Annotated in this window: 49 protein-coding genes, 5 tRNA genes and 1 pseudogene (1 of these 55 running past the window's edge); 41 read left to right on the top strand and 14 right to left on the bottom strand. The window is 70.8% G+C overall.

The annotated features are described in order from the left end of the window. The 8 genes from gltX to ACIRVH_RS31965 all read left to right on the top strand — a co-directional run. Positions 1 to 1,201, top strand: the 3' portion of a protein-coding gene (gene gltX / locus ACIRVH_RS32000) for a glutamate--tRNA ligase (RefSeq protein ID WP_403960390.1). It extends 293 nt beyond the left edge of the window; the window shows 1,201 of its 1,494 coding nt (coding positions 294-1,494); the start codon falls outside the window, past its left edge; it ends in the stop codon at positions 1,199 to 1,201. Between the two features lie 194 nt (positions 1,202 to 1,395). Beyond that, on the top strand, positions 1,396 to 3,621 hold the full coding sequence (locus tag ACIRVH_RS31995; RefSeq protein ID WP_403960387.1) for a hypothetical protein: 2,226 nt from the start codon (positions 1,396 to 1,398) through the stop codon (positions 3,619 to 3,621). Between the two features lie 203 nt (positions 3,622 to 3,824). Continuing rightward, positions 3,825 to 4,556, top strand: coding sequence for an HAD family hydrolase (locus ACIRVH_RS31990; protein ID WP_403960384.1), 732 nt, complete (start codon positions 3,825 to 3,827; stop codon positions 4,554 to 4,556). Positions 4,557 to 4,647: 91 nt separating this feature from the next. After that, positions 4,648 to 4,719: transfer RNA gene (locus ACIRVH_RS31985), tRNA-Gln, on the top strand. Between the two features lie 21 nt (positions 4,720 to 4,740). Next, positions 4,741 to 4,813: transfer RNA gene (locus ACIRVH_RS31980), tRNA-Glu, on the top strand. 29 nt (positions 4,814 to 4,842) lie between these two features. After that, positions 4,843 to 4,915, top strand: a tRNA-Glu gene (locus tag ACIRVH_RS31975). A gap of 20 nt (positions 4,916 to 4,935) precedes the next feature. Next, positions 4,936 to 5,007: transfer RNA gene (locus tag ACIRVH_RS31970), tRNA-Gln, on the top strand. 28 nt (positions 5,008 to 5,035) lie between these two features. After that, positions 5,036 to 5,108 (top strand) — tRNA-Glu (locus ACIRVH_RS31965). Positions 5,109 to 5,161: 53 nt separating this feature from the next. On the opposite strand, the gene ACIRVH_RS31960 is transcribed toward ACIRVH_RS31965, so the two are convergent. Further along, the gene (locus tag ACIRVH_RS31960; RefSeq protein ID WP_403960382.1) at positions 5,162 to 5,806 is read right to left on the bottom strand and encodes a MerR family transcriptional regulator; all 645 of its coding nucleotides are present in this window, start codon (positions 5,804 to 5,806) and stop codon (positions 5,162 to 5,164) included. Positions 5,807 to 5,886: 80 nt separating this feature from the next. On the opposite strand from ACIRVH_RS31960, the gene ACIRVH_RS31955 reads away from it, so the two are divergent. Then, positions 5,887 to 6,396, top strand: a complete 510-nt coding sequence (locus tag ACIRVH_RS31955) for a DUF4188 domain-containing protein (protein WP_403960380.1) — start codon at positions 5,887 to 5,889, stop codon at positions 6,394 to 6,396. A gap of 104 nt (positions 6,397 to 6,500) precedes the next feature. Here ACIRVH_RS31955 and ndgR read toward each other — a convergent pair whose 3' ends face one another. Beyond that, positions 6,501 to 7,217 carry an IclR family transcriptional regulator NdgR gene (gene ndgR, locus ACIRVH_RS31950; protein ID WP_145883474.1) on the bottom strand — a complete coding sequence of 239 codons (717 nt, stop codon included), beginning with the start codon at positions 7,215 to 7,217 and terminating at the stop codon, positions 6,501 to 6,503. A 209-nt stretch (positions 7,218 to 7,426) separates the two neighbouring features. Here ndgR and leuC point away from each other — a divergent pair, with 209 nt between their 5' ends. From leuC to ACIRVH_RS31930, 4 genes are all read left to right on the top strand, one after another. Then, entirely contained in the window at positions 7,427 to 8,851 is a 1,425-nt protein-coding gene (gene leuC / locus ACIRVH_RS31945) for a 3-isopropylmalate dehydratase large subunit (RefSeq protein ID WP_403960377.1), read from the top strand. Positions 8,852 to 8,856: 5 nt separating this feature from the next. Continuing rightward, complete coding sequence (gene leuD, locus ACIRVH_RS31940) at positions 8,857 to 9,450, top strand: 3-isopropylmalate dehydratase small subunit (protein ID WP_403960375.1); 594 nt, start codon at positions 8,857 to 8,859, stop codon at positions 9,448 to 9,450. A gap of 264 nt (positions 9,451 to 9,714) precedes the next feature. Further along, positions 9,715 to 9,945 (top strand): hypothetical protein, encoded by a 231-nt coding sequence (locus ACIRVH_RS31935; RefSeq protein ID WP_386576520.1) that lies wholly within the window; start codon positions 9,715 to 9,717, stop codon positions 9,943 to 9,945. A 136-nt stretch (positions 9,946 to 10,081) separates the two neighbouring features. Then, a complete protein-coding gene (locus ACIRVH_RS31930) occupies positions 10,082 to 10,720 on the top strand; it encodes an HU family DNA-binding protein (RefSeq protein ID WP_403960372.1) in 639 nt (212 codons plus the stop codon). A gap of 69 nt (positions 10,721 to 10,789) precedes the next feature. On the opposite strand, the gene ACIRVH_RS31925 is transcribed toward ACIRVH_RS31930, so the two are convergent. Both ACIRVH_RS31925 and cofC read right to left on the bottom strand, forming a co-directional pair. Then, complete coding sequence (locus tag ACIRVH_RS31925; RefSeq protein WP_403960370.1) at positions 10,790 to 10,993, bottom strand: hypothetical protein; 204 nt, start codon at positions 10,991 to 10,993, stop codon at positions 10,790 to 10,792. 203 nt (positions 10,994 to 11,196) lie between these two features. Continuing rightward, positions 11,197 to 11,835: a 2-phospho-L-lactate guanylyltransferase gene (gene cofC, locus ACIRVH_RS31920; protein ID WP_403960368.1), complete on the bottom strand. Its 639-nt coding sequence runs from the start codon at positions 11,833 to 11,835 to the stop codon at positions 11,197 to 11,199. Positions 11,836 to 12,034: 199 nt separating this feature from the next. Between cofC and ACIRVH_RS31915 the strand changes: the two genes are divergently transcribed. Genes ACIRVH_RS31915 through ACIRVH_RS31905 form a run of 3 tightly spaced genes read left to right on the top strand, consistent with a single transcriptional unit; the run spans position 12,035 to position 15,053 of the window. Next, positions 12,035 to 12,829, top strand: a complete 795-nt coding sequence (locus tag ACIRVH_RS31915) for a lysophospholipid acyltransferase family protein (protein ID WP_403960365.1) — start codon at positions 12,035 to 12,037, stop codon at positions 12,827 to 12,829. Next, positions 12,826 to 13,836, top strand: coding sequence for an NAD(P)H-dependent glycerol-3-phosphate dehydrogenase (locus ACIRVH_RS31910; protein WP_403960363.1), 1,011 nt, complete (start codon positions 12,826 to 12,828; stop codon positions 13,834 to 13,836). Before ACIRVH_RS31915 ends, ACIRVH_RS31910 begins: the two co-directional genes overlap by 4 nt. 59 nt (positions 13,837 to 13,895) lie before the next feature. Then, complete coding sequence (locus ACIRVH_RS31905; protein ID WP_403960361.1) at positions 13,896 to 15,053, top strand: D-alanine--D-alanine ligase family protein; 1,158 nt, start codon at positions 13,896 to 13,898, stop codon at positions 15,051 to 15,053. A 15-nt stretch (positions 15,054 to 15,068) separates the two neighbouring features. On the opposite strand, the gene ACIRVH_RS31900 is transcribed toward ACIRVH_RS31905, so the two are convergent. Further along, the gene (locus tag ACIRVH_RS31900; protein ID WP_403960358.1) at positions 15,069 to 15,584 is read right to left on the bottom strand and encodes a DUF3515 domain-containing protein; all 516 of its coding nucleotides are present in this window, start codon (positions 15,582 to 15,584) and stop codon (positions 15,069 to 15,071) included. Between the two features lie 20 nt (positions 15,585 to 15,604). Continuing rightward, complete coding sequence (locus tag ACIRVH_RS31895) at positions 15,605 to 15,838, bottom strand: Lrp/AsnC family transcriptional regulator (protein ID WP_003997603.1); 234 nt, start codon at positions 15,836 to 15,838, stop codon at positions 15,605 to 15,607. A 207-nt stretch (positions 15,839 to 16,045) separates the two neighbouring features. Here ACIRVH_RS31895 and ACIRVH_RS31890 point away from each other — a divergent pair, with 207 nt between their 5' ends. Next, positions 16,046 to 17,011, top strand: a complete 966-nt coding sequence (locus ACIRVH_RS31890) for a thiamine-phosphate kinase (RefSeq protein ID WP_403960355.1) — start codon at positions 16,046 to 16,048, stop codon at positions 17,009 to 17,011. Next, positions 17,008 to 17,793 carry a bifunctional hydroxymethylpyrimidine kinase/phosphomethylpyrimidine kinase gene (gene thiD, locus ACIRVH_RS31885; RefSeq protein WP_403960353.1) on the top strand — a complete coding sequence of 262 codons (786 nt, stop codon included), beginning with the start codon at positions 17,008 to 17,010 and terminating at the stop codon, positions 17,791 to 17,793. The genes ACIRVH_RS31890 and thiD overlap by 4 nt, the downstream gene beginning before the upstream one ends. A gap of 109 nt (positions 17,794 to 17,902) precedes the next feature. Here thiD and rpmB read toward each other — a convergent pair whose 3' ends face one another. Continuing rightward, a complete protein-coding gene (gene rpmB, locus ACIRVH_RS31880; RefSeq protein WP_009190838.1) occupies positions 17,903 to 18,088 on the bottom strand; it encodes a 50S ribosomal protein L28 in 186 nt (61 codons plus the stop codon). Between the two features lie 256 nt (positions 18,089 to 18,344). Here rpmB and ACIRVH_RS31875 point away from each other — a divergent pair, with 256 nt between their 5' ends. Next, positions 18,345 to 20,039 carry a DAK2 domain-containing protein gene (locus ACIRVH_RS31875; protein ID WP_403960351.1) on the top strand — a complete coding sequence of 565 codons (1,695 nt, stop codon included), beginning with the start codon at positions 18,345 to 18,347 and terminating at the stop codon, positions 20,037 to 20,039. Between the two features lie 12 nt (positions 20,040 to 20,051). Here the strand turns inward: ACIRVH_RS31875 and ACIRVH_RS31870 are convergent, their stop codons facing one another. After that, positions 20,052 to 22,997 carry a tetratricopeptide repeat protein gene (locus ACIRVH_RS31870; protein ID WP_403960348.1) on the bottom strand — a complete coding sequence of 982 codons (2,946 nt, stop codon included), beginning with the start codon at positions 22,995 to 22,997 and terminating at the stop codon, positions 20,052 to 20,054. Continuing rightward, positions 22,997 to 24,823 carry an HSP90 family protein gene (locus tag ACIRVH_RS31865; protein WP_403960346.1) on the bottom strand — a complete coding sequence of 609 codons (1,827 nt, stop codon included), beginning with the start codon at positions 24,821 to 24,823 and terminating at the stop codon, positions 22,997 to 22,999. The genes ACIRVH_RS31870 and ACIRVH_RS31865 overlap by 1 nt, the downstream gene beginning before the upstream one ends. Before the next feature lie 202 nt (positions 24,824 to 25,025). On the opposite strand from ACIRVH_RS31865, the gene recG reads away from it, so the two are divergent. The 8 genes from recG (at position 25,026) to mutM (ending at position 32,290) form a co-directional block, all read left to right on the top strand. Further along, positions 25,026 to 27,233: an ATP-dependent DNA helicase RecG gene (recG, locus tag ACIRVH_RS31860; RefSeq protein WP_403960343.1), complete on the top strand. Its 2,208-nt coding sequence runs from the start codon at positions 25,026 to 25,028 to the stop codon at positions 27,231 to 27,233. Positions 27,234 to 27,329: 96 nt separating this feature from the next. After that, entirely contained in the window at positions 27,330 to 27,917 is a 588-nt protein-coding gene (gene rsmD, locus ACIRVH_RS31855; RefSeq protein ID WP_403960340.1) for a 16S rRNA (guanine(966)-N(2))-methyltransferase RsmD, read from the top strand. Positions 27,918 to 27,943: 26 nt separating this feature from the next. Then, on the top strand, positions 27,944 to 28,423 hold the full coding sequence (coaD, locus tag ACIRVH_RS31850; protein WP_186581722.1) for a pantetheine-phosphate adenylyltransferase: 480 nt from the start codon (positions 27,944 to 27,946) through the stop codon (positions 28,421 to 28,423). A 57-nt stretch (positions 28,424 to 28,480) separates the two neighbouring features. Then, positions 28,481 to 29,539, top strand: a complete 1,059-nt coding sequence (locus tag ACIRVH_RS31845) for an ATP synthase F0 subunit B (protein WP_403960337.1) — start codon at positions 28,481 to 28,483, stop codon at positions 29,537 to 29,539. A gap of 154 nt (positions 29,540 to 29,693) precedes the next feature. Then, entirely contained in the window at positions 29,694 to 30,344 is a 651-nt protein-coding gene (locus ACIRVH_RS31840; RefSeq protein ID WP_403960336.1) for a YceD family protein, read from the top strand. 2 nt (positions 30,345 to 30,346) lie between these two features. Beyond that, the gene (gene rpmF / locus ACIRVH_RS31835; RefSeq protein ID WP_003951102.1) at positions 30,347 to 30,520 is read left to right on the top strand and encodes a 50S ribosomal protein L32; all 174 of its coding nucleotides are present in this window, start codon (positions 30,347 to 30,349) and stop codon (positions 30,518 to 30,520) included. 8 nt (positions 30,521 to 30,528) lie between these two features. Beyond that, the gene (rnc, locus tag ACIRVH_RS31830; protein ID WP_403960333.1) at positions 30,529 to 31,344 is read left to right on the top strand and encodes a ribonuclease III; all 816 of its coding nucleotides are present in this window, start codon (positions 30,529 to 30,531) and stop codon (positions 31,342 to 31,344) included. Between the two features lie 88 nt (positions 31,345 to 31,432). After that, a complete protein-coding gene (mutM, locus tag ACIRVH_RS31825; RefSeq protein ID WP_403960330.1) occupies positions 31,433 to 32,290 on the top strand; it encodes a bifunctional DNA-formamidopyrimidine glycosylase/DNA-(apurinic or apyrimidinic site) lyase in 858 nt (285 codons plus the stop codon). A 56-nt stretch (positions 32,291 to 32,346) separates the two neighbouring features. Here mutM and ACIRVH_RS31820 read toward each other — a convergent pair whose 3' ends face one another. Further along, positions 32,347 to 32,739 (bottom strand): winged helix-turn-helix transcriptional regulator, encoded by a 393-nt coding sequence (locus tag ACIRVH_RS31820; RefSeq protein WP_403960327.1) that lies wholly within the window; start codon positions 32,737 to 32,739, stop codon positions 32,347 to 32,349. A 136-nt stretch (positions 32,740 to 32,875) separates the two neighbouring features. Here ACIRVH_RS31820 and ACIRVH_RS31815 point away from each other — a divergent pair, with 136 nt between their 5' ends. The 4 genes and pseudogenes from ACIRVH_RS31815 to ACIRVH_RS31800 all read left to right on the top strand — a co-directional run. Next, on the top strand, positions 32,876 to 33,460 hold the full coding sequence (locus tag ACIRVH_RS31815) for a flavodoxin family protein (RefSeq protein ID WP_403960324.1): 585 nt from the start codon (positions 32,876 to 32,878) through the stop codon (positions 33,458 to 33,460). Positions 33,461 to 33,668: 208 nt separating this feature from the next. Next, the gene (locus ACIRVH_RS31810; RefSeq protein ID WP_403960321.1) at positions 33,669 to 34,205 is read left to right on the top strand and encodes a hypothetical protein; all 537 of its coding nucleotides are present in this window, start codon (positions 33,669 to 33,671) and stop codon (positions 34,203 to 34,205) included. 613 nt (positions 34,206 to 34,818) lie between these two features. Then, entirely contained in the window at positions 34,819 to 34,992 is a 174-nt protein-coding gene (locus tag ACIRVH_RS31805) for a hypothetical protein (protein ID WP_403960318.1), read from the top strand. Between the two features lie 390 nt (positions 34,993 to 35,382). Beyond that, a pseudogene (locus ACIRVH_RS31800) lies at positions 35,383 to 35,750 on the top strand (tyrosine-type recombinase/integrase); the annotation flags it as partial. Positions 35,751 to 35,770: 20 nt separating this feature from the next. Here ACIRVH_RS31800 and ACIRVH_RS31795 read toward each other — a convergent pair. Next, complete coding sequence (locus ACIRVH_RS31795) at positions 35,771 to 36,868, bottom strand: CAP domain-containing protein (protein WP_403960315.1); 1,098 nt, start codon at positions 36,866 to 36,868, stop codon at positions 35,771 to 35,773. Between the two features lie 186 nt (positions 36,869 to 37,054). Here ACIRVH_RS31795 and ACIRVH_RS31790 point away from each other — a divergent pair, with 186 nt between their 5' ends. From ACIRVH_RS31790 to ACIRVH_RS31775, 4 genes are all read left to right on the top strand, one after another. Next, positions 37,055 to 37,336: an acylphosphatase gene (locus tag ACIRVH_RS31790; protein WP_386576500.1), complete on the top strand. Its 282-nt coding sequence runs from the start codon at positions 37,055 to 37,057 to the stop codon at positions 37,334 to 37,336. A gap of 382 nt (positions 37,337 to 37,718) precedes the next feature. Beyond that, positions 37,719 to 37,922 carry a hypothetical protein gene (locus ACIRVH_RS31785; protein WP_067004905.1) on the top strand — a complete coding sequence of 68 codons (204 nt, stop codon included), beginning with the start codon at positions 37,719 to 37,721 and terminating at the stop codon, positions 37,920 to 37,922. Between the two features lie 244 nt (positions 37,923 to 38,166). Further along, on the top strand, positions 38,167 to 41,754 hold the full coding sequence (gene smc, locus ACIRVH_RS31780) for a chromosome segregation protein SMC (protein ID WP_403960311.1): 3,588 nt from the start codon (positions 38,167 to 38,169) through the stop codon (positions 41,752 to 41,754). 203 nt (positions 41,755 to 41,957) lie between these two features. Beyond that, positions 41,958 to 43,376 (top strand): sugar porter family MFS transporter, encoded by a 1,419-nt coding sequence (locus tag ACIRVH_RS31775; RefSeq protein ID WP_403960308.1) that lies wholly within the window; start codon positions 41,958 to 41,960, stop codon positions 43,374 to 43,376. Between the two features lie 250 nt (positions 43,377 to 43,626). Here the strand turns inward: ACIRVH_RS31775 and ACIRVH_RS31770 are convergent, their stop codons facing one another. Together ACIRVH_RS31770 and ACIRVH_RS31765 are read right to left on the bottom strand one after the other, a co-directional pair. Continuing rightward, complete coding sequence (locus ACIRVH_RS31770; RefSeq protein WP_403960305.1) at positions 43,627 to 44,598, bottom strand: LLM class flavin-dependent oxidoreductase; 972 nt, start codon at positions 44,596 to 44,598, stop codon at positions 43,627 to 43,629. A gap of 54 nt (positions 44,599 to 44,652) precedes the next feature. Beyond that, positions 44,653 to 46,128 (bottom strand): cytosine permease, encoded by a 1,476-nt coding sequence (locus tag ACIRVH_RS31765; protein WP_403960303.1) that lies wholly within the window; start codon positions 46,126 to 46,128, stop codon positions 44,653 to 44,655. Between the two features lie 172 nt (positions 46,129 to 46,300). Here ACIRVH_RS31765 and ftsY point away from each other — a divergent pair, with 172 nt between their 5' ends. Then, complete coding sequence (gene ftsY, locus ACIRVH_RS31760) at positions 46,301 to 47,503, top strand: signal recognition particle-docking protein FtsY (protein ID WP_403960300.1); 1,203 nt, start codon at positions 46,301 to 46,303, stop codon at positions 47,501 to 47,503. 128 nt (positions 47,504 to 47,631) lie between these two features. Here ftsY and ACIRVH_RS31755 read toward each other — a convergent pair whose 3' ends face one another. Next, on the bottom strand, positions 47,632 to 48,294 hold the full coding sequence (locus ACIRVH_RS31755; RefSeq protein ID WP_403960298.1) for a bifunctional DNA primase/polymerase: 663 nt from the start codon (positions 48,292 to 48,294) through the stop codon (positions 47,632 to 47,634). A gap of 457 nt (positions 48,295 to 48,751) precedes the next feature. On the opposite strand from ACIRVH_RS31755, the gene ACIRVH_RS31750 reads away from it, so the two are divergent. From ACIRVH_RS31750 to ffh, 5 genes are all read left to right on the top strand, one after another. Further along, positions 48,752 to 50,236: a hypothetical protein gene (locus tag ACIRVH_RS31750; RefSeq protein WP_403960295.1), complete on the top strand. Its 1,485-nt coding sequence runs from the start codon at positions 48,752 to 48,754 to the stop codon at positions 50,234 to 50,236. 342 nt (positions 50,237 to 50,578) lie between these two features. Next, entirely contained in the window at positions 50,579 to 51,922 is a 1,344-nt protein-coding gene (locus ACIRVH_RS31745) for an ammonium transporter (protein WP_403960293.1), read from the top strand. Then, the gene (locus ACIRVH_RS31740) at positions 51,919 to 52,257 is read left to right on the top strand and encodes a P-II family nitrogen regulator (protein WP_403960290.1); all 339 of its coding nucleotides are present in this window, start codon (positions 51,919 to 51,921) and stop codon (positions 52,255 to 52,257) included. The genes ACIRVH_RS31745 and ACIRVH_RS31740 overlap by 4 nt, the downstream gene beginning before the upstream one ends. 26 nt (positions 52,258 to 52,283) lie before the next feature. After that, positions 52,284 to 54,734, top strand: coding sequence for a [protein-PII] uridylyltransferase (locus tag ACIRVH_RS31735; RefSeq protein ID WP_403960288.1), 2,451 nt, complete (start codon positions 52,284 to 52,286; stop codon positions 54,732 to 54,734). 83 nt (positions 54,735 to 54,817) lie between these two features. After that, on the top strand, positions 54,818 to 56,368 hold the full coding sequence (gene ffh / locus ACIRVH_RS31730; RefSeq protein ID WP_403960285.1) for a signal recognition particle protein: 1,551 nt from the start codon (positions 54,818 to 54,820) through the stop codon (positions 56,366 to 56,368). The last annotated feature ends 244 nt before the right edge of the window (positions 56,369 to 56,612 follow it).

The raw sequence follows: 56,612 nt of genomic DNA, 5'->3' as shown, positions 1-56,612 counted from the left end.
CTACAAGGACGTCGCCCAGAAGCTCCTCGACGCCGGCTACGCCTACCACTGCTACTGCTCCCAGGAGGAGCTGGACACCCGCCGCGAGGCCGCCCGCGCCGCCGGCAAGCCGTCCGGCTACGACGGCCACTGCCGTGACCTGAGCGCCGAGCAGGTGGAGCAGTACACGGCCCAGGGCCGCACCCCGATCGTCCGCTTCCGGATGCCCGACGAGACGATCACCTTCACGGACCTGGTCCGCGGCGAGCTGACCTTCACTCCGGAGAACGTCCCGGACTACGGCATCGTCCGCGCCAACGGCGCCCCGTTGTACACGCTGGTCAACCCGGTCGACGACGCCCTGATGGAGATCACCCACGTCCTGCGCGGCGAGGACCTGCTCTCCTCCACCCCGCGCCAGGTCGCCCTGTACAAGGCCCTGACCGAGCTGGGCATCGCCAAGCAGACGCCGGCCTTCGGTCACCTGCCGTACGTCATGGGCGAGGGCAACAAGAAACTCTCCAAGCGCGACCCGCAGTCGTCCCTCAACCTCTACCGCGAGCAGGGCTTCCTGCCCGAGGGCCTGCTCAACTACCTGTCGCTGCTCGGCTGGTCGCTCTCGGCCGACCAGGACATCTTCAGCATCGACGAGATGGTCGCCGCCTTCGACATCGCCGATGTGAACCCCAACCCGGCGCGCTTCGACCTCAAGAAGTGCGAGGCGATCAACGCCGACCACATCCGCATGCTGGATGTGAAGGAGTTCACGGAGCGCTGCCGCACCTGGCTGAAGGCGCCGTTCGCCCCCTGGGCGCCGGAGGACTTCGACGAGGCCAAGTGGCAGGCGATCGCCCCGCACGCCCAGACCCGGCTGAAGGTGCTCTCCGAGATCACCGACAACGTCGACTTCCTCTTCCTCGCCGAGCCGGTCTTCGACGAGGCGAGCTGGACGAAGGCGATGAAGGAGGGCTCGGACGCCCTGCTGCGCACGGCCCGCGAGAAGCTGGAGTCGGCGGACTGGACGTCGGCCGAGGCCCTCAAGGAGGCCGTCCTGGCCGCCGGCGAGGCCCATGGCCTCAAGCTCGGCAAGGCCCAGGCCCCGGTCCGCGTGGCCGTCACCGGCCGCACCGTCGGCCTGCCCCTGTTCGAGTCCCTCGAGGTGCTCGGCAAGGAGCAGACGCTGGCCCGTATCGACGCGGCGCTGACCAAGCTCTCCGCGTAGCGACTCCTCGTACGGCGTCTCTTCGGAGAACACGGCTGAGACAGGGCGGCGTCCGGTTCGGGCGCCGCCCTCCGTGCGTCCACCGAGCCGTCGTCCGGCGTTCACCCCGGCGGCCAAGTGCCGCTTCCCGAACCGACGTTGGATGCTCCCTGTGCGCGTGATGTGCATGCGCAGCATGTTCAGGGGTGGGGGACGTGACCCGTTCGCGAGGCGAAGCGATCCGTGTCCGAAGACTGGCCACGGCCGTCGTCGCCGGAGCAGTGGCGCTGACCTGCGCCGCGGCGACCGCGCCCGCGCAGGCAGGGCCGGCCGCCGTGGCGCCGTCCGGCACCGTCACGCTCAGGTCGGAGCAGCCGACCCACGTCGACTACCTGTGGACGGGCGCGTCCGGCTTCCAGTGGCGTCCCCGGACCGAGGTGAGCTTCGGCACCTGGGTGGGCTACCCGGGCTTCGTCCCGCCCGCGCACGCCGGCCCGAACGACCTGGCCACCGGCACCGACGTGGTCAGCACCAGGAACGGTGCCGAGGTCACGCAGCAGCACCGCTCCACGGGCGTGACCGCCACCGTCCCGATCCCGGCCGGTCAGACCTATGCGACCACGTCCGGCTGGAGCGTGCTCACCGAGGACGCATCCGGCACCCCGCACGTGCTGCGCGCCGCGGCCGGCGGCTCCACCACCGACCTTCCGGTGACCGGGCTGCCCGCGGGCGCCCGGCCCACCGACTACGTCCCGGGCGGCTCGGTGAGCCGCGTCGCGATCGTCTACACCCTGGACGGCACGACCTCCGTGGGGCTCGTGGACCTGCGCGACGGCACCTTCCGCACCTACGTCACGGGCGTGGACGCCGCCCCGACGGTGCGCTTCAACGACCGCTGGCTGGTCGCCGACTGGAAGTACATCCGCACCGACGCGGCCCCAGGCACCGAACCCACCGGGCTCACCCGCTGGGACGCCGAGCCGGTGGCCGTCGTGGGCGACCAGCTCCTCATCGGCAACCCGACCTTCGTCCAGGCCGGCACCAAGCCCGCGCTGACCGCCCGCTCGCTGACCACCGGCGAGACCCGCACCGTCCTCGCGGACTCCTCCGGCGGGATGACCGCGACCCCGGACGGCGGCGCGCTCGCCACGGCAGGGCCGTCCAGCCTCGACTGGAACGTCCACCGCATCACCCCCACCGCGGACGGCGGGACCGCCACCGAGAAGGTGGCCCAGATCCCCGCCGACCGGATCCGGGTGGAGGGACTGGCCCTCGCCGGGGGCGAGCTGTTCCTGGACGGCCGGGAGGGGAACGGGCACCGGTTCTTCGGCTTCGCGCTCGACGCCGCCGGCCGCCCGGCCGGACCGCAGACCCGGCGCAGCCGCGCGCTGGCCGCCCCGACCTGTCTCACGGGCGACGCCGCCTGCCCGCAGATGGAAGCTCTCGGCGACGGACGGGTCGCCTTCCTGTTCACCGACCACTCCGGCCAGGAGTCGGTGATCGAGAGCGTCTACGACACCGGCGATCTGCCGAGCGTGCCGACGGGCGACGCCCGCGGCCGCATCGCCGGCGGCACCGGCCGCTACGTGCTCTACAACGGCGGTGCGCCCGGCGTGCAGAAGACCGTCGACTTCCCGGGCGGCGCCACGTCCGGCACGGTCGCGCTCAGTCGCGGCCGCACCACCGCGGCCGTCTGGGGCCAGGTCCTGTGGACGCCCGGCAGCGCCAAGGGGTCGATCACCGGCCGCGATCTGAAGACCGGCCGGACCACGACCACCGTCGCCACCGGCGCCCCGTGCATGCCCACCGACATCCAGGCCGTCAACACCTGGCTCTACTGGAGCTGCGGATCCGCCGGCCCGGCCGGGGTCTACGACCGCGCGGCCAAGCGGAACATCCCGGTCCCCGCCGGCCCCTCCCCGGCCCGCCTCGCCGACGGCTTCCTGGTGCGCGAGAACCGCACCACGCACGAACTGCGGCTCACCGACGTCCACACCGGCACCGCGCACACCCGCACCGTGGCCGTCCTGCCCAGGACGGACCAGAACACCGGCGGCAGCAACGGCCGCTGGGCCGTGGACCGCTTCGGCGGCCAGATCGCCTACCTCACCGCGACCTACGGCCAGGTGGCGATCGTCCCCAGCGGCGTCCCCACCTCGCCGCTCGCGCAGATGGAGGCGCAGGTCTCCTCGCCGTCCGTCATCGGCACGTCGATCCCGTGGTCGCCGGTGTGGCAGCTGAACAAGCCGTCCACCTGGACCCTGACGCTCGCCACGCCCTCGGGCAAGGTCCTGCGCACGCTCACCGGCGCCTCCACGGGAGCGGCCGTACGCCCGTCCTGGGACGGCAGGACCGACAGCGGCGCGGTGCCGGGTCCGGCAGGTACACCTGGAAGCTCACCGCCCGGCCCCGCGACGGCCAGGGCAGGACCCTGGCCCTGACCGGCACGATGACCCTCGGCTGACGGCGCGCGGACGCCGCATCCGTCGGGGGATGACCCCCGAGCCCCCAGCCGTGCGACGGTACTGTCGGTCCCATGACGATCAGAGCTGTCGTATGGGACGTGGACGACACCCTCTTCGACGCCGCATCCGTCGGGGGATGACCCCCGAGCCCCCAGCCGTGCGACGGTACTGTCGGTCCCATGACGATCAGAGCCGTCGTGTGGGACGTGGACGACACCCTCTTCGATTACACGACCGCGGACCGCGAGGGCATGCGGGCCCATCTGGCGGCGGAGGGCCTGCTCTCCGGGTACGACAGTCCGGAGCAGGCGCTCGTGCGGTGGCGGCAGGTCACCGATCAGCAGTGGGCGCGCTTCTCGGCCGGGGAGGTGTCCTTCGAGGGGCAGCGACGCGACCGCGTACGGGTCTTCCTGGAGCAGGAGCTGTCCGACGCCGAGGCCGACGTCTGGTTCCGGCGTTACATCGCTCACTACGAGGCCGCCTGGAGCCTGTTCCCGGACGTGCTGCCCGCCCTGGACGCCCTCGCCGGCAGCCACCGGCACGGGGTGCTGTCCAATTCCAGCCTCACGGTGCAGGAGCACAAGCTGCGCGCCCTCGGGTTGCGCGACCGCTTCGAGAGCCTGCTGTGCGCCGCCGAGCTGGGCGTCTCCAAGCCGGAGGCCGGCGCGTTCCTCGCGGCCTGCGAGGCTCTCGGCCTGCCCCCGCACGAGGTGGCGTACGTAGGCGACCACCCGGAGATCGACGGGCGGGGCGCGGCCGAGGCCGGGCTGCTGTCCGTCTGGATCGACCGCGGCGGGGTGTACGCGCAGGGCTCGGACACGGTGGCCGCACACCGGATCTCGACCCTCGCCGAACTCCCGGCGCTCGTCCGTGCGGATACCCGTTTTGGAGCCCCGTCCACCTTCGGGTAATGTTCTTCCTGCGCCGCCGGAGAGTGGGCCGAAAGGCCAGGAACCGGAGGCGCGAACTAGAACGAGATCCCCTCAGGGGCTTGAGTTCCAGTGGCCTATGGTGTAATTGGCAGCACGACTGATTCTGGTTCAGTTAGTCTTGGTTCGAGTCCAGGTAGGCCAGCTCGCAGAGCTCATCTGCAAAGCCCCCGTTGTGTAGCGGCCTAGCACGCTGCCCTCTCAAGGCAGTAGCGCCGGTTCGAATCCGGTCGGGGGTACTGATCTCGATCATCTTGAGATCGCTAGGGCCCCCGTTGTGTAGCGGCCTAGCACGCCGCCCTCTCAAGGCGGTAGCGCCGGTTCGAATCCGGTCGGGGGTACGACTGGTCTAAACCATCATTGGTCTATGGTGTAATTGGCAGCACGACTGATTCTGGTTCAGTTAGTCTTGGTTCGAGTCCAGGTAGACCAGCTCGGACCTGCGGAAACGCAGAGTCCAGGCCCCCGTTGTGTAGCGGCCTAGCACGCCGCCCTCTCAAGGCGGTAGCGCCGGTTCGAATCCGGTCGGGGGTACAAGTGGAAGGCCCTTCGCTTCGGCGGAGGGCCTTCGTCGTGCCCGGTGTCGGCTACTCGAAGCCGTACCGCCGTGTCGTCTCCTCCTCCTGGGCCAGCCGGTGCAGCGCCTGCAGCAGCGGCTCGTTGAGGATCGCCCCCAGGACCGCGAACTCGATCCGCTCCGCCTCCGACGCGTGCGTCTCCATGTTGTCCAGGTCGAGGACGGCCGTCCGGTGCATCAACTCGGCATACGGTGCGAGCAGTTCGGCCCCCCAGTCGTAGCCGAGCCGGCGGAACGCGGCCACCCCCACCACCAGCGAGCGGTACGCGGGGGAGACGGTCGAGAGCTGCTTGGCGTTCTCCCAGCCGAGCTGGTCCAGGAGCGTGGCGACCTCCTGATGTGCGGCCTGGACGTACTCGTCGTCCTCGTCCGGCTCGGGCAGCTGCGGCAGCGCCCACAGCGACGCGCCCAGGCGGATCGAGCGGCCCAGGGAGTCGTCGTCCACGTGCCCGAGCACCTCGCGCACCTTCGCCACCGGCACCCGGCCCACCTGGATCATCGCCCGCACCAGCCGCAGCCGGCGCAGATGCTCCTCGTCGTACTCGGCCGTCGTGGCGTTGACCTGGCGGCCCGGCGGCAACAGCCCTTCACGCAGGTAGTACTTGATCGTCGCGGTGGACACACCGCTGCGCTCGCTCAACTCGGCCAGCCGCATCTCTTGCGCTCCCTCTTGGATAACGGCACTATCCAAACACAAGGCATTGGATAGCGCCGCTCACCGACAAGGGGAAACGCATGGTGACCCGTACGACCGCAGACGCGCAGGGCGATGTCGTCGTCCTGCTGATCGGCATGCGCATCAACCGCTTCTGGGCCGTGCACCAGTGGCTGCCGGTGATGCTGGCGATGCTCCGCATGCTGCGGGAACTGGAGAAGGATCCGGGGCGGGGGCTGCTGAGCAAGGTTCTGCTCACCGAGTCGCCGCGCTCGTACTACGTCGTGCAGTACTGGGAGTCCAAGGAGAAGCTCTACGCCTACGCCACCGCTCCCGATGCCTTCCACCACAAGGCCTGGGCGCTGCTCAACCGCAAGGAGCGGAACGGGAAGCTGCGCGGGCGCGTGGGCATCTGGCACGAGACGTATGTCGTGCCCGAGGGGTCGTACGAGGCGATCTACGGCGACATGCCGGCGTACGGACTGGCGGCGGCGCACGGACAGGTGCCCCTGGAGAAGCGGGGCCGGTACGCCAGGGACCGGTTCGCCCACCGGTCGGGGAAGGCGCCGGCGGCCGAGAAGACCGGCTGACCGGGGACGGGGGGAACGGGGGAACCGGGGGGATCCCGGGAAGCGAGGAGGGCCTGCCGCGGCGTTGAGGCAGGCCCTCCTCGGTGTTCCGGAGTCCGGGTGGGTCAGCCCGAGCGGCGCAGGGCCTCCGACAGGCGGCCCGCGGCGTCGATGACCGCCTGGGCGTGCATACGGCCCGGGTGGCGCGTCAGGCGCTCGATGGGGCCGGAGACGGACACCGCGGCCACCACGCGGTTGGAGGGGCCGCGCACGGGCGCCGAGACGGACGCCACGCCCGGCTCGCGCTCGCCGATGGACTGGGCCCAGCCGCGGCGTCGTACGCCCGACAGGGCGGTCGCCGTGAAGCGGGCGCCCTGGAGGCCGCGGTGCAGGCGCTCCGGTTCCTCCCAGGCCATCAGGATCTGTGCCGATGAACCCGCCTTCATGGTCAGCGTGGAGCCGACCGGGACCGTGTCCCGCAGTCCGGACAGACGTTCCGCCGCGGCCACACAGATCCGCATGTCACCCTGGCGTCGGTAGAGCTGTGCGCTCTCGCCGGTGACATCGCGGAGATGGGTGAGCACGGGGCCCGCCGTCGCGAGCAGGCGGTCCTCGCCGGCCGCCGCCGCGAGTTCCGCGAGGCGCGGGCCGAGGATGAACCGGCCCTGCATGTCGCGTGCCACCATGCGGTGGTGTTCCAGGGCCACGGCCAGGCGGTGGGCCGTGGGTCTTGCCAGTCCGGTGGCTCCGACCAGACCCGCGAGGGTGGCCGGACCGGACTCCAGAGCGCTCAGGACGAGGGCCGCCTTGTCCAGAACGCCGACGCCGCTACTGTTGTCCATGCAACGATACTCACGTCTCACTCTGTGAAACGCAAGTTCAATTTTCCGTGGAACGCGCCACCCTGGAATCACACAGCGGCCCGCAGACCAACGGGCCTGGCGGTGGACACCCGGAATCACGACTTCAGGGGCCCCTAAAAAGGCACAGCCGCCGCTTCCTCAAGATCTCTAGTTGGGCCGGTGGACGTTTGCCGGCCGGAGGGAAAGCGATGGGTAGGACACTCGCGGAGAAGGTCTGGGACGACCACGTCGTCCGGCGCGCCGAGGGCGAGCCCGACCTCCTCTACATCGATCTGCACCTGCTGCACGAGGTGACCAGCCCGCAGGCCTTCGACGGTCTGCGTCAGAACGGTCGCCAGGTGCGCCGTCTCGACCTCACCATCGCGACCGAGGACCACAACACCCCCACCCTCGACATCGACAAGCCCATCGCCGACCCGGTCTCCCGCGCCCAGCTGGAGACGCTGCGCAAGAACTGCGCCGAGTTCGGGGTGCGCCTGCACCCGCTGGGCGACATCGAGCAGGGTGTCGTGCACGTCGTGGGTCCGCAGCTGGGTCTGACCCAGCCCGGCACCACCGTCGTCTGTGGTGACTCGCACACCTCCACGCACGGTGCCTTCGGCGCGCTGGCGTTCGGCATCGGCACCTCCCAGGTGGAGCACGTGCTGGCCACCCAGACGCTGCCGCTGGCCCGCCCGAAGACCATGGCCATCACGGTCGACGGCGACCTGCCCGACGCCGTCACCGCCAAGGACCTGATCCTGGCGATCATCGCCAGGATCGGTACCGGCGGCGGCCAGGGCTACATCCTGGAGTACCGCGGCTCCGCCATCGAGAAGCTCTCGATGGAGGCCCGGATGACCATCTGCAACATGTCGATCGAGGCCGGTGCCCGCGCGGGCATGATCGCCCCCGACGAGACCACCTTCGAGTACCTCAAGGGCCGTCCGCACGCCCCCGAGGGCGCCGACTGGGACGCCGCGGTCGAGTACTGGAAGACCCTGAGGACGGACGAGGACGCGGTCTTCGACGCCGAGGTCGTCATCACGGCCGAGGAACTGTCGCCGTTCGTCACCTGGGGCACCAACCCCGGCCAGGGCGCGCCGCTTTCGGCGTCCGTCCCCGACCCGGCTTCGTACGAAGACGCTTCGGAGCGCCTCGCCGCCGAAAAGGCCCTGGAATACATGGGGTTGGAGGCCGGTCAGCCGCTGCGCTCCATCAAGGTGGACACCGTCTTCGTAGGTTCCTGCACCAACGGCCGTATCGAGGACCTGCGCGCCGCCGCGGACCTGCTGCGCGGCCGTAAAGTCGCCGACGGCGTACGGATGCTGGTCGTCCCGGGCTCCGCGCGGGTCGGTCTGCAGGCCGTCTCCGAGGGCCTGGACGTGGTCTTCAAGGAGGCCGGCGCCGAATGGCGGCACGCGGGCTGCTCGATGTGCCTCGGCATGAACCCCGACCAGCTGGCCCCGGGTGAGCGCTCCGCGTCCACCTCCAACCGCAACTTCGAGGGCCGGCAGGGCAAGGGCGGCCGTACCCACCTGGTGTCGCCGCAGGTCGCGGCCGCGACCGCCGTCGTGGGCCACCTGGCCTCGCCCGCCGACCTGTCCGACGCCCCTGCGCCCGCTGGAGTCTGAGAACCATGGAAGCCTTCATCACCCACACCGGCCGGGCCGTCCCGCTGCGCCGCAGCAACGTCGACACCGACCAGATCATCCCTGCTCACTGGCTCAAGAAGGTGACCCGGGACGGCTTCGAGGACGGGCTCTTCGAGGCCTGGCGCAAGGACGAGTCCTTCATCCTCAACCGGCCCGAGCGGCAGAGCGCCACCGTCCTGGTCGCCGGCCCCGACTTCGGCACCGGCTCCTCCCGTGAGCACGCCGTCTGGGCGCTGCAGAACTACGGCTTCAAGACCGTGATCTCCTCCCGCTTCGCGGACATCTTCCGGGGCAACTCGCTGAAGAACGGCCTGCTCACCGTGGTTCTCGACCAGAAGGTCGTGGACGCGCTGTGGGAGCTGACCGAGCGGGACCCGCAGGCCGAGATCACCGTCGACCTGGAGGCCCGCGAGGTGCGCGCCGAGGGCGTCACCGCCTCCTTCGAACTGGACGAGAACTCCCGCTGGCGGCTGCTGAACGGCCTGGACGACATCTCCATCACCCTCCAGAACGAGGGCGACATCGCCGCCTACGAGACCAAGCGGCCGGGCTACAAGCCGCGCACGCTCCAGATCTGATCCAGGTCCCCGACCGGGTCGAGATCCGGCCACCTCAACACCCTCTCCGTACCCCCGATCGCCACGATCGGGGGTACGGCCGTTTCTGCACCCGAACGGCTCCGCGCGTTCTCGCAGGTCCGCTCAACTCCCCACGTTACGAAGGCTGTTGCCGGGGTACGCGAGTGTTGTGAACGCGACTTTGGCAAGTGCCCGGAAGGCCGTTTGAGGCGGCAGTTATACCCTGCGCAGGCGACAACTCGCCCCAGATGGCACAATCTGTGCATGGAACACGACGGCCAACTCGAGCTCTATGCGGCGGTCGCGGACCAACTGAAGGAAGCGCACACAAGAGTGCGCGCACTGCAAGTCCCGGAGGGCGTACGGATGGCGCTGAACCGGAAGCTGCTGGTCATTACGGCCGCGGCCAAGCACGACATCGCCGATGCGGCAAGGCGGCTCGAGCGGTTCACCAAGGACCTCGACGAGGGTCGGATCCCCGACGAGGACCGCTGAACAGCCCGAGATCACCGAGTCCGTTGCGGCACAAGGGTGATAAGCCCGTTTCGTGTTTGATTTGCGGTATATATCTGCCTAACGTGCGAAAAAGCTTGAACACTTTCGTTCTGGCGATGTCTCCGAAGGGGAAGACGTGAACAAGGCGCAGCTCGTAGAAGCGATTGCCGACAAGATGGGCGGCCGCCAGCAGGCCGCCGATGCTGTCGATCATGTCCTGGACGCCATCGTCCGCGCGGTCGTCGCGGGCGAGCGGGTCTCGGTCACCGGCTTCGGGTCCTTCGAGAAGGTGGACCGCCCCGCCCGCTACGCCCGTAACCCCCAGACGGGCGAGCGGGTTCGGGTCAAGAAGACCTCCGTGCCGCGCTTCCGCGCGGGCCAGGGCTTCAAGGACCTGGTCAGCGGCTCGAAGAAGCTCCCGCGCGGCGGCGAGGTCGCCGTCAAGAAGGCGCCCAAGGGCAGCCTGACCGGCGGGGCTGCCGCGACGGTCAAGAAGGCCGCGGCCAAGAAGACCACCAAGGCGGCCGCGAAGAAGGTCACCGCCAAGAAGGCGGCGCCCGCGAAGAAGATCACGGCGAAGAAGGTCACGGCGAAGAAGACCACCGCCAAGAAGACGACGGCCGCCGCGAAGAAGACCACGGCGAAGGCCGCCGCGAAGAAGACGACGGCCAAGAAGGCCCCGGCGAAGAAGGTCACCGCCAAGAAGGCCCCGGCCAAGAAGTCGACGGCCCGCAAGACCACCGCGAAGAAGGCCACTGCCCGCAAGGCGTCGTAAGTCGCCAGGGCATTCACGCGCCGGGCCGGACTCCCCTGGGGAGCCCGGCCCGCGGCGTTTTCAGAAGCCTCAGAGCGTCTGCAGGGTCACCAGCGTGATCCGCAGGCCGTCTCCGGCACCCTCCGTCTCGATCCGCACCCGCTGCCCGGGGCGCAGCAGCCGCAGCCCGCCCGCGTCGAACGCCGCAGCGTCGAAGGGGAGGGGGGTGCCGTCGTCGAGGAGCACCTGCCCGGCGCGGGTTTCGGAGTCGTACGTGTATGCGGTCGCCTGCATGACGGCCAGCGTAGTGCCTCTGGCGGTTCGCCGTTGGGCCGGAGGTCGTCCGTCGGCTGCGGGCTCGTCGTGGCTGGTCGCGCCCACGCGGCGGAGCCGCATAGCGACACAGCCCCGCGCCCCCAGGGAGTCGCGGTCCCGTCGGTTGCACGGTTGCCGCAGGCATGCGGAACCCGCCCCCGCCCACCCCTGTACCGGCCGCCTCACGCCCCCGGAATCAGTAACCCCGCCGACACCGCCGCCGTGTGCCGGCCCACGCCCAGTGCCAGCGCCACGCGCAGGTCCTCGCCGGTGTCCACGTCCTGGCGTACCGAATCGACCTCGGTGAGGGCGAGTTCCGCCGCGCCCGAGGCGCGGTGGCGGACCCGGGAATCCACGCCGAAAGCGGGCCGCAATTCCTGGTCGGGGGCCGCGGCCAGCAGGGTGGTGCCGAGGGCGGCCGCGTCCGCGAGAAAGGCGCGCGGGAATTCGGCCGCGGCAGCCAGTACTCGGGACAATTCCAGGGGGCGCAGAGCCGGTAGATCGGCGTTCAGGGCCGCCACCGCGGCACGGGGGCGCATTTCCCGTACGACGGCCGCCCCGTGCGCCAGAGCGGCGTTCAGACCGCTCGCCGGTGTGTCCGGGACGATTCGGGCGCCCAGTGCCGCCAGCTCCCGGCCGGCCAGCGCGTCGTCCGTGACGACTGCCACATCCGCGACCGCCGGACACGCCAGCGCCGCGGACACCGTGTCCTGCGCGAACGCGAGGGCCAGGCCGGGGCGCACCCCGTCGCCTGCAGTGTCGGAGAGCCTGCTCTTGGCCCGCGCCAGAGGCTTCAGGGGGATGACCAAGGTCCACTGCACCGGCGTACCGTCCCTCTCTTGTCGCGCTCATTGTCCCCCGTGGCATCCGGCACGCCGGGATCGGGGAGGGGCGCGCAGCTCCTTGGAAGGACGGTGGTCGGGGACGGGCGGGCGTACGGTGTTCTCGACAGACCGGCGGCCTGGGGCGACACTTGTGCGGCCCCCGGGCCCCGAGCAAGTTCTAGAGGAAGGTGTCCGCGTGTCCCGCCGCAGAATCGGGTTCTGGTACCGCTTCGCAGCGGTCCTCTGCAAACCGCCGCTGGTGGTTCTGATCAAGCGGGACTGGCGTGGAATGGAGAACATTCCGGCCGACGGCGGATTTATCACCGCGGTCAACCACAATTCCCACGTGGACCCCTTCGCGTACGCGCACTATCAGTACAACACCGGACGGGTTCCGCGTTTCCTGGCGAAGAGCGGACTTTTCAAGAAGGGATTCGTCGGCGCCGCGATGCGTGGCACCGGGCAGATCCCCGTCTACCGCGAGAGCACGGACGCGCTCAGCGCCTTCCGGGCCGCCATCGAGGCCGTGGAGCGCGGCGAGTGCGTCGCGTTCTACCCCGAGGGCACCCTCACCCGCGACCCGGACGGCTGGCCGATGACCGCCAAGACCGGTGCCGCCCGGGTGGCCCTGCAGACCAAGTGCCCGGTGATCCCGATCGCCCAGTGGGGCTGCAACGAACTGCTGCCGCCCTACGCCAAGAAGCCCCACCTCTTCCCGCGCAAGACCCACCAGGTCCTCGCGGGCCCGCCGGTGGACCTCTCGCGCTTCTACGACGAGGAGATGACCCCGGAACTCCTCAGGGAGGCCACCGAGGTCATCATGGCCGCCGTCACCCGCCAGCTGGAGGAGATCCGCGGCGAGAAGGCCCCCGCGACGCCGTACGACCCGCGCCAGGAGCGGCTGGAGCAGCGGCGCCGCACCCAGGCGCAGGGGAAGCCGCAGGTGCAGGAGAACATGCAGGACAAGCAGACAGAAGGGCACGGCAAGTGAGCAAGCCTGTCCGGGCGGCCGTCATGGGCACCGGCTCGTGGGGCACCGCCTTCGGCATGGTCCTCGCCGACGCGGGCTGCGAGGTCACCCTGTGGGCCCGCCGCCCCGAGCTGGCCGAGGCGGTCAACTCGACGCGGACCAACCCCGACTACCTGCCCGGTGTCGAACTCCCGGAGAACCTGCGCGCCACCGCGGACGCCGCCGAGGCCCTGCGGGACGCGGACTTCACCGTCCTCGCCGTCCCCTCCCAGACCCTGCGCGCCAACCTCGCCGAGTGGACCCCGCTGCTCGCGCCCGGCACCGTGCTCGTCTCCCTGATGAAGGGCGTCGAACTCGGCTCCACCATGCGCATGAGCGAGGTCATCGACGACGTCGCCAAGGTCGGCGCCGACCGCATCGCCGTGGTCACCGGCCCCAACCTGGCCCGGGAGATCGCCGCCCGCATGCCGGCCGCCGCCGTGGTCGCCTGCACCGACGAGACGGTCGCCCAGCGGCTCCAGGCCGCCTGCCACACGCCGTACTTCCGGCCGTACACCAATACCGACGTGGTCGGCTGCGAACTCGGCGGCGCGGTCAAGAACGTCATCGGCCTCGCGGTCGGCATCGCCGACGGCATGGGCCTGGGCGACAACGCCAAGGGCTCGCTCATCACCCGCGGCCTCGCCGAGACCACCCGGCTCGGCATGGCGCTCGGCGCCGACCCGCTGACCTTCTCCGGCCTCGCGGGCCTCGGCGACCTGGTGGCCACCTGCTCCTCGCCGCTGTCCCGCAACCACACCTTCGGCACCAACCTCGGCAAGGGCATGACCCTCGAGGAGACCATCGCGGTCACCAAGCAGACGGCCGAGGGCGTCAAGTCCTGCGAGTCCGTGGCCGATCTGGCCCGCAGGCACGGTGTGGAGATGCCCATCGCCGAGACGGTCGTGGACATCGTGCACGAGGGCAAGCCGCCGGTGGTCGCCCTGAAGGAGCTGATGTCGCGCAGCGCGAAGTCCGAGCGACGCTGAGCGAACCCCCTGAGTCGACGCTGTATCCGGGCTCTACCAACGGGTACTCTCAACGCCATATGAGCACCGAGAACCTCCCCCAGAGCCCTGAGCAGCCGTCCCGCAAGCCGCGCGTGGCCGTCGTGTTCGGCGGGCGCAGCTCCGAACACGGGATCTCCGTGGTCACCGCCGGCGCCGTCCTCAAGGCCATCGACCGGACGAAGTACGACGTCCTGCCGATCGGCATCACCGCGGACGGCCGCTGGGCTCTGACGGCTGACGAGCCGGAGCGGATGGCCATCACCGACCGCCGGACCCCCAACGTGGCGGAACTGGCCGAGTCGAGCGAGGGCGGCGTGGTGCTCCCCGTCGATCCCGCCAGCCGCGAGGTCGTCTACAGCGAGCCCGGTTCCGTGCCCAAGGCCCTCGGCGAGGTCGACGTGGTCTTCCCGGTGCTGCACGGCCCGTACGGCGAGGACGGCACCCTCCAGGGCCTCCTGGAGCTCTCCGGCATCCCGTACGTGGGCGCCGGTGTGCTCGCCTCGGCCGTCGGCCAGGACAAGGAGTACATGAAGCGGGTGTTCACCTCCTTCGGGCTCAAGGTCGGCCCGTACGTGGTGATCCGGCCGCGCGAGTGGGCGCAGGACGAGTCCGCGGCCCGCAAGAAGATCATCGACTTCGCCGGCGAGCACGGCTGGCCGCTGTTCGTGAAGCCCGCGCGCGCGGGTTCCTCGATCGGCATCACCAAGGTCGACGACCTCTCCGGTCTGGACGAGGCGATCGCCGAGGCGCAGCGCCACGACCCGAAGATCCTGGTGGAGGCCGCGCTGCGCGGCCGCGAGATCGAGTGCGGCGTCCTGGAGTTCGCGGACGGGCCGCGCGCCTCCGTCCCGGCCGAGATCCCGCCGCCGGACGCGCACGCGTACTACGACTTCGAGGCCAAGTACATCGACTCCACGCCCGGCATCGTCCCGGCGCCGCTCACCGACGAGGAGACCGCCGAGGTGCGGCGCCTCGCGGTCGAGGCGTTCGACGCGGCCTCCTGCGAGGGTCTGGTCCGCGCGGACTTCTTCCTCACCGAGGACGGCGAGTTCGTGATCAACGAGATCAACACCATGCCCGGCTTCACGCCCATCTCGATGTACCCGCAGATGTGGCAGGCCACCGGCATCGGCTACCCGGAGCTGGTGGACCGCCTGGTGCAGGCCGCGCTGCGCCGCTCGACCGGGCTGCGCTGACCCGCACCACCGCTGTCATCGCATGGAGGCGATCCCCTCGGGGATCGCCTTCTTCACGACCGACGCGAGTCCGGTGAGCACCGGAGTGCCGTCCGGCCCGGACATCCCCTCGGGCAGGCTCACCTGCACATAGGCCGCGCGGTTGGCCGTGGTGAACCGCCAGGTGCCGTCGCTCTGTTTCTCCATCAGCCAGTCGACGCCGTCGACCCCGCCTGCCACGGCGTCCCGGTCCCCGCCCTCGGCCACCTTCGGGTCGACCATCTTCGGCGGCCGTGCGACACCGCAGCGCAGTATGATCGCCGGGCTTCCCCAGCCCGCCGTGTAGGCGGACCGGGGCTCGGGGTCGTGACGTCCCCGTCCGTCCAGCTTCTCGGGCAGCATCCGGTGCAGATCCCGGCACACCTTCGCCGTCTTCGCGTCGGGTCTGGGAACCGCCACCGTGGCGCTGTCGTCTGCGCTTGAGCAGCCCGCGACCGCGATCAGCAGCACGGGCGCGAGCAGGCCGAGGGGCCGGTGACGGAAGATGTTCACCGGCCAAGCGTAGACGGGGGCTACAGATGGACGACCGGGCAGGTCAGGGTGCGGGTGATGCCGTCCACTTGCTGGACCTTCGCGACCACCATGCGACCGAGGTCGTCGACGGTGTCGGCCTGGGCGCGCACGATGACGTCGTACGGACCCGTCACGTCCTCGGCCTGGATCACTCCAGGGATCTTGCTGATCGTCTCGGCGACGGTCGACGCCTTGCCGACCTCCGTCTGGATCAGGATGTACGCCTGTACCACGGAACCTCCAGAGCGGCCACGAGGATCATGTGGGGAAAAGGAACGCCACGGTATCGCGTCGCCGCTCCCCGCGGGGAGACCTGCGGGAACCGGGCTTGCGCGCCAGGGTGCAGGCACGACAGAAGTTGACGGTCACCTCGACCGTATCGGGGACACTGATGACGCGCGACCGGGCACATGGCAAGGGACAGAAGGGGAGCAAGGGTCATGAAGGGCACTGTCGGTGAGCTGGGGGAGTTCGGGCTCATCAGGGAGCTCACCTCCCGTCTCACCACCACCCCGGCGGTCCGGATCGGCCCCGGCGACGACGCCGCGGTGGTCGCCGCGCCCGACCGCCGGGTGGTGGCGAGCACCGACATCCTGCTGGAGGGGCGGCACTTCCGCCGCGACTGGTCCACGGCCTACGACGTCGGCCGCAAGGCGGCGGCGCAGAACCTCGCGGACATCGCCGCGATGGGCGCCGTACCGACCGCGTTGCTGCTCGGCCTGGTCGTCCCGGCCGAACTCCCGGTCACCTGGCCCAGCGAGATGATGGACGGCCTGCGCGACGAGTGCCAGGTCGCGGGCGCCTCCGTGGTCGGCGGGGACGTCGTGCGCGGGGACACGATCATGGTGTCGATCACCGCGCTCGGCGATCTGCGCAACCAGGAGCCGGTGACCCGCGCGGGAGCCCAGCCCGGCGACCTCGTGGCCGTCACGGGATGGCTGGGCTGGTCCGCGGCCGGCTACGCGGTGCTCTCCCGCGGCTTCCGCTCCCCGCGCGCCTTCGTCGAGGCCCACCGGCGCCCCGAGCCGCCGTACCACGCGGGCCCGGCCGCCGCCGCGCTCGGCGCGACCGCGATGTGCGACGTGAGCGACGGACTGATCGCCGACCTCGGGCACATCGCCGAGGCCAGCAAGGTCCGTATCGACATCCGCTCCGGCGCCATCGACATCCCCACGCAGATGAACGACATCGGGCAGGCCGTGGGCGTGGACCCGCTGCAGTGGGTGCTGACCGGGGGAGAGGACCACGCGATCGTGGCGACCTTCCCGCCGGACGCCAAGCTGCCGGCCCGCTGGAAGGTCATCGGCGAGGTCCTCAACCCCTCGGCGCTGCCCCAGGTGACGGTCGACGGGGCACCCTGGACCAGCAAGGGCGGCTGGGACCACTTCGGGGACATAGAGTCATGATTCCCCGGGTTCTCACGGTGGCCGGCTCCGACTCCGGCGGCGGCGCGGGCATCCAGGCCGACCTGAAGACGATGCTGGCGCTCGGCGTGCACGGGATGAGCGTGATCACGGCCGTGACCGCGCAGAACTCCCTGGGCGTCCAGGGCGCCTGGGAGCTGCCGGTGGAGGCCGTGCGGGCCCAGTACCGCAGTGTCGTGGACGACATCGGCGTACAGGCCGTGAAGACCGGGATGCTGGCCTCGGCCGAACTGGTCGAGGCGGTCGCCGAATTGATCTCCGGCACGGACGCGCCGGCCGTGGTGGACCCGGTGGGCGTCTCCAAGCACGGCGACCCGCTGCTGGCGGCCTCCGCGCTGGACTCGGTCCGCACGAAGCTCCTGCCGGTGGCGACCGTGGCGACGCCGAACCTCGACGAAGTGGCCCAACTCACGGGGGTCCACGTCGAGTCCGAGGACGATCTACGACGGGCCGCGGCAGCCGTGCTGGAGTACGGGCCGCGGTGGGCGCTGATCAAGGGCGGGCATCTGTCCGGTGACGCCCTGGACCTGCTGACGGACGGTTCCGCGGAGCACTGGCTGCGGGCGCCCCGCCACGACAACCGGCACACGCACGGTACGGGCTGCACGCTCGCCTCGGCGGTCGCTTCGGGGCTGGCGAAGGGGCTGGCCGTGCCGGAGGCGGTCACGGCGGCCAAGGAGTACGTCACCGGGGCGATCGCCGCCGGGTTCGCGCTGGGGGCGGGGATCGGGCCGGTGGATCACGGGTGGCGGTTCAGGAACTGAACCGTTCGGACACTGAACCGGGCGCGGGTACGGCAAAGAGCCGGTCCACCCGCAGGTGGACCGGCTCTGTGCAGCGAACCAAGCAGTGGCCGCGCGCTCAGCTCTAGCGTCAGCGCGAGACCTTGCCGGCCTTGATGCACGAGGTGCAAGCGTTCACGCGCTTCGGCGTCCCGCCGACCACGGTACGCACACGCTGGATGTTCGGGTTCCAGCGACGGGACGTACGGCGGTGCGAAAACGAGATGTTGTTGCCGAAGCCCGGCCCCTTGCCGCAGACGTCGCAGTTGGCAGCCACGGGTCACTCCAAAGACTTCAGATGCACTTACGGATAATCCCGGCTTGCCGGGATCGAGATCGCAGGATCAGAGATCTGAGTGGCGTTGCCAGGGGAACGGCCCGATGTGGATCGGGCAACCGGAGCAGCATACAACGACTGCGCCAGCACAACGAAACTACCATGGCTGATCAGGGGCCCGCTCCCGGCCCTCTTCCGGAGCACACCACTCCGGGGTCTACGCTGCGTCCACGTCCAGCCAGTCAGGGAGGCGCAGGTGGCGCAGGTGCCGCAGACATTCTTCGATGCTCTCGCGGTGCGCACCTGGTGCGGTCTGGCGCTGGGGGCGCTGGGACGGGCGCGCGAGGAGATCGACGCGATCAACGTCTATCCCGTGGCCGACGGGGACACCGGGACCAACCTCTACCTGACCCTGGAGTCGGCGGCGACCGCCGTGGAGGCCGTGTTCGCCGGGTACGGGACGGGGGCGCAGGAGCCCTCGCTCGCGGACGCCGTGCACGCGATGGCCCACGGTGCGCTCATCGGGGCCCGGGGCAACTCCGGGACGATCCTCGCCCAGCTGCTGCGCGGCATGGCCCAGGTCCTCGCCGAGGCGGAGACCGGTGACGGGTCCCGCACCGACGGCGCGGGGCTGCGGCTGGCCCTGCGACAGGCCGCCGACTCCGCCCGCGAGGCCGTGGCCCACCCGGTCGAGGGCACGGTGCTGACGGTCGCCTCGGCCGCGGCGGACGCCGCCGAGGGAGCCGAGGGCGACTGCGGGACGGTCGCGTGGGCCGCCTACGAGGGTGCGAGGGCGGCCTTGGCGGCGACTCCGGGGCAGCTGGCCGTGCTGGAGCGGGCCGGTGTGGTCGACGCGGGCGGCCGAGGGCTGGTGGCCGTGCTGGGGGCGCTGGTGGAGGCGTGCACGGGGGAGGCGGTGCGCGAGGCCCCGAAGGAACCTGAGGCCGTCCCCGTGTCCGTGGCCGTCGCACCCGCGCGCGTGGAGGCCGTTTCCGAGGCGGACCTGTGCGCCGAGGGCGCCGAGGACGGCGGACCGGCCTACGAAGTGATCTACCTCCTGGAGGCCGGCGACGAGGCCGTGGCCCGGCTGCGGGAGCGGCTCGACACCCTCGGGGACTCCCTGGTCGTGGTCGGCGGCGACGGGCTGTGGAACGTCCACGTGCACGTCGACGACGCGGGCGCCGCCGTGGAGGCCGGCGTCGAGGCCGGGCGGCCGTACCGGATCCGGATCACGCACTTCGGGCTCGGCGACGTGCACACCGGCGGTGAGCGGCCGCCGCGGGAGCGCGCCCAGCGGGCGGTCGTCGCCGTCGTGCCCGGCGAGGGCCTGGCGGGGCTGTACACCGAGGCCGGCGCGACCGCCGTCCTCGCGCGCCCCGGGGAGCCGCCCGCCAGCGGGGAGCTGGTGCAGGCCGTACGGCGGGCCCACGCGCGCGAGGTCGTGCTGCTGCCCAACGACGCCGAGCTGCGCCACACGGCCGCCGCGGCCGCCGAGCAGGCCCGCACCGAGGGCATCCGGGTCGCTCTGATCCCGACCCGCTCGGCCGTGCAGGGCATCGCCGCGCTCGCCGTGCACGAGCCGGAGCGCCGGTTCGACGAGGACGTCGTCCAGATGACCTCGGCGGCGGGCGCCACCCGGTACGCCGAGGTCGTCGTCGCGGAACGGCAGTCCTGGACGACGGCCGGCATCTGCCAGGCCGGGGACGTCCTGGGCCTGATCGACGGGGACGTGGCGGTGATCGGGCCGGACGTCACCGCCACCGCCGAAACCCTCCTGGACCGCATGCTCCAGGCCGGCGGCGAGCTGGTCACCCTCGTGGTGGGGGACGAGGCGCCCGAGAGCGTCGCCGACCGCCTGGAGGCACGCGTCCGCGAGTCCTACCTCGCCGTGGACACGGTGGTGTACCGCGGCGGCCGGCAGGGGGCACTGCTGCTCATCGGCGTGGAGTGAAGCGGGTCCGGGTCATTCCCCGGCCCGGTCCAGCCGGAGCATCTGCGTCGCCTCCGCCCGCCGCTCCTGCACGGTCTCGTCCGTGCCGTCGGCACCTTCGTAGGCCGCGAGCACGCCACGCGCGCGTGCCACCGCCTCGGCGGGGCGGCCGAGCTCGGCCTCCAGCCAGCCCGCGGCGAGCTCGGCACCGGTACGGCCGTGCAGCCCCTCCGTGCCGAGCGTGCCGAACATCGCGGCCGCGCGGTCCATCCGGGTCACCGCGGCCTCGTACGCGCCCTGGATCACCCCGGCCCCCGCTTCGTCCTCCTCGGCCGCCGAGCGAGCCAGCAGATCGCCGAACTGGCGGTGGGTGTTGCCGAGTTCCGCGGCGAGCTGCTCCCGGGCCACCGGGTCCGCCGCGGCCTCCCACGCACGCTCGCACGCGCGCACCGCCTCCGTCATCAGCTCCCGCGCGCCCTCCGCTCCGGCCTCCCCGCGCAGCGCCAGCCAGCCGCGGGCGCGCAGCGAGCGGACGAGAAAGTGCGGGTTGCCGAGCGAGCGCCACAGCTCGCCCGCGCGCGCGTAGGCCTGATCGGCCTCCTCCAGCAGGCCGGCGTTGCTCAGGGACTCCGCGGCGAGATGGGCGAGCGTGGCGTGGTCCTGCTGCTCGGGCCAGTGCCGGGCGATCTCGGCGGCCTGCAGCCGGCGTTCGGCCGCCTCCCGGTGCTCGCCCAGCTCGCTCAGGCAGTCCCCGAGCCACCACTGCGCCTGTACGACGGCCCCGTCGCCGTGCGTCTCGGCGGACAGGTCGGGCAGCGCCGACTCCAGCACCTCGGCGGCCTCCGCGCACCGCCCCTGGCGCAGCAGGAAGCCGCCCAGCTGGTGCCGCGCCCAGGTGCCCAGCGTGGCGCTCTCGCCCGCCTCGTCGGCCCAGTGCGCGGCCTCCAGGGCGTGCTCCGCCGCCTCCACGACCTCGTCCCGGAGGCCGAGCACCTCGGCGAGCTGGAGATGCAGCTGGGCCCGCCCGACGGGCTCCACGTACGGCCCACCGTGCTCCAGGGCGGCCCGCAGTGCCCGCTCGGCCTCGGCCGCATCGCCGAGCTGATGCGCCAGCGCCGCGATCTGCACCTCGTACTCCACCGCGAACCAGGGCAGCCCGGCGCCCACGTACCCGGCGGCGGCCTGCCGGAACAGGTCCGCCGTCCGCTCGACGTCCCCGTTCTCCCCTGCCAGCTCGGCGAGCATCGCCCGCGCCTCGGCGGCCCGTGCGGCCAGGCGCACGTCGTCGCCCGCCCGCCCGTCGACGAGCGCCAGCACCTCGAGCACGGCCCGCTCGGCCGCCGCCCGCACCTCCCGGCCCGCCGCGCCCTCGGTGCCCTCGTGCACCCCCCGCATCAGGATCCGCGCCCGGCTCATCACCACCGACGCCGTCTGCCGCACCCCGGTGGCGTCCTCGGCGTACAGCGCGAGGGCCTCGTCGTACAGCGCGGCGACCGTCGTCAGGGCCTCGTCCACCTCGCCCGTCAGCGCGCGGACGTACGCCCCGCGCGCGCGTGCCGCCAGGGCCTCCCCGGGGTCGCCCGCCTCCGCGTACAGCGCGGCGGCCTGTTCGAACAGGCCGATGCCCTCGGGGCCCCGGGCCATCGCCTCGTGGTCGGTGATCTCCGCGCGGTCGCGGGCGTCCAGCTCGGTCCCCTCGGCGGCCCGTGCGACCGCCGCCCAGGCCTCCAGGGCGTGCGGCTGCAGGGTGTCCGACAGCCGGCGTGCCTCGGTGAGCAGGGCGGACAGGTCCGGCTGATCGGCCGACTCGGGCGCCTCGGGTGCCGGGGGCGGGACCACGGGCTGCGGCGTGGAGCGCACCGTGCGCACGCCCAGCGGCAGCCGGTCCATCAGCGGGCGCTGGGCCATGCGCGCGCGGACGCGGTCGCCGACGTACGACGTGCCGTTGCGCCGGTCGAACTGCCCGGCCAGTTCCAGCGCCTCCGCGCGCGCATGGGCGGCCAGTTCCCGCGCCGTCCAGGACCGTCCGGCGGGTCCCGGCACCTGCCGCTCGCCGAGCCCCAGCTCGGTCAGCCGGTCCGTCAGCAGCGTCACCACGGCCATGAAGTCCAGCCGGCTGCGCGGCTGCCCGGTGTCCGTGAAGTACGCCGGCCGCTGCGCGAGCAGCTCCAGACCGCGCGCCTCGTTGCCGGTGAGCGCGCAGAACTCCACGTGGTCCGCGTAGGCGCCCCGCATGCTCTCCATGGGGCGTACGAGGCGGAAGCCCCGCAGATGGTGGGCGCGGGCCTCGTCCGGGCGGCCCAGGCGCAGCAGGGGAGTCAGCGAGGAGGCGAGGACCGTGTGCGGCTCGTGGGCGCAGCTGTACTCGCCCTCCAGCACCGGCCGCCACAGATCCAGCGCGTCCTCGTCCCGGCCGCGCCTGACCTGCCAGGTGCCCTGCCCGTGCAGCTCGCAGGCGTGGCAGTCGGCCATCCGGTCCCGGTCCGCGGCCAGCCAGGCCCCGTACGCCCGCTCCGCGCGCTCCAGGTCGCCTATGTGCGCCGCGACACTGAACTCGGCGCTGCGCACCGCCCGTTCGGAGTGACCGGCGAGCCGGTAGCGGTGCTCCATCTCGCCGAGCCACTTCTCGATCGAGGCGAGCGGGATGTGCGGCTGGTCCAGCATGCCCGCCGACACCCACTTGAAGACCCAGTGCAGCGAGTGCGCCTCGTACTCGTCGAAGTCCTCCGGCCGTTCGTCCCACAGGCGCAGCAGCCGCGCGAACGGGACGAACATCCGGTCCTTCTCGGAGCTGTAGTTGTAGACCTTCAGCTGGTGCCCGAGCGCCTCGATCACGGCGAGCGGGATGTTCAGCCCCTCGGCCTCGGCGAGCAGCTGCTCCGCACGCGCGTTGCGCGCGGGACCCTCCGGCTGCTCGGAGTTCTCCGCCATCGCCCGACGCAGCGCGTCGAAGTCCGTGCTCCCGTCGACTTCACCCATCAGCGACCTTTCTCCCCGTGTGTGGCCCACTCCAGGAGGCCGATGAACGCCCGGTTGAGCAGCGCCGAGTCGGCGGGCCTCAGCGGCCGCTGCGCCATCAGCAGCGCCTGCCCGTACAGCGACTCGGTGGCGGTGCCGATCAGCTCCGGGTCCCGCAGCGAACTGATCCTGCGGATCAGCGGGTTGAGATGGTTGAGCACCAGACGCGCGCGGGGGGCGCTGCCGCGCAGCGAGCCCAGGATGCCCGCCCACAGGTCGTCGGCCTGTTCCTCGGCCTCGGCCCGCGCCTGCTCGTGCCGGGTGGCCCGGTCGTCCAGGTGCAGCGCGGGCACGGACAGCGGGTGGAAGGCGCGCAGCACGACGTCACAGCCCAGCGGGTCGAGCTTCGCGCGCGCGGCCGCCAGGAAGCCGGACAGCGCCAGCTCCTCGGCCGGGTCCACCGCGTCCAGGTGCGCGGTCACGGTGTCCGCGTCCAGCTCGGCGACCACGGTCCCCGGCCGCACCGACGGCAGCGCCTCGACGAGTTCGCTGTCGTACGTGTAACCGCCGTTGACCACCCCGACGCCCTGTGCCGAGGCGATCGGCGCCACCTGCCGGTACTCCTCGACCGTCCGCGTGAAGTGCACCACCGGGTGCCGCCCCGCGAACTCCTCCAGGGACAGCTGCCCGTCGGTCGTCTCGAACGGCAGCCACGGCAGCATCGTGCGCAGCATGTCGCCGTCGTGCCGGGCCAGCGACTTCACACCCAGGTGGTGCACGGCGAGGAACGCGGCCAGCCGTTCCGGATCGCCCGCCGCGAGCCCGGTGAGCCAGGACCGGATCCGCTCGCCGAGCGCCTCCCGTACCGCGGCCAGGGTCTCGTCCTCGTACAGCGACTCGCGCGAGGCCGTGGGCCGCAGGCTGTCGGTGTCCAGGACGCAGCGCACGAAGAACGCCCAGTCAGGCAGCAGCTGTTCGGCCCGCTCGGTCAGCAGCATGCCCTTCAGGTGCACGCGGTGCGTGGCCCGCTGGGCCGGGCTGACCGCCGACGGCAGCACGTACGCCACGCCGCGGATCCCGGCCAGCGGCACGTCCAGATCGATCGAGTCCAGCGGGGTGAAACCGAAGAGTTCGTGGCAGTGCCGGGCCAGCGCCACCCTTCGTGTCGCGGGACTCGGACAGGCGCGGTCCCAGGGCGCCGGGAGGTCCGTGACCGCCTCCTCGCCCACCCGGACGTCGTACGGCAGCAGCGAGCCGAAGTCCCGGGCCAGGGCGCGGACCCGCTCGGGCGCCAGCCACTCGGCCGCGCCGGCCCGGGCCACCAGGTGCACGGTGGTGCCCGGCTCGGGCCGCTCGGCGTCGGGCAGCGTCCGCACGGTGTACGAGCCGTCGTCGCGGGCCGTCCACTCCACGGGCGGGGCCTCGGGCGTACGGGCGCTGCGGCTGACCACCCGGATCCGTTCGGCGACCACGAAACAGGCCAGCAGGCCGATGCCGAACTGGCCGAGGAAGTCGGACCGGGCCTCCTGCAGGCCGTCCGCCCGCTTGGAACTGCGGCCGATCGTCGCCAGCAGGCTGTGCACGTCCGACTCGGTGAGCCCGATGCCGCTGTCCTCCACCCGCAGGGCGCCGTCCGCGGCGTGCAGGCGCACCCGGGCCGGGGCACCCGGATCCTCGGCCCGGCGGGCGGTGATCGCGTCCACCGCGTTCTGCAGCAGCTCGCGCAGGTAGACCTTGGGGCTGGAGTAGAGGTGATGGGAGAGCAGGTCCACCAGACCACGCAGGTCGACCTGGAACGTGTGAGGTGACTGGGATGCCTGGGATGACTGTGGGGTCTGGGAGTCCATCGTCGCAGCGCCGGTGGGGGGAGCCTGGGTTCGGCGCGGGGTCGGGCGGTCCCGGATGGGGCGGTGACCGCGGGGGATGGCCGGAGCGCGCCATCCTAGGCCCGGAACAGCACCCCTGACCAGCGCTTCCGAGCACATATACGGCACGAGGGCGCGGACCCGAGGGGGCACCTCTTCGGCAATGTCGGTGCCGTGGTGTGCAATGGATCTCGTGCCCGCACTGGAAGAACCACTGAAGAAGGTGCTCGGCCCCGCCACCGCGAAGGTGATGGCCGAGCACCTCGGCCTGCAGACCGTCGGCGACCTGCTGCACCACTACCCGCGCAGATACGAGGAGCGCGGTCAGCTCACGCACCTCGCCGACCTCCCCATGGACGAACACGTCACGGTGGTCGCCCAGGTCGCCGACGCCCGCCTGCACACCTTCGCCTCCGCCAAGGCCCCGCGCGGCAAGGGGCAGCGCCTGGAGGTCACCATCACGGACGGCAGCGGCCGGCTCCAACTGGTCTTCTTCGGCAACGGCGTTCACAAGCCCCACAAGGAGCTGCTGCCGGGCACCCGCGCGATGTTCGCCGGCAAGGTCTCCGTCTTCAACCGCCGTCTCCAACTCGCCCACCCCGCCTACGAGTTGCTGCGCGGCGACGGCGACGAGACCGTCGAGACCTGGGCCGGTGCCCTGATCCCCATCTACCCGGCCACCGCCAAGCTGGAGTCCTGGAAGATCGGCAAGGCCGTCCAGACGGTGCTGCCCAGTGCCCAGGAGGCCCTCGACCCACTGCCGCCCTCCCTCCGGGAGGGCCGGGGCCTGGTCACCCTCCCCGAGGCCCTGCTCAAGATCCACCGCCCGCACACCAAGGCCGACATCGCCGATGCCCGCGCCCGCCTGAAGTGGGACGAGGCCTTCGTCCTCCAGGTCGCCCTGGCCCGCCGCCGCCACGCCGACGCCCAACTCCCGGCCGTGCCACGCAGACCGAAGCCCGACGGCATCCTCACGGCCTTCGACGACCGCCTGCCCTTCACCCTCACCGAGGGCCAGCAGAAGGTCTCCAAGGAGATCTTCGACGACCTGGCGACGGAGCATCCGATGCACCGGCTGCTCCAGGGGGAAGTCGGCTCCGGAAAGACCCTGGTGGCGCTCCGCGCCATGCTCGCCGTCGTCGACGCGGGCGGCCAGGCCGCCATGCTCGCGCCCACCGAGGTGCTCGCCCAGCAGCACCACCGGTCGGTCGTCGAGATGATGGGCGAGCTGGCCGAGGGCGGCATGCTGGGCGGCGCCGAGCACGCCACCAAGATCGTGCTGCTCACCGGCTCCATGGGTGCCGCCGCCCGCCGTCAGGCGCTGCTCGATCTCGTCACCGCGGACGCCGGGATCGTGATCGGAACGCACGCGCTGATCGAGGACAAGGTGCAGTTCCACGACCTCGGCCTGGTCGTCGTCGACGAACAGCACCGCTTCGGCGTGGAACAGCGCGACGCCCTGCGCGGCAAGGGCAAGCAGCCCCCGCACCTGCTGGTCATGACGGCCACCCCCATCCCGCGCACGGTCGCGATGACCGTCTTCGGCGACCTGGAGACCTCCGTCCTGGACCAGCTCCCGGCCGGCCGTTCCCCGATCGCCACCCACGTGGTCCCCGCCGCCGACAAGCCGCACTTCCTGGCCCGGGCCTGGGAGCGGGTGCGCGAGGAGGTGGAGAACGGCCATCAGGCGTACGTCGTCTGCCCCCGGATCGGCGACGACATCGACGAGGCCGACCCGAAGAAGGCGAAGAAGTCCCCGGAGGACGAGGCCGAGAAGCGCCCGCCCCTGGCGGTCCTCGACGTGGCCGACCACCTGGCCAAGGGCCCCCTCCAGGGCCTCGCGGTCGAGGTCCTCCACGGCCGTATGCACCCCGACGACAAGGACGCGGTCATGCGCCGCTTCGCCGCCGGCGAGACCGACGTCCTGGTCGCCACCACGGTCATCGAGGTCGGCGTGAACGTCCCCAACGCCACCGCCATGGTGATCATGGACGCCGACCGCTTCGGCGTCTCCCAGCTGCACCAGCTCCGCGGCCGCGTGGGCCGTGGCTCGGCCCCCGGCCTGTGCCTGCTGGTCACCGAGATGCCCGAGGCCAGCGCCGCCCGCCAGCGGCTGAACGCCGTGGCCTCCACCCTCGACGGCTTCGAACTCTCCCGCATCGACCTGGAACAGCGCCGCGAGGGCGACGTCCTCGGCCAGGCCCAGTCCGGCGCCCGCACCAGCCTCCGCGTCCTGGCGGTCATCGAGGACGAGGAGGTCATCGCCGAGGCGCGGGAGGAGGCAGCGGCGGTCGTCACGTCAGACCCGGAGCTGACCCACCTTCCCGCCCTGCGCACGGCCCTGGACGCCCTCCTGGACGAGGAGAGAGAGCAGTACCTGGAAAAGGGCTAGGTCCCCACGGACCGTCAGTGTCCGACGGCGACAAGGCCCCACCCACTTTCGCCTGCCAGACTGAACCGTAAAGAAGCCCACAAAGAAGGACCCCCAATGACCCGCGTGATCGCCGGCGCAGCCGGCGGACGCCGCCTGGCCGTCCCGCCAGGGACAGGCACCCGGCCGACATCAGACCGCGCACGCGAGGGCCTCTTCTCCACCTGGCAATCCCTCCTCGGCGGCCCCCTGGACGGCGAACGGGTCCTCGACCTCTACGCCGGCTCCGGCGCCGTGGGCCTGGAGGCGCTGTCCCGGGGCGCGAGCCACACCCTCCTGGTCGAGGCGGACGCCCGCGCAGCGAAGATCGTCCGCGAGAACGTGAAGAACCTGGGCCTTCCCGGCGCAGAGGTAAGGGCAGGCAAAGCGGAACAGATCATCAGAACGGCACCCCCGGCAGAGCCGTACGACCTCGTCTTCCTGGACCCCCCGTACGCCGTCGGGGACGACGATCTTCGGGAGATTCTGCTCACAATCCGCTCGGAGGGCTGGCTCGCTGAGCAAGCGCTCGTCACCGTGGAGCGCAGCACCAGAGGCGGTGAATTCCACTGGCCGGACGGTTTCGAGGCCCTCCGGTCCCGTCGTTACGGCGAGGGAACGTTTTGGTACGGTCGCGCCGCCTCTACGTGCGAAGACGCACGATGACCGGACCGGAGAGCGAGGGATCACAAGTGCGCCGCGCCGTCTGTCCCGGGTCGTTCGACCCGATCACCAACGGACACCTCGACATCATCGCCCGCGCTTCCCGTCTGTATGACGAGGTCTACGTCGCGGTGATGATCAACAAGTCCAAGAAGGGCCTGTTCGAGATCGACGAGCGGATCGAGCTGATCCGCGAGGTCACCGCCGAGTACGGCAACGTGATCGTCGAGTCATTCCACGGCCTCCTCGTCGACTACTGCAAGCAGCGCGACATCCCGGCCATCGTCAAGGGCCTGCGCGCGGTCAGCGACTTCGACTACGAGCTCCAGATGGCCCAGATGAACATCGGCCTCACGGGAGTCGAGACGCTGTTCGTGCCGACCAACCCGACCTACAGCTTCCTGTCCTCCTCGCTCGTCAAGGAGGTCGCGGCCTGGGGCGGCGACGTCTCCCACCTGGTGCCACCCCCCGTCCTCGAGGCCCTCAACGCTCGTCTGCGCAAGGACTGAACGGGCTACAGTCGTCCCGTCCGTCTCCAACACAGCTGTAGAGAGTGGCGAGCACAGGTGGACGTCCAGAAGAAGCTCGACGAGATCGTCTCCACGGTCTCCGGCGCCCGGTCCATGCCCATGTCGGCGTCGTGCGTGGTCAACCGCGCCGAGCTGCTCGCGTTGCTCGAAGAGGTGCGCCAGGCCCTGCCCGGCTCCCTCGCACAGGCGCAGGAGCTGATCGGCGACCGCGAGCAGATGGTCGAGCAGGCCCGCCAGGAGGCCGAGCGGATCATCGGGAACGCGCACGCCGAACGCGGCTCGCTGATCTCCGACACCGAGATCGCCCGGCGCTCCCAGACCGAGGCCGACCGGATCCTCGCCGAGGCCCGCACTGAGGCCGAGGAGGTCCGCGCGGAGGCCGACGACTACGTCGACTCCAAGCTCGCCAACTTCGAGGTCGTCCTCACCAAGACCCTCGGCTCGGTCGGCCGCGGCCGCGAGAAGCTGCTCGGCACCGGGCCCGGCCTGGACGAGAACGGCTACGAGGACGAGGACGCCCCCGAGCGCAGCCAGGACCCCGAGACCCTGCGCCACAACGCGGACGCCTACGTCGACGCCAAGCTGGGCGCCTTCGAGGCGGTCCTCGCCAAGACCCTGGAGGCCGTCGGCCGCGGCCGGCAGAAGCTGCACGGCCGGATCGCCACGGACGACCTCGGCGCGCTCGCCGACGACACCACGACCTTCCAGCACTCCAGCGACGCCGACTACCTCGCCGACCTCGCGGCCCTCGCCGACACCCCGGCCGAGCGCCCGGCCCAGTCCCAGCCGGCTCAGCCGCCGCAGCCGTCGTACGAGCCGCAGCCGGCCTACGGCTACCAGCAGCAGCCGGACCCGTACGCGGGCTTCCCGCAGCAGCCCGACTACGCCCAGCAGGACCCGTACGGGTACCAGCAGGCCGATCCCTACGCCGCCTACCAGGGCTACGACACCCAGCAGGCCGCCTACGAGCCCCAGCAGCCCCAGCAGCAGCCCCAGTCGCAGCAGGGCTACGCTCTCGACGAGACGAGCCTCTTCGACACGAGCATGATCAGTGCGGAGCAGCTGCGCGCCTACGAGCAGGGCCGGGGCCTGTAGAACCTGTCCGGATGGGCCGCGGCCAGGCACCGGATTGGGCCCTGAGCGAAAGGTCCAGTATCCTGGCTCTTCGGTCGCGCGTACGTCCGCGATCAACGCTGCCCGGGAGCACCGACGGGCGGTGTCCCTCCGAGTTCGAAGATCGAAAGCAGGAATGGCTTCCAACGCCCGCCTCGACCACCGCAACCCCCTCGTGTTCGACACGCACGAGCTGGGTCGGCGTCCTGGCGCGCTGCAGCGCCTGACCCGCGAGATCGACGCTCCCGTGGATCTCGGTATCCAGGGAGTCATCGGAGTGCCGGTAGGCGCCCCGCTGGAGCTCGAACTCCGACTCGAGTCGGTCATGGAAGGGGTGCTCGTCACAGGCACCGCCCGTGCACAGGCCGAGGGGGAGTGCGTAAGGTGTCTGGAGCCGATCGAGCTGGAGCTCGAAGCGGACTTCCAGGAGCTGTTCTCGTACCCTGACGCCGACGACCGGGGCCGTGTGATCGCGGAACCGGGCGACGACGCCGAGGACGACGAGGACAGGTTTTTCCTCGAGGACGGACTTTTCGACCTCGAACCTCTGCTGCGCGATGCGGTGGTGCTCGCACTGCCGATGCAGCCGGTGTGCCAGGACGACTGCCCCGGTCTGTGCTCCGAGTGTGGAGTGCGGCTCGTGGACGACCCGGACCACCATCACGCCGCCGTCGACATCCGTTGGGCGGCTTTGCAGGGACTCGCCGGTTCCACGATGGACGGCGAGAAGGACGAGATGAGCGGCGCTGACGCGGAAGCGGGCGTCGACGAGAAGCAGGAGAAGTAGCCGTGGCTGTTCCGAAGCGGAAGATGTCGCGCAGCAACACGCGCCACCGCCGGTCGCAGTGGAAGGCTGCGGTCCCCACCCTGGTTGCGTGCGAGCGCTGCCACGAGCCCAAGCAGCAGCACATTGCGTGCCCGTCTTGCGGCACCTACAACAAGCGCCAGGTCCTCGAAGTCTGAGCGGGCTGGTGAGAGGCACTGTGTCCAGTCCCAAGAAGGCGGAAGACGCCAAGGCGGACGCACCCGCCAAGAAGAAGGCGGACAACATGGCCTCGTCCCACACGCTTCTGGAAGGGCGGCTCGGCTACCAGCTCGAGTCCGCCCTTCTGGTGCGTGCGCTGACCCACCGTTCCTACGCGTACGAGAACGGCGGTCTGCCGACGAACGAGCGGCTGGAGTTCCTCGGGGACTCCGTGCTCGGCCTCGTCGTCACGGACACGCTGTACCGCACCCACCCGGACCTGCCCGAAGGCCAGCTGGCCAAGTTGCGGGCCGCGGTGGTCAACTCTCGTGCGCTGGCGGAAGTGGGCCGCGGCCTCGACCTGGGCGCCTTCATCCGGCTCGGCCGGGGTGAAGAGGGCACGGGCGGCCGGGACAAGGCGTCCATCCTTGCCGACACCCTTGAAGCGGTGATCGGCGCGGTCTATCTCGATCAGGGCCTCGACGCGGCGTCCGAGCTGGTGCACCGGCTCTTCGACCCGCTGATCGAGAAGTCCTCGAACCTCGGAGCCGGCCTGGACTGGAAGACCAGTCTCCAGGAGCTCACCGCGATCGAGGGGCTCGGCGTGCCCGAGTACCTGGTCACGGAGACCGGCCCCGACCACGAGAAGACCTTCACTGCTGCCGCCCGCGTCGGAGGCGTCTCGTACGGCACCGGCACCGGCCGCAGCAAGAAGGAGGCGGAGCAGCAGGCCGCCGAGTCCGCCTGGCGGTCCATCCGGGCCGCGGCGGACGAGCGTGCCAAGGAGGCTGCGAAGGACGACACGTCGTCCGCCACCGCCTGACCTACCAGAGCACAACACCGAGCGCCCGTCCGAAGCCTGTCTCCGGGCGGGCGCTCGGTTCATCCACCGGTCTGTACGGGGGGTCCAGATGCCCGAGTTGCCCGAGGTCGAGGTCGTCCGGCGGGGTCTTGCGCGGTGGGTCGCCCATCGCACCGTCGCCGACGTCGAGGTGCTGCACCCGCGCGCCGTGCGCCGGCACATCGCGGGCGCCGACGACTTCGCGCACCGCCTCAAGGGCCACCACATCGGCACCCCCAGCCGACGCGGCAAGTACCTCTGGCTGCCGCTGGAGGAGACGAACCAGTCCGTCCTGGCCCACCTCGGCATGAGCGGCCAGCTGCTGGTGCAGCCGCACGAGTCACCGGACGAGAAGCATCTGCGCATCCGTGTCCGCTTCGCCGACTCCCTGGGCACCGAGCTGCGCTTCGTGGACCAGCGCACCTTCGGCGGCCTCTCGCTGCACGACAACACCCCCGAGGGCCTGCCCGACGTCATCGCGCACATCGCCCGCGACCCCCTCGACCCGCTGTTCGACGACGAGGCCTTCCATCTGGCCCTGCGGCGCAAGCGGACCACCATCAAGCGGGCCCTGCTGGACCAGTCGCTGATCAGCGGGGTCGGCAACATCTACGCGGACGAGGCCCTGTGGCGCACCCGCATCCACTACGAGCGCCCCACGGCCAACTTCACCCGCCCGGTCACGACGGAACTGCTCGGCCACGTCCGCGACGTGATGAACGCGGCCCTCGCCGTCGGCGGCACCAGCTTCGACAGCCTGTATGTCAACGTCAACGGCGAGTCGGGCTACTTCGACCGGTCCCTGGACGCGTACGGCCGTGAAGGCCTGCCCTGCAAACGGTGCGGCACCCCCATGCGTCGCCGCGCCTGGATGAACAGGTCCAGCTACTTCTGTCCGAAGTGCCAGCGGCCACCGCGGAAGGGCTGAACGGAGTCCCCGTGGCGCTGCCCGGGGACCTCGACGAGGACTGAACCCCGGTCGGGCTACGACGGCTGCCGGGTGTCGTACGCCGTGCGGGCCGCGAGGACGTCGTCCATCGAGCCCTCCACACACTGGATGAGGGCCAGCAGCCGCTCGGCGACCCGGCGGCCCAGGGGCGTCAGGTAGTAGTCCACGCGGGGCGGGTTGGTCGGCTGGGCCTCGCGGTGCACCAGGCCGTCGCGCTCCAGCGCGTGCAGGGTCTGGGACAGCATCTTCTCGCTCACGCCGTCGACGCGGCGGCGCAGCTCGTTGAAGCGCAGCGAGCCCTCGTACAGCGCGCCGAGCGTCAGGCCGCCCCAGCGGCCCGTGACGTGCTCCAGCGTGCCGCGCGACGGGCATGCCTTGGCGAACACGTTGTACGCGAGGTCGTCCTGGTCCTGGGTCATGCCTGTCATACCGCAAGCGTACGCGAGCGCAGCGCTAACCGCCAGGTTGCACTCTCTAGAAGTTAGTGCTTTCCTGTGGTTACCACTTATGAGCTGCCCGTTCGGGCTGTTCGAGTGCTTGGCTTGCCTAAGAGGAGCAATCATCGTGACCACCCCCGTTGTGTCCATCGCTTACCACTCCGGCTACGGCCACACCGCCGTGCTCGCCGAGGCCGTCCGCGCCGGTGCCGTGGAGGCGGGTGCCGAGGTGCACCTGATCAAGGTGGACGAGATCACCGACGAGCAGTGGGAGACCCTGGACCGTTCCGACGTGATCGTGTTCGGTTCGCCCACCTACATGGGCACCGCTTCCGGCGCCTTCCACGTCTTCGCCGAGGCGTCCTCCAAGCGCTGGTTCGGCCAGGACTGGAAGGACAAGCTGGCGGCCGGCTTCACCAACTCCGGCTCCAAGAGCGGCGACAAGCTGCACACCCTGCAGTTCTTCCAGATCCTCGCCGCCCAGCACGGCATGAACTGGGTCAACCTCGGCCTGCACCCCGGCTGGAACAACAGCGAGGGCTCCGAGCACGACCTCAACCGCCTCGGCGTCTTCGCGGGCGCGGCCGCCCAGACCAACGTGGACGAGGGCCCGGAGGGCGTGCACAAGGCCGACGTTGCCACGGCCGAGCACCTGGGCCGCCGGGTGACCGAAACGGCGAAGGTGTTCGCACGGGGCCGCGCCGCCGCGTAAAGCGCTCAACGCCCGACCGAAGAAGTGCAGGGCCGGGCCTCTGACCTGCTGCCACATAATCGATCAACGCTGCGACCTGCGACTTGGCTGTCGCCGGTGGTCGGCGTTGGTCGTCGTTGAGCGCCCTTCGACGGCCCCGAGACGACCCGACCCGACGATGCTTCGGGGGTCGGCCTAGGATGCCGAGCGGTCGGCGGAGGGCGGGGGTATGGGCGGGAGTCTGCGCAAGATCTTGCTGTGGGGGCGGGCCCTGCGGGCGTGGTGGTCGGATCGTCTGGGCAAGGAGATCGTCTCCACCTGGGCTGCGGGCACCGTTCTGAGCGTTCCCGTCTGGATCTTCATCGAGATCTTCTGGCACCCGGACTCGATCCTCGGGGACGGCGGGCTCGGTGCCATCGGGCTGCTCATGATCCTGGCTGTCGCGGCGCTCTTCACGTGGACGGGCGTCATGATCGTCCACGAAACGATCGCCGAGTGCCCCGCGACCACGGACCGCGCTCGGCGCCGGTTGCTCACCGTTCAGGTACTCACGGCCGGGACGGCCGGGTGGGTCGCCCTGCGGGCGATCCTGGTCCTCGGTCATCACGTATCGCCGGCCGTAGGCCTGATCTCGGTGATTCCGCTGGCGGCGCCGTACGCACTCGCGTTCCTGGCACTCGTCGTGCGCGAGGACGTCCGGTGGCGCGTGGTACGAGCCGTGCTCCCCGCGCCGATTGCCCTGGTGGTGCTGCTCCGGTTCCTGTGACCGGGGCCGTGTCACCACACCGTTGCGTGACTCGACCGCGATCCCGGCAGGGGCCTCATAGGGCGCTGACCTGCGGGATTCTCAGTAGCCGAAGAAGTGAAGGGCCCGGGTTCTGACCTGCGGCCATGTAATCGATCAACGCTGCGACCTGCGACTTAGCTGTCGATGGTTGTCAGCGTTGGTCGTCGTTGAGCACCCTCGGACGGCCCGGAGACGGCCCCGAACGGTGTTGGGTGCGGCCCCAGACGTTAGAGCCCCGCCTTAGGGGCAAGGTTGGGTGATCACGGGTGTGAACTGTGGATTTCCTAGCTTGGGCAGAGCCCGCCGGGACTCACCTCTGTGTACCTCGGTTCCCCGTGAGTCCCCGTCCGTTCTGGCGCGAGAGTGGCACGACCCTACTTGCCATGCCCCCTCGACCGTCGGCCGGCCACCCCGCCACGGCACCACTTCAGGGATCGATCCCCTGGCCGTAGGCGAGTCCGGCTGCCACTACAGGCAAAACGGTCATAAAATCTGCATCAATGGGCGTAAACAGACACGAAACGGAATAAAGTGGGCACTGTGCAGCCAAGGGGTGCATCACCGGGACAGTCCCGACGCCAGGAGAATCTCAATGACCTACGGAACGATGGCCGCTCCCGAGTCCAACCCCCGCGCCAACGCCGCTTTGGCTGCCGACTGCGAGGTGTGCAACGGCTGGGGAAGCGTGATCACTTTCCAGGGGCGGCACGAACTGTGCCAGGCCTGCCAGTCCCCCACCGAACGCGAGTGCCACGAAAGCAGCTGATTTCAGGGGGTGTTAGGTCCATGCGTGCATTCTGGATCAACAACTTCTGTCCATGTGCGGGTCGCACCCGACAGAGCGGTCGGCGTAGCGACTTTGGCCGGGAGCTGCTTTGGCGCGAGTGATCATGGCCCCGTAAGCTTCCGGCGCGTCGGGCAGTCTGTGGACCTGCCCGGTAAAGCACGACGTTGGGGCCATGATCTTCGAGGCTCGCGCCAAAGTGGCTGGCTAAAGTCGCGGAGCCGACCGCCCCAGCCGCGACGTGTTCTGACCTCATGCTCCGTGTGTCTGCCTCTTGGGCGGGAGCGGGCGGCCGGCGGTGCCGAGCGGGGCGGAGACATGAGCGCGGGCGCCGCCGGCCGCCCGCTCCCGCCCGGAGGAGCGACGCGACGACGGGTGCTTGACGGGCCGCCGGTGACGGCATCGCTGATCTTCACCGGCTCCATGGGGCTGGCACTGGACCGGAACCGCTTCAACCATCGCGTCTGGCGGCCGGCACTTCGGGCGGCGGGCGTCGAAACTGGGCGGGACAACGGCATGCACGCCTGCGGCACTTCTACGCCTCGGTGCTGCTGGATGCGGGGGAGAGCATCAAGGCTCTCAGCGAGTACCTGGGCCACCATGACCCCGGCTTCACGCTGCGGACGTACACGCACCTGATGCCGTCGAGCGGGACCCGGACCCGGGCCGCCGTGGATCGCGTCTTCGCGGATGAGGAACCCACGGATGACGGCTCGGACACGGCCCAGGAGGGTGCTTAGCCGTCTGACCTGCGGCTATCTCAGTAGCCGAAGTCCTGCGTCCACCAAGGGCCGTCCGAGCCGAGGTGCACGCCGACTCCCAGGGTCTTGAAGTCGCAGTTCAGGATGTTGGCGCGGTGGCCGGGGCTGTCCATCCAGGCCTGCATCACGGCTGCCGCGTCCGTCTGGCCGCGGGCTATGTTCTCGCCGCCGAGGTCGGCGATGCCCGCCTTCGCGGCCCGGTCCCACGGGGTGGCCCCGTCCGGGTCGGTGTGGTCGAAGAAGTCGCGCGCGGCCATGTCGTCGCTGAACGCCTCGGCCAGCCTGGTCAGCGAGGAGTTCGCCGCCAGCGCGCTGCACCCGACCTTCGCCCGCTCCTCGTTGACGAGCTTCAGCACCTCCGCCTCGGCGGCGGCCTGGGCCGACACCGTCACCGGCGCCGAGGACGCCGTTGGTGCCTTGGGCCCCTTGTGCGACGGGGTGTGCTTCGGCTTGGTGGCCGGCTTCGGCTTCTTCGCCGGCTTCTTCGGCGGGGCGGCCGGGGCCGAGGCGGACTCGGAGGCGGAGGCCGACGCGGACGGGGTCGGCGACGCAGAGGGCGCGGTGCCACGGCTCGAGGACGAGCCGCCGACCGGGCTGTCCGCGCTGCCCGAGGTGCCGCCCTGCTCGGTGGTGGTGTTGCTGGGGGAGTTCGCGGCCTGCACCCCGTCGCCGCCGGTGGTGTGCGAGCCGCCGCCGAGCTGGTAGTGCTGCAGGCCCGGCACCGCACCGGTGGTCACCGCGACCGTGCCGAGGGCGACGGCGGCGGAGATCCCGAGCAGACCCGTGCGCACCGGCTTCGCGACCTTCTTGCGGTGGCGGTGGCCATGGGACGGACCGCCGGCCGGGCTGAACCCGCGGCCGCCGGAGGCGTTCCACGACGACTGGCCGTCCATCGCGAACAGGTAGGCCGTGCTCCTGGCGTTGGCCTCGGCGTACGCCTCCGGGTTCAGGTACGGCGCGATACCCATGGGGACGCGGTCGCCCACGTACGAGTCCAGCGGGTCTTCGCCACGCGTGACGGGGCGGTTCGTGTGGGTGACCCCCGTGGCGCGGTCCGGGGCGCCGCGGCCGGCGGCGGAGCGTCGGTGGCGTCCCATGTCCTTGCCCTCTTCTCGTCTCGCGGGGTCGACCCGGCGCCCGGCGCCTCGGTGGCGATTGACCTCCGGTCAACCCAACTCACTCGATCCAGTGAGTTTCATATGAGATTCATTGGGTCGGGACGGTACCCCATACGAGTGAGGCGGGAAGTGTTCCGAGTGACTTTGGCCCGTTAGGTTGCACCCATGAGCGAGGATGTTCGACTGGTTGCCTGGGTCCGTGGACGCGTCCAAGGTGTGGGTTTTCGCTGGTTCACGCGGGCCAAGGCGCTGGAGATCGGCGGTCTGAGTGGTTTTGCTCTCAATCTGGGCGACGGCCGCGTCCAGGTGGTCGCGGAAGGACCGCGCGTGGGCTGTGAGGGACTGCTGGACTGGCTGGGGGGCGGCGACACGCCCGGGCATGTGGACGGTGTCACCGAGATCTGGGACACACCTCGCGGCGGCTACGACGGCTTCGCCATCCGCTGACCCGATTCTGTAAAGCCCCGCAGGCCGACCCGTGGCGATCTGCCTCGGGCACATGCCCGGAGCAGAAATGGGCTGGTGGTTGCCAAGAAGAGCGAGGCATGGCAGGCTCCCCCGGAACAGCTGATCGTCACGCCCTGAGGGCCCCGCAGGAGCAGCAGCGCCGCCGTTCGTAGGTCGCGCGCCCCGGGTTTGCCCGCCAATACAGGGTGTGATCGTGTTGACCGTCAAACTTTTTGGTGAGACGCTGAAAGCCCCGCGCACCTTAGCTGTTTGGCATGTAAGAACGGCAGAGCAACACTCGAGTGTGCCAAGCACCGCGGGTGCGAATCCCTCACGACCCACACCGCATCGGTCGGTCACTCAGTGTGGAGGACCATCCATCATGGCAAAGGCGCTTCTCGGTTACGTCGGCGGCTCCGACCCTCGACTCCTCGCCGAGATGCGACGGCTGCAGCAGCGTGTCCAGGACCTGGAGTCCGAGCTCGGACGCATCCAGGCGGAGAACGACGCGCTGACGGCTGCCGCCTCTCAGGACAGGATCATGGAGAGCATCGACGCACACCAGGCGGAGCCTGCGCTCACCTGATCGCTGCATCAGCTCCACAACAGCAGTCGCAGCGGTTGGGCTGCCCGTAATCAACCGCACAGTTGTCAGACGACTGAGACCCAGCCGTCAGAGCTGCAAGGGACGCTTCGGCGTCCCTTCTTTCTTTCCCCCGCATCCTTTCACTGTCTTTAACGTCTGGTGTGCCCTGCATGTTCAATGGCGAAACCGTGGGGTTGCGAGTGTTCGTGGAGTGAGATAGCGGCGGAAGGTAGAGTCCAGCGGCGTGCACCTCAAGGCCCTGACCCTCCGCGGGTTCAAGTCGTTCGCCTCGGCGACCACACTCCGGTTCGAACCGGGTATCACGTGTGTCGTCGGCCCGAACGGCTCGGGCAAGTCCAACGTCGTGGACGCGCTCAGCTGGGTCATGGGCGAGCAGGGCGCCAAGTCGCTGCGCGGCGGCAAGATGGAGGACGTCATCTTCGCCGGCACCACCGGCCGCCCGCCGCTGGGCCGCGCCGAGGTGTCCCTGACCATCGACAACTCCGACGGGGCGCTGCCCATCGAGTACGCCGAGGTCACCATCACGCGGATCATGTTCCGCAACGGCGGCAGCGAATACCAGATCAACGGCGACACCTGCCGTCTCCTGGACATCCAGGATCTGCTGTCCGACTCCGGTATCGGCCGCGAGATGCACGTCATCGTCGGCCAGGGCCAGCTCGACTCCGTCCTGCATGCGGACCCGATGGGCCGCCGCGCCTTCATCGAGGAGGCCGCGGGTGTGCTGAAGCACCGCAAGCGCAAGGAGAAGGCGCTGCGGAAGCTGGACGCGATGCAGGCCAACCTCGCGCGCGTGCAAGACCTCACCGACGAGCTGCGCCGCCAGCTCAAGCCGCTCGGCCGCCAGGCAGCCGTAGCCCGCCGGGCCGCCGTCATCCAGGCCGACCTCCGCGACGCGCGCCTGCGCCTGCTCGCCGACGACCTCGTACGACTGCGCGAGGCTCTGAAGACGGAGATCGCCGACGAGGCGGCCCTGAAGGAGCGCAAGGAAACCGCAGAGCAGGAGCTGAAGAAGGCGCTCCAGCGGGAGGCCCTGCTGGAGGACGAGGTACGGCAGCTCACCCCGCGCCTCCAGCGCGCCCAGCAGACCTGGTACGAGCTGTCCCAGCTGGCCGAGCGGGTGCGCGGCACGATCTCGCTGGCCGACGCCCGGGTGAAGAGCGCCACCTCCGCACCCCCGGAGGAGCGGCGCGGCCGCGACCCCGAGGACATGGAGCGCGAAGCCGCCCGTATCCGCGAGCAGGAGGCCGAGCTGGAGGCGGCCCTGGAGGCGGCCGAGCGGGCCCTGGAGGACACGGTCGCGCACCGTGCCGAGCTGGAGCGTGAACTGGCCGTCGAGGAGCGGCGCCTGAAGGACGTGGCCCGCGCGATCGCCGACCGCCGCGAGGGTCTGGCTCGGCTCAACGGCCAGGTCAACGCGGCCCGTTCGCGAGCCGCCGCGGCCCAGTCCGAGATCGACCGCCTGGCCGCCGCCCGCGACGAGGCACAGGAACGTGCCGTCGCCGCCCAGGAGGAGTACGAGGCCCTCAAGGCCGAGGTCGACGGTCTCGACGCCGGCGACGCGGACCTGGCCGAGCAGCACGAGGCGGCGAAACGGCAGCTCGGCGAGGCCGAGTCCGCGTTGAGCGCGGCCCGCGAGGCGGCCACCGCGGCCGAACGCAGGCGCGCCGCGACCCAGGCCCGCCACGAGGCGCTGGCGCTGGGCCTCAGGCGCAAGGACGGCACCGGCATACTGCTCGGCGCCCGGGACCGCCTCACCGGAATCCTGGGCCCGGCCGCGGAACTGCTGACCGTGACCCCGGGCTACGAGATCCCCCTGGCCGCAGCCTTCGGCGCGGCGGCCGACGCCATCGCCGTGACGACACCGGCATCGGCGGCCGAGGCGATCCGGCTCCTGCGCAAGCAGGACGGCGGGCGCGCGGCGCTGCTGCTGGCGGGGGCGCCGGAGGGCAGCGGTTCGAGGGAGCACGGCCCCGACGCCTTCGCCCCGGGCAGCCCCGGCCCCGAGGGACATCCGTTCGCCGCCGACCTGGTCCGCGGCCCCGCCGAACTCATGCCCGCCGTACGCCGCCTGCTGCGCGGCATCGTCGTCGTGGGCACGCTCGAAGACGCCGAGGATCTCGTCTACGCCCACCCCGAGCTGACCGCCGTCACCGCCGAGGGCGATCTGCTCGGCGCGCACTTCGCGCACGGCGGGTCGGCCGGGGCGCCCAGTCTGCTGGAGGTACAGGCCTCCGTGGACGAGGCCGCCGCGGAGCTGGAAGAGCTGGCGGTGCGGTGCGAGGAACTCACCGAGGCGCAGCACGCGGCGGCCGCGCGGCGCACCGAGGCCGCCGCGCTCGTGGAGGAGCTGGGGGAGCGGCGCCGGGCCGCCGACCGGGAGAAGTCGGCCGTGGCCCAGCAGCTGGGGCGGCTCGCCGGGCAGGCGCGCGGTGCCGCCGGAGAGGCCGAGCGGTCCACGGCGGCGGCGGCGCGCGCGCAGGAGGCCCTCGACAAGGCCGTACAGGATGCCGAGGAGCTGGCCGAACGGCTGGCCGTCGCCGAGGAGATGCCGGTCGAGGAGGAGCCGGACACCTCGGTGCGGGACCGGCTCGCGGCCGACGGCGCCAACGCCCGGCAGACCGAGATGGAGGCCCGGCTCCAGGTCCGTACGCACGAGGAGCGGGTGAAGGGGCTCGCCGGGCGGGCCGACTCGCTGGACCGCGCCGCCCGCGCGGAGCGCGAGGCACGCGTGCGTGCCGAGCAGCGGCGGGCGCGGCTGCGGCACGAGGCGACCGTGGCGGAGGCCGTCGCCTCCGGTGCACGCCAGCTGCTCGCGCATGTCGAGGTGTCGCTGGCGCGCGCCGAGCAGGAGCGGGCCGCGGCCGAGGCCGCCAAGGCCACGCGGGAGCGGGAGCTGAGCGCCGCGCGCACCGCCGGCCGCGACCTCAAGGCCGAGCTCGACAAGCTCACCGACTCCGTGCACCGCGGCGAGGTGCTCGGCGCCGAGAAGCGGCTGCGGATCGAGCAGCTGGAGACCAGGGCGCTGGAGGAGCTGGGCGTGGAGCCCGCGGGGCTCATGTCCGAGTACGGCCCCCATCAGCTCGTACCGCCGTCCCTGCCCGCCGAGGGCGAGGAACTGCCGGAGGACCCCGAGCACCCGCGCAACCGGCCGAGGCCGTTCGTGCGCGGTGAGCAGGAGAAGCGGCTCAAGGCCGCCGAGCGCGCCTACCAGCAGCTCGGCAAGGTGAACCCGCTCGCCCTGGAGGAGTTCGCCGCGCTGGAGGAGCGCCACAAGTTCCTCAGCGAGCAGCTCGAAGACCTGAAGAAGACCCGCGCAGACCTGCTCCAGGTGGTGAAGGAGGTCGACGAGCGCGTCGAGCAGGTCTTCACCGAGGCCTACCGGGACACCGCCCGCGAGTTCGAGGGCGTCTTCAGCCGGCTGTTCCCGGGCGGCGAGGGGCGGCTGATCCTGACCGACCCCGACAACATGCTCACCACGGGCGTCGACGTCGAGGCCCGCCCGCCGGGCAAGAAGGTCAAGCGGCTCTCCCTGCTGTCGGGCGGCGAGCGGTCGCTGACCGCGGTGGCGATGCTGGTGTCGATCTTCAAGGCCCGGCCCAGCCCGTTCTACGTCATGGACGAGGTCGAGGCCGCCCTGGACGACACCAACCTCCAGCGGCTGATCCGGATCATGCAGGAGCTGCAGGAGTCCTCGCAGCTGATCGTGATCACGCACCAGAAGCGCACGATGGAGGTCGCCGACGCGCTCTACGGCGTGTCCATGCAGGGCGACGGCGTGTCGAAGGTCATCTCTCAGCGCCTGCGCTAGACAAACCACTCAAGATCAACTGACTCGATGTTCACTTCTTGAACACAGAACCCTCGGGCCTATCTTAAAGCTCACAGCAGTCGGTCTATTGACTTCGAAACTTGAAGGCATAGTCTCTGCAACGTTGCTTTTACCTTCAGGTGTCACTACCTGAGAGGGCTCACCCCCACCCGGCAGCGTTGCCGTGGCCCGAGGAGTTTTCCGTGACCAGCACAGCGCAGGCACCTCAGCAAGGAGCCAGGACGGCTCACCCCGAGCATCTCGGGCACGTCATCTTCATCGCGGCGGCGGCCGCGATGGGCGGCTTCCTGTTCGGCTACGACAGCTCCGTGATCAACGGCGCCGTCGAGGCGATCCGTGACCGTTACGGCATCGGTTCCGCGGCGCTCGCCCAGGTCATCGCCATCGCCCTGATCGGCTGTGCCGTCGGTGCCGCGACCGCCGGCCGCATAGCCGACCGGATCGGCCGTATCCGCGTGATGCAGATCGCCGCCCTGCTGTTCACGGTCAGCGCCGTCGGCTCGGCCCTGCCCTTCTCGCTGTGGGACTTCGCCCTCTGGCGCGTCGTCGGCGGCTTCGCCATCGGAATGGCCTCGGTCATCGGCCCCGCCTACATAGCCGAGGTCGCCCCGCCCGCGTACCGCGGCCGCCTCGGCTCCTTCCAGCAGGCCGCGATCGTCATCGGCATCGCCATCTCGCAGCTGGTCAACTGGGGCCTGCTCAACGCCGCCGGCGGTGACCAGCGCGGCAAGCTGATGGGCCTGGAGGCCTGGCAGGTCATGCTCGGTGTGATGGTCGTCCCGGCCGTGCTGTACGGCCTGCTCTCCTTCGCGATCCCCGAGTCCCCGCGCTTCCTCATCTCCGTCGGCAAGCGTGACCGTGCCCGCGAGATCCTCGCCGAGGTCGAGGGCCAGGACCGTGACCTGGACGCCCGTGTCGCCGAGATCGAGCAGGCGATGAACAGCGAGCACAAGTCCACCTTCAAGGACCTGCTCGGCGGTGGCTTCTTCTTCAAGCCGATCGTCTGGATCGGTATCGGCCTGTCGGTCTTCCAGCAGTTCGTCGGCATCAACGTCGCGTTCTACTACTCCTCGACGCTGTGGCAGTCGGTCGGTGTCGACCCGACGGACTCGTTCTTCTACTCCTTCACGACGTCGATCATCAACATCGTCGGCACCGTGATCGCGATGATCTTCGTGGACCGCATCGGCCGCAGGCCGCTCGCGCTCATCGGCTCGGTCGGCATGGCCGTCGGCCTCGCGCTGGAGGCCTGGGCGTTCTCCCACCACCTGGTCGACGGCAAGCTGCCCGCGACGCAGGGCTGGATCGCCCTGGTCGCCGCCCACGTGTTCGTCCTCTTCTTCGCCCTGTCCTGGGGTGTGGTCGTCTGGGTCATGCTCGGCGAGATGTTCCCGAACAAGATCCGCGCCGCCGCCCTGGGCGTGGCCGCCGCCGCGCAGTGGATCGCCAACTGGGCCATCACCGCGAGCTTCCCGTCGCTGGCCGACTGGAACCTGTCCGGCACCTACGTGATCTACACCGTCTTCGCCGCGCTCTCCATCCCGTTCGTCCTGAAGTTCGTCAAGGAGACGAAGGGCAAGGCGCTGGAGGAGATGGGCTAGGTCCCACAGTCCCGAGGAGACGGGCCAAGTCCCCGCTGCCCGGCTCCTCGTACCGTCCGTCGCCCCCGCTCGGCCACTGGCCGGGCGGGGGCGACGGTGTGTCGTACGGGCGTGGTCACCAGATGAGGACGCGGGCTCCGAGCCGCTGGTCACGCAGTGTCGCCGCCTCGATGTTGTTCTCCATCCAGTCGCCGTCCAACAGGGGGAGGTGACGGGCGCCCAGCGAGCACACCACGTCCGAACCCCCTGCTCAGCCCCCCAGCGCCGGAAGCACCCGCTCCGCGAACAACCGCAGGCTGCGCCAGCCCTCCTCCACTGGCATCCCGCCCGCCAGCGGATGCAGGACGAGACTGTCCAGCCCCTGCGCCACGCACTGCTCCGGCGTGAGGATCCGGTACACGCCCTCGGCGCGCAGCTCCTCGACCGTCGTGGCCGCCGACCGCACCGCCGAGCGGATGTCGCCGGACTGCCAGGAGGCGTAGGTGCGGGCCTCGTGCAGGAAGTGCCCGCCGTACTCGGACCACGCCCGGTCCGGGTCCTCGGCGAGGTGCAGCAGCGGGGTCTCGGCCGCCGGCATCATCGTCCAGCCCGCGGTGCCGAACACGGTGAGCTGTTCCTTGTAGTACGCCTCCAGCTCCGGCAGATGCGCGCTCGGGAAGAACGGCAGACCGAGCCGGGCGGCTCGGCGGGCGGCGGCCTTCGACGAGCCGCCGACCAGCAGCAGGGGGTGCGGATCGGTGTACGGGCGCGGGGTGAGCCGTACCGTACGGCCCCGGTACGTGAACTCCTCGCCGGTCCATGCCTGCAGCAGGGTCTCCAGCAACTCGTCCTGCAGCCGGCCGCGCCGCTTCCAGTCCACGTCGAACAGGGCGTACTCCTCGGGCCGGTAGCCGATCCCGGCCACCGTCACCAGCCGTCCGCCGCTGAGCAGATCCAGTACGGCGATCTCCTCGGCCAGCCGCAGCGGATCGTGCAGCGGGCCGATCACCGCCGACACCGTCACCGCGATGTTCCGGGTCGCCCCGAACACCGCGCCCGCGAAGGCGAACGGCGACGGCAGCCAGTTGTCGTCGACGCCGTGGTGCTCCTCGGTCTGGACGGTGGTGATCCCGTGCTCGTCCGCGTACGCGGCCATCTCCAGAGCCGCCCGGTAGCGGGCGGCGAGGGAGGCGGGGGCGGCGCTGGGAGCGACGAGGTTGAAACGCACGACCGTGACGGGCATGGGAAGTCCCCCTCCGGTACTGCTCGGTGGAGGGGGACGGTAGCTGACGGAGCGTCAGACGGCCAGAGGCTCGGCCTCCTCGGCCTCCTCGGCCTCCTCGACCTCTTCGGCCTCCTCCGCCGTCTGCGGTGTGACCACCGCGGGCTTCGGCAGGGCCAGGTACAGCAGGCCGGAGATCACGATCGTGGCGACCCAGCCGAGGCCGTACTCGCCGATGACGTTGTTCTTGGCCAGCGGGCCGGTGAACCAGTCCGAGGTGGTGAACATCAGGCCCGCTGCCAGGCCGATCGCCCAGGCTGCCACCGCGGCCGGGGAGAAGCCGCCCCGGTACCAGTAGGCGCTGGTGCGGGTGGTGTCGGTGATGGCCGCGCCGTCGTACTCGGTCCGGCGGAGCATGTCCGCGCCGAACACGCCGACCCACGCGGAGAAGGCCACCGCGAGCAGGGAGAGGAAGGCGATGAAGGAACCCAGGAAGCTGGTCGCCACCAGCATCAGCACCCCGCCGAAGACCAGCGAGATCACGGCGTTGACCGAGACCGCCCAGTGCCGGGGCGCCTTGATGCCGAGGGTCTGCGCGGTGAAGCCGGCCGAGTACATCGACATGGAGTTGATCAGCAGCATGCCGATCAGCGCGATCAGCAGGTACGGCACCGCGATCCAGGTAGGCAGGATCTCGCCGAGGAAGGAGACCGGGTCGGAGGCCGAGGCCAGGTCCGGGGTGGAGACCGCCATCACCGCGCCCATCAGCACCATCGGCAGCACGACGATGCCGGCGCCGCCCACCGCCGTGCCCACGATCGCCTTCGACGACGCCGTGCGCGGCAGGTAGCGGGTGAAGTCGGGTGCCGACGGGATCCAGCTGACGCCACCCGCCGCGATCATGCCGATACCGGTGATCACCGCGGCCGTGGAACCGGCGCTGTGGTCCATCACCTTCGACCAGTCGGTGTTCACGGCCAGGTACACCAGCACCAGCACCGAGAAGATGCCGAAGAAGTAGGTCGCGTACTTGTTGCACTTCTGGACGGCGTTGATGCCCAGCCCCGAGATCGCGAAGGTCGCGACCACGAACGCCAGCAGCATCACCAGGTCCAGCACACTGTTGGCCTTGATGCCGCACACGATGTCCAGGATGGTGAGCATCGCGTAGGCGCCGGTCACCGCGTTGATCGTCTCCCAGCCCCAGCGGGCGACCCAGATCAGCGCACCGGGCAGCAGATTGCCGCGCTGCCCGAACACCGCGCGCGACAGCGCCATGCCGGGTGCCCCGCCGCGCTTGCCCGCGACGCCGATCAGCCCGACCAGGCCGTACGACACGACCGGCGCGGCCACCGCGACGACGAGCGCCTGCCAGATGTTGAGGTGGTACGCGACCACCAGACTGGCGCCCATGGTGAGCAGCAGCACGCTGATGTTGGCGCCGACCCAGGTCGGGAACAGCTCCCGGGTTCTCGCGGTGCGCTCGTGGTCGGGTACCTGCTCGATGCCGCGGGTCTCGAGAGCGCCTTCGGTCTCGGCTGTCTTGCTCATGAAAGACGGTGCCCTAAGGGTGGGGGGACAGGGGACGTGGGGACTCTACGCGCGTTGACGGAACCGGTGCCATCGTACTTTGATATGAGTCATGCCTTAAGGGGGCCTTTGTCCCTCGGAGGAAGCGACAAGCAGGGTTCCGCCGTAACCCATGGCTGATACTGGACGGGTTATGGAAACCGTCATCCTTGCTGTAGTCATCGCCGTGGTCGTGCTCGGCGCGCTCGGCGGGCTCATCGTCGGCAGCCGGCGCAGGAAGCCGCTGCCCCCGCCGCCGCCCGCCGCGCCCGACATCACCGCGCCACCGGCCGAGCCGCATGTCGGCGACGAGGCCGAGACGCCGCGCGACGAACCGCGCCGGACGATCGAGGAGGTGGATCTCCCCGGCGGCTCGGCACCGGTCGCCGTGGAGGAGCCCCCCACTGTCGAGGCTCCCGAGATCGAGATCCCGGAGCCCACCGCCGGGCGGCTGGTCCGCCTGCGCGCCCGCCTGTCCCGCTCGCAGAACGCCCTGGGCAAGGGCCTGCTCACGCTGTTGTCCCGCGAGCACCTCGACGAGGACACCTGGGAGGAGGTCGAGGACACGCTGCTCACCGCCGACGTCGGCGTGCTGCCCACGCAGGAGCTGGTCGAGCGGCTGCGCGAGCGCGTGAAGGTGCTCGGTACCCGCACCCCGGAGGAGCTGCGCGGTCTGCTGCGCGACGAGCTGCTCAAGCTCGTCGGCACCGACGTCGACCGCACGGTCAAGACCGAGCCCGAGGACCGCAAGCCCGGCATCGTGATGGTCGTCGGCGTCAACGGCACCGGCAAGACCACCACCACCGGCAAGCTCGCCCGCGTCCTGGTCGCCGACGGCCGTACCGTCGTCCTCGGCGCCGCCGACACCTTCCGTGCCGCCGCCGCCGACCAGCTGCAGACCTGGGGCGAGCGCGTCGGCGCCTACACCGTGCGCGGGCCGGAGGCCGGTGACCCCGCCTCCGTCGCCTTCGACGCGGTCAAGGAAGGCAAGGAGATGGGGGTCGACGTCGTCCTCATCGACACCGCAGGGCGTCTGCACACCAAGACCGGCCTGATGGACGAGCTGGGCAAGGTCAAGCGCGTGGTCGAGAAGCACGCGCCGCTGGACGAGGTGCTGCTCGTCCTCGATGCCACCACCGGCCAGAACGGTCTGGTGCAGGCCCGGGTGTTCGCCGAAGTCGTGGACATCACCGGCATCGTGCTGACCAAGCTGGACGGCACGGCCAAGGGCGGCATCGTGGTCGCGGTCCAGCGCGAGCTGGGCGTGCCGGTCAAGCTGATCGGCCTCGGCGAGGGCGCGGACGACCTGGCGCCGTTCGAGCCGGAGGCGTTCGTGGATGCCCTTATCGGTGAGTAGGCACGTCCCGAATGCGGCAGCTGATCGCACGCAGGAACGTTCCTAGGTGCTGGTCGGGCCGCGAGAAGCCCCGCCCCCAAGGTGCAGTTGGGGACGGGGCTTCGCCATGTGCGCCGCGGATTCGGCCGTCAGGCCCGCGCCCGCGACCGGTGCGCCACATATGCCAGCGTGCCCAGCAGCAGCCGTGCCGCCGGAGGCCGGGTCGCCGAGTCCAGGGCCGGCGGGCGCAGCCAGCGCACCGGGCCGCGGCCGCCCCGGTCGGAGGGCGGAGCGGTGATGTACGTGCCCGGACCGAGGCCGCGCAGGTCCAGGGCGGACGGGTCGTCCCAGCCCATGCGGTAGAGCAGCTGGGGGAGCTCGGCGGCGGCGCCGGGGGCGACGAAGAAGTGGGCGCGGCCGTCCGGGGTCGCGGTGACCGGGCCGAGCGGAAGGCCCATGCGTTCGAGACGGACCAGGGCGCGGCGCCCGGCGGGCTCGGCGACCTCGACGACGTCGAACGCGCGGCCGACGGGCAGCATCACGGACGCGCCCGGGAACTCGGCCCAGGCCTTGGACACCTCGTCGAGCGTGGCCCCGGCCGACACCTGCGGCGCGAAGTCGAGCGGGTGTGCGCCCGGCGCCGCACAGTCCGGGTGCCCGCAGGAGCAGGCGCCCGCCGCGGCTCGTGCGCCCGGCACCACGTCCCAGCCCCACAGCCCGGTGAACTCGGCGACGGCGGTGCACTCCGACGAGCGGCCGCGCCGACGCGTGCCGGAGCGGATCTCGCGGATGCCGCCGATCGTGAAGCCCATGCCCCCTCCAACGGGTCCAGCGCGCCGGTGGTTACGACACGGAGCGAGACGGAAGCGGAACGTGACGCTACGTCTCCGCCTCCCCTCGCCCCGGTGAGGCCAAGGCGGCGCTTTGCAGCGCCAGGGGTGGCGCATGGGAGTTCGCGCGCCCCTGCGCGCATCACTCCGCCCACTTCCGGCCGTCCTATGTCAAGTGAATCGCGAGGAGGCCATCGTGAGTTCATTCGAAGGGGTGGCGAATGGTGGCGTTTCAGGGATCGCCATGGCTGGACGGGTGATCGTAGGATTACTGTGAGTGTGCGAGTCCGGGGGGCATATGCACCCGTGGGTATGCCGGAGGCGAGTCGTCATCTCGTTCGAAGGGTGAGAACCAGCGGACGAGAGGCCGTATTTACCGGCATTCTGATAGGGCTTGGCGCATTCGGCGACAAGTGGTCTCAGGGATGGGGGCGTTCCAGTGGGCGGCAACGGCGGTAGCGGGATGAACGCTGACAAGCGCCCCAACGAGCTGCTCGGTTCGTGGTTCGTGCGCAGTGGCTGGTCCAAGGGCGAGCTGGCCCGTCAGGTGAACCGCAGAGCACGCCAGTTGGGTGCCAACCACATCTCCACGGACACCTCGCGGGTCCGCCGCTGGCTGGACGGGGAGAACCCGCGCGAGCCGATCCCGCGGATCCTCTCCGAGCTGTTCTCGGAGCGCTTCGGCTGTGTCGTCTCCATCGAGGACCTCGGTCTGCGCGCCGCCCGTCAGTCACCCTCCGCGTCCGGCGTCGACCTGCCCTGGACGGGTCCGCAGACCGTGGCCCTGCTCAGCGAGTTCTCGCGCAGCGACCTGATGCTGGCGCGGCGCGGCTTCCTCGGGACCTCGCTGGCCCTGTCCGCGGGCCCGTCCCTCATCGAGCCCATGCAGCGCTGGCTGGTGCCGGCCCCTTCCGCGCCGGTCCCGTCCGAGGCCGAGTTCGAGCCCGTCTTCGAGTCCCGCAGGCCCGGCCGGCTGTCCAAGCCCGAGCTGGACCTGCTGGAGTCCACCACCCGGATGTTCCGCCAGTGGGACGCCCAGTGCGGCGGCGGCCTGCGCCGCAAGGCGGTCGTGGGTCAGCTGCACGAGGTCACCGACCTTCTCCAGGAACCCCAGCCCGAGGCCACCGCCCGCAAGCTCTTCAAGGTCGCCGCCGAGCTGGCCGAGCTGGCCGGCTGGATGTCGTACGACGTCGGGCTCCAGCCCACCGCGCAGAAGTACTTCGTCCTCGCCCTGCACGCCGCCAAGGAGGCCGGCGACAAGCCGCTCGGCTCGTACATCCTCTCCAGCATGAGCCGTCAGATGATCCATCTCGGCCGGCCCGACGACGCCCTGGAGCTGATCCATCTCGCCCAGTACGGCAGCCGTGACTGCGCGAGCCCGCGCACCCAGGCCATGCTGTATGCGATGGAGGCCCGCGCGTACGCCAACATGGGCCAGCCCGGCAAGTGCAAGCGGGCGGTCCGGATGGCCGAGGACACCTTCACCGAGGCCGACGAGTGGGACGAGCCGGACCCCGACTGGATCCGCTTCTTCTCCGAGGCCGAGCTGTACGGGGAGAACTCCCACTCCTTCCGTGACCTCGCCTACGTCGCCGGACGCAGCCCCACCTATGCCTCGCTGGCCGAGCCGCTGATGCAGCAGGCCGTGGACCTGTTCGCCAAGGACAGTGAGCACCAGCGGTCGTATGCACTGAACCTGATCGGCATGGCCACCGTGCACCTGCTCCGACGCGAGCCCGAGCGCAGCACGGAGTTCGCCTCGCAGGCCATGGGCATCGCCAAGAAGGTCCGCTCGGAGCGTGTGAACACTCGTATTCGAAAGACGGTCGACACGGCCGTGCGCGACTTCGGCGATCTCGGCGCCGTCGTCGACCTCACCGACCAGCTCGCCGTCGACCTCCCGGAGACCGCCGAGGCCGTCTGACAGCGCAGGACACGCATGCCCCGGCCGCGGCCGGTCCTCCCGAACTGCCCGACTCGGCTCCCCCATGCCAGGTCATCGGAAGGCCCGCCGCGGCCGGCCCTTTTCCGCCGGAGGGATCCTCCGGAGAAGGTTGCGCCACGATAACGATCCCGCGGTCAGGTATCTCGCACTTCATCTACGCGTAACACGCCAGGCGCCTTCGTCACCCCGGCGAAACAACGAGGGGCTTCCACCGAAACCGCGCTGCGCCAATCTCTTGGCGCATAACCGGCCCACCCCTCACTGACCGGACCGCTCAGGCACCGCCCGCACGGGGCCGTACCAACCGACGAGGAGACGCCGATGGCATCAGCCATCACGCTTGCCGCGGAGGCACCCAAGCTGTCATCCGCGAACACAGGCTTCATGCTCATCTGTTCCGCCCTGGTGCTCCTCATGACCCCGGGCCTGGCCTTCTTCTACGGAGGCATGGTCCGCGTCAAGAGCACCCTCAACATGCTGATGATGAGCTTCATCAGCATGGGCATCGTCACCATTTTGTGGGTGCTCTACGGCTTCTCCCTCGCCTTCGGCACGAACAACAGCCTCATCGGCTGGAACTCCGACTGGTTCGGCCTCAGCAACATCGGACTGACGGAGCTGTGGGACGGCTACAGCATCCCGATCTTCGTCTTCATGGTCTTCCAGATGATGTTCGCCATCATTACACCGGCCCTGATAAGCGGCGCTCTCGCGGACCGCGTCAAGTTCTCGGCCTGGTCGCTCTTCATCGCCCTGTGGCTCACGGTCGTCTACGTGCCGGTCGCCCACTGGGTCTGGGGCGCCGACGGCTGGGCCTACAAGCTCGGCGTGATCGACTTCGCCGGTGGTACGGCGGTCCACATCAACGCGGGTGCCGGGGCGCTCGGCGTGATCCTGGTGATCGGCAAGCGTGTCGGCTTCAAGAAGGACCCGATGCGCCCGCACAGCCTCCCGCTGGTCATGCTCGGTGCCGGTCTGCTGTGGTTCGGCTGGTTCGGCTTCAACGCCGGCTCGTGGCTCGGCAACGACGACGGCGTCGGCGCGCTGATGTTCGTCAACACGCAGGTCGCGACGGCCGCCGCCATGCTGGCCTGGCTCGCCTACGAGAAGATCCGGCACGGCGCGTTCACCACGCTGGGCGCCGCCTCGGGTGCGGTCGCCGGTCTGGTCGCGATCACCCCGTCCGGTGGCGCGGTCTCCCCGCTCGGCGCGATCGCCGTCGGCGCCATCGCCGGTGTCGCCTGCGCCGCAGCCGTCGGTCTGAAGTTCAAGTTCGGCTACGACGACTCGCTCGACGTCGTAGGCGTCCACATGGTCGGCGGCATCCTCGGTTCCCTGCTGATCGGCTTCTTCGCCACCGGAAAGGGCCAGTCCACCGCGACCGGTGTCTTCTACGGCGACCACAGCTGGACCCAGCTGTGGAAGCAGTGCGCCGGTGTCGGCGCGGTCCTCGCGTACTCCCTGATCGTCTCCGCGGTCCTCGCCTTCCTCCTCGACAAGACCATCGGAATGCGGGTCACCGAGGACGAGGAGATCTCGGGCATCGACCAGGCGGAGCACGCCGAGACCGCATACGACTTCAGTGGCACCGGCGGCGGTGTCATCGGATCCGCCGCCCACGCCCCGGCCGCGGCCGCCGCGCAGACCAAGAAGGTGGACGCATGAAGCTCATCACCGCCGTCGTCAAGCCCCACCGGCTGGATGAGATCAAGGAGGCCCTGCAGGCCTTCGGCGTCCACGGGCTGACGGTCACCGAGGCAAGCGGTTACGGTCGTCAGCGGGGCCACACCGAGGTCTACCGCGGTGCCGAGTACACCGTCGACCTGGTCCCCAAGATCCGCATCGAGGTGCTGGCCGAGGACGACGACGCCGAGCAGCTGATCGAGGTCATCGTCAAGGCGGCCCGCACCGGCAAGATCGGTGACGGCAAGGTCTGGTCCCTGCCGGTCGAGGCGGCCGTACGAGTCCGTACCGGCGAGCGCGGCCCGGACGCGCTCTGACACGACAGAAGGACAGGAGTCGCTGGGTGACGGGTACGGATGTGCGGAACGAAGCGGATGACTCGGGACCCAGCGGCTACGCGGCGGCCCGGCTGCGCCTCCTCACCGAGGGGGCGCGGTCCGGGCCGCCGCGCCGTGCCGCCCTCGCCGAACTGACCGACGACTGGCTCGCCGGACTCTTCACGGCGGCGGCCGACGGACTCAAGGGCGTCTCCCTCGTCGCCGTCGGCGGCTACGGCCGCGGCGAGCTGTCCCCGCGCAGCGATCTCGACCTCCTGCTGCTGCACGACGGGAGCGACCCCGGCGCGGTCGCCGCCCTGGCCGACCGTCTCTGGTACCCCGTCTGGGACCTGGGCCTCGCCCTCGACCACTCCGTGCGCACCCCCGCGGAGGCCCGCAAGACGGCCGGAGAGGATTTGAAAGTCCAACTCGGCCTCCTGGACGCCCGCCATCTCACCGGCGACCTCGGCCTCACCGCCGGACTGCGCACGGCCGTGCTCGCCGACTGGCGCAACCAGGCGCCCAAGCGCCTCCCCGAACTCCAGGAACTCTGCGCCGACCGCGCCGAACGCCAGGGCGAGCTGCAGTACCTCCTGGAGCCCGACCTCAAGGAGGCCCGCGGCGGCCTCAGGGACGCCACCGCCCTGCGCGCCGTGGCCGCCTCCTGGCTGGCCGACGCCCCGCGCGAGGGCCTCGCCGACGCCCGCCGGCGCCTGCTCGACGTCCGGGACGCCCTGCACCTGGCCACCGGCCGGGCCACCGACCGGCTCGCACTGCAGGAACAGGACCAGGTCGCGGCCGAGCTGGGCCTGCTGGACGCCGACACCCTGCTGCGGCAGGTCTATGAATCGGCGCGCGTGATCTCGTACGCCAGTGACGTCACCTGGCGCGAAGTGGGGCGTGTGCTGCGCTCGCGCGCCGTCCGCCCGCGCCTGCGCGCCATGCTGGGCGGCGGCAAGCCGGTCGCCGAGCGCTCCCCGCTGGCCGAGGGGGTGGTGGAGCAGGACGGCGAGGTGGTGCTCGCCCGGACCGCACGCCCCGAGCGCGACCCCGTGCTCCCGCTGCGCGCCGCGGCCGCCGCGGCGCAGGCCGGACTCCCGCTCTCGCTGCACGCCGTACGGCGCATGGCCGCCACCGCGCGCCCTCTGCCCACGCCCTGGCCCGCCGAGGCCCGCGAACAGCTGGTGACCCTGCTCGGCTCCGGCCGCCCGACCGTCGACGTCTGGGAGGCCCTGGAGGCGGAGGGCCTGATCAGCAGCCTCCTGCCGGACTGGGAGCGGGTCCGCTGCCGCCCGCAGCGCAACGCCGTCCACATCTGGACCGTGGACCGGCACCTGATCGAGACGGCGGTCCGCGCCTCCGAGCTGACCCGCCGCGTCAGCCGCCCCGACCTGCTCCTCGTCTCCGCCCTGCTGCACGACATCGGCAAGGGCTGGCCCGGCGACCACTCCGTGGCCGGCGAGATCATCGCCAAGGACGTGGCAGCCCGGATCGGCTTCGACCGCGCGGACGTGGCGGTGCTGTCGACCCTCGTACGGCACCACCTCCTGCTCATCGAAACGGCCACCCGGCGCGACCTGGAGGACCCCGCCACCGTCCGCTCGGTCGCCGAGGCCGTCGGCACCCAGAGCACGCTGGAACTCCTGCACGCCCTCACCGAGGCGGACGCCCTGGCCACCGGCCCGGCCGCCTGGTCGTCCTGGCGCGGCTCCCTCGTCGCCGACCTCGTACGGCGTGTCTCCGCCGTCCTCGCCGGGGACGCCCCCGAGGAACCCGAGCCCGCCGCGCCCACGGCCGAGCAGGAACGCCTCGCCATCGAGGCCTTCCGCACCGGCAGCCCGGTCCTCGCCCTGCGCGCGCAGAAGGAGCCGGTGCCCGAGGAGGAGGCCTCCGGCACGCCCGAGCCGCTCGGCGTGGAGCTGCTGATCGCCGTACCGGACCAGCCCGCCGTGCTGCCCGCGGTCGCAGGCGTCCTCGCCGTGCACCGCCTGACCGTCCGCACGGCCGAGCTGAGCGCCCTGACCCTGCCCGACGACGTCGACGACGGCTCGGTCCTGCTGCTGAACTGGCGGGTCGCGGCCGAGTACGGCTCCCTGCCGCAGGCCGCCCGGCTGCGCGCCGACCTGGTCCGCGCCCTCGACGGCTCCCTCGACATCGCGGGCCGCCTCGCCGAGCGGGACGCGGCCTACCCGCGCCGCCGCGGCTGGGTGGCCCCGCCGCCCCGTGTGACGGTGGCCCCGGCGGCCTCCCGCCACGCCACGGTGATCGAGGTACGGACCCAGGACGCCCCCGGACTGCTGCACCGGATCGGGATGGCCCTGGAGAAGGCCGGGGTACGGGTGCGCAGCATGCACGTCAGCACCCTGGGCGCCAACGCCGTCGACGCGTTCTACGTCACCACCGGAGCGGGCGCACCCCTGCCCGGGCCGGACGCGAACTCGCTGGCCCGGGTCCTCGAGGAGACCCTGAGAGGATGACCCTTCCCCGATGAGTTCGCCGCCGGGATACCCTGGAGGGCGATTCCCAGCAGCCATCACCGACCCCGAGGACCGCGAGCGCCGTGTTCGACACTCTCTCCGATCGCCTGTCAGCGACTTTCAAGAACCTGCGCGGCAAGGGACGGCTCTCCGAGGCGGACATCGACGCCACCGCGCGCGAGATCCGGATCGCGCTCCTCGAGGCGGACGTGGCCCTGCCCGTCGTGCGCACGTTCATCAAGAACGTCAAGGAGCGCGCGCTCGGCGCCGAGGTCTCCAAGGCGCTGAACCCGGCCCAGCAGGTTCTGAAGATCGTCAACGACGAACTCGTCACCATCCTCGGTGGCGAGACCCGGCGGCTGCGCTTCGCCAAGCAGCCCCCGACCGTGATCATGCTGGCCGGTCTGCAGGGTGCCGGTAAGACCACCCTCGCGGGCAAGCTCGGCAAGTGGCTCCAGGAGCAGGGCCACTCGCCGCTGCTCGTCGCCGCCGACCTCCAGCGCCCCAACGCCGTCAACCAGCTGAGCGTCGTCGCCGAGCGCGCCGGTGTCGCGGTCTACGCCCCGGAGCCGGGCAACGGCGTCGGCGACCCGGTCAAGGTCGCCAGGGACTCCATCGAGCACGCGCGGACCAAGGTCCACGACATCGTGATCGTGGACACCGCCGGCCGTCTCGGTATCGACCAGGAGATGATGCAGCAGGCCGCGGACATCCGCGACGCCGTCTCTCCGGACGAGATCCTGTTCGTCGTCGACGCGATGATCGGTCAGGACGCCGTCAACACCGCCGAGGCCTTCCGCGACGGCGTCGGCTTCGACGGCGTGGTGCTCTCCAAGCTCGACGGTGACGCCCGCGGTGGTGCCGCCCTGTCGATCCGCCAGGTCACCGGCAAGCCGATCATGTTCGCGTCGAACGGCGAGAAGCTCGAGGACTTCGACGCGTTCCACCCGGACCGCATGGCCTCCCGCATCCTCGACCTGGGTGACCTGCTCACCCTGATCGAGCAGGCGGAGAAGACGTTCAGTCAGGAAGAGGCCGCCAAGATGGCCTCCAAGCTGGCGTCGAAGAAGGGCCAGGACTTCACCCTGGACGACTTCCTGTCCCAGATGGAGCAGGTCAGGAAGATGGGCTCCATCTCCAAGCTGCTCGGCATGCTCCCGGGCATGGGCCAGATCAAGGACCAGATCAACAACCTGGACGAGCGGGACGTCGACCGCACGGCCGCGATCATCAAGTCGATGACCCCGGGCGAGCGCCAGGACCCGACGATCATCAACGGCTCGCGCCGCGCCCGTATCGCCAAGGGTTCCGGTGTCGAGGTCAGCGCGGTGAAGGGCCTCGTGGAGCGGTTCTTCGAGGCCCGCAAGATGATGTCCCGCATGGCCCAGGGCGGCGGCATGCCCGGCATGCCGGGGATCCCGGGCATGGGCGGCGGCGCCGGCCGGCAGAAGAAGCAGCCGAAGCAGGCCAAGGGCAAGCAGCGCTCCGGCAACCCGATGAAGCGCAAGCAGCAGGAGCTGGAGGCGGTCCAGCGCCGCGAGGCGGCCGCTCAGGGCGGCGGCGCCTTCGGACTGCCGCAGCAGGGCGGTAAGGACTTCGAGCTCCCGGACGAGTTCAAGAAGTTCATGGACTGAGTGCCCGTAGTACGTCCCTGGGGGCGCCCCTCTCCGGAGGGGCGCCCCCAGTCGTATCTGCATGTGCCGGTACCGGATTCTCGCCAACCTGCTGATCTCACTGGCGCCCATGCTGCCGTCGACACCCAGGACCCCGTCGACCCGTCCCGCGTGCCCTAGGTGTATTGACCCGCAGGGTTGTTCACACGGCTGATGGGTGGCCGGCCGCCCAGTGCGGTGTGGCAGCGGTGGTGGTTGTAGGTGT

Source organism: Streptomyces sp. NPDC101165 (assembly GCF_044768135.1).
In the GTDB taxonomy this organism is placed as follows: domain Bacteria; phylum Actinomycetota; class Actinomycetes; order Streptomycetales; family Streptomycetaceae; genus Streptomyces.
The sequence above is the reverse complement of the archived record's forward strand: the minus strand, read 5'-3'. Positions and strand labels throughout refer to the sequence as shown.

Coding starts and splice junctions, on each gene's coding strand:
- ACIRVH_RS31990 (WP_403960384.1), top strand. CDS start 3,825: ATGACGATCAGAGCCGTCGTGTGGGACGTGGACGACACCCTCTTCGAT.
- ACIRVH_RS31960 (WP_403960382.1), bottom strand. CDS start 5,806: ATGCGGCTGGCCGAGTTGAGCGAGCGCAGCGGTGTGTCCACCGCGACG.
- ACIRVH_RS31955 (WP_403960380.1), top strand. CDS start 5,887: ATGGTGACCCGTACGACCGCAGACGCGCAGGGCGATGTCGTCGTCCTG.
- ndgR (WP_145883474.1), bottom strand. CDS start 7,217: ATGGACAACAGTAGCGGCGTCGGCGTTCTGGACAAGGCGGCCCTCGTC.
- leuC (WP_403960377.1), top strand. CDS start 7,427: ATGGGTAGGACACTCGCGGAGAAGGTCTGGGACGACCACGTCGTCCGG.
- leuD (WP_403960375.1), top strand. CDS start 8,857: ATGGAAGCCTTCATCACCCACACCGGCCGGGCCGTCCCGCTGCGCCGC.
- ACIRVH_RS31935 (WP_386576520.1), top strand. CDS start 9,715: ATGGAACACGACGGCCAACTCGAGCTCTATGCGGCGGTCGCGGACCAA.
- ACIRVH_RS31925 (WP_403960370.1), bottom strand. CDS start 10,993: ATGCAGGCGACCGCATACACGTACGACTCCGAAACCCGCGCCGGGCAG.
- ACIRVH_RS31905 (WP_403960361.1), top strand. CDS start 13,896: ATGAGCACCGAGAACCTCCCCCAGAGCCCTGAGCAGCCGTCCCGCAAG.
- ACIRVH_RS31890 (WP_403960355.1), top strand. CDS start 16,046: ATGAAGGGCACTGTCGGTGAGCTGGGGGAGTTCGGGCTCATCAGGGAG.
- thiD (WP_403960353.1), top strand. CDS start 17,008: ATGATTCCCCGGGTTCTCACGGTGGCCGGCTCCGACTCCGGCGGCGGC.
- ACIRVH_RS31870 (WP_403960348.1), bottom strand. CDS start 22,997: ATGGGTGAAGTCGACGGGAGCACGGACTTCGACGCGCTGCGTCGGGCG.
- ACIRVH_RS31865 (WP_403960346.1), bottom strand. CDS start 24,823: ATGGACTCCCAGACCCCACAGTCATCCCAGGCATCCCAGTCACCTCAC.
- recG (WP_403960343.1), top strand. CDS start 25,026: ATGGATCTCGTGCCCGCACTGGAAGAACCACTGAAGAAGGTGCTCGGC.
- rsmD (WP_403960340.1), top strand. CDS start 27,330: ATGACCCGCGTGATCGCCGGCGCAGCCGGCGGACGCCGCCTGGCCGTC.
- ACIRVH_RS31840 (WP_403960336.1), top strand. CDS start 29,694: ATGGCTTCCAACGCCCGCCTCGACCACCGCAACCCCCTCGTGTTCGAC.
- mutM (WP_403960330.1), top strand. CDS start 31,433: ATGCCCGAGTTGCCCGAGGTCGAGGTCGTCCGGCGGGGTCTTGCGCGG.
- ACIRVH_RS31820 (WP_403960327.1), bottom strand. CDS start 32,739: ATGACAGGCATGACCCAGGACCAGGACGACCTCGCGTACAACGTGTTC.
- ACIRVH_RS31810 (WP_403960321.1), top strand. CDS start 33,669: ATGGGCGGGAGTCTGCGCAAGATCTTGCTGTGGGGGCGGGCCCTGCGG.
- ACIRVH_RS31805 (WP_403960318.1), top strand. CDS start 34,819: ATGACCTACGGAACGATGGCCGCTCCCGAGTCCAACCCCCGCGCCAAC.
- ACIRVH_RS31795 (WP_403960315.1), bottom strand. CDS start 36,868: ATGGGACGCCACCGACGCTCCGCCGCCGGCCGCGGCGCCCCGGACCGC.
- ACIRVH_RS31790 (WP_386576500.1), top strand. CDS start 37,055: ATGAGCGAGGATGTTCGACTGGTTGCCTGGGTCCGTGGACGCGTCCAA.
- ACIRVH_RS31785 (WP_067004905.1), top strand. CDS start 37,719: ATGGCAAAGGCGCTTCTCGGTTACGTCGGCGGCTCCGACCCTCGACTC.
- ACIRVH_RS31770 (WP_403960305.1), bottom strand. CDS start 44,598: ATGCCCGTCACGGTCGTGCGTTTCAACCTCGTCGCTCCCAGCGCCGCC.
- ACIRVH_RS31765 (WP_403960303.1), bottom strand. CDS start 46,128: ATGAGCAAGACAGCCGAGACCGAAGGCGCTCTCGAGACCCGCGGCATC.
- ftsY (WP_403960300.1), top strand. CDS start 46,301: ATGGAAACCGTCATCCTTGCTGTAGTCATCGCCGTGGTCGTGCTCGGC.
- ACIRVH_RS31755 (WP_403960298.1), bottom strand. CDS start 48,294: ATGGGCTTCACGATCGGCGGCATCCGCGAGATCCGCTCCGGCACGCGT.
- ACIRVH_RS31745 (WP_403960293.1), top strand. CDS start 50,579: ATGGCATCAGCCATCACGCTTGCCGCGGAGGCACCCAAGCTGTCATCC.
- ACIRVH_RS31740 (WP_403960290.1), top strand. CDS start 51,919: ATGAAGCTCATCACCGCCGTCGTCAAGCCCCACCGGCTGGATGAGATC.